Below are 45,763 nucleotides of genomic sequence, written 5' to 3'. Positions count from 1 at the left end.
CTGCAGGCCCCATCCATGGGGCCTCAGCGCTTGACGGGCATCCATGCCCGTTACCTCCCTCCGCAAGCCCTTCGCTCGGCCTCCTGAAGTCGCAATCTGCATCGCCTGTACTACCGCGCGCTTAGAAGCAAAAACAACGGCAACGGCAACGGATGGATCCTGATCAACGATCCTTGAACTGCGCCTCGCGCTTGGCAATAAACGCGGCCATACCTTCTTTCTGGTCTTCGGTAGAAAACGCAGCATGGAACACTCGACGCTCGAAGCGCACCCCCTCGCTAAGGGTAACTTCAAACGCCCGGTTGACGCTCTCCTTGACCATCATGCTCACAGGGATCGACTTGCTGGCAATGGTCGCCGCTACTTTCAGCGCCTCTTCCACCAACTCTGCCTGCGGCACAATGCGCGCAACCAACCCCGCACGCTCAGCCTCTTCAGCGCCCATCAGGCGGCCGGTCAGGCAAAGCTCCATGGCCTTGGCCTTGCCCACCGCACGGGTCAGGCGCTGGGTGCCGCCCATGCCCGGCAGCACGCCAAGGTTAATCTCCGGCTGGCCAAACTTCGCGTTGTCGGCCGCGAGGATAAAGTCGCACATCATCGCCAACTCACAGCCACCACCCAAGGCAAAGCCGGACACCGCGGCAATGATCGGCTTGCGGCGGTTGGCAATGCGATCGGCATCGCTGAACAGGTCGTCGACGTAGATCTGCGGGTATTGCAGTTCGGCCATTTCCTTGATGTCGGCACCCGCGGCAAATGCCTTGGCCGACCCGGTCAGCACCACGCAACCGATGTTCGGGTCACGCTCAAGCTGGTCGAGGGCCTGGTTGATCTCGCCGACGATCTGCGCATTAAGCGCGTTCAACGCCTGCGGACGGTTAAGGGTGATCAGGCCGACCTTGCCGTGGATGTCCAACAGGATGGTTTCGAATGCCATGCAGTCTGCTCCTTCAAAGGTTGCGCGCAATGACCATGCGCTGAATGTCGCTGGTGCCTTCGTAAATCTGGCAAACCCGAACGTCGCGGTAGATCCGCTCCAGCGGGAAGTCACTCAGATAGCCATAACCGCCCAGGGTCTGCAAGGCGTCCGAACAGACCTTTTCGGCCATTTCCGAGGCAAACAGCTTGGCCATCGACGCTTCCACCAGTGCCGGGCGCCCGGCATCACGCAGCGCGGCAGCGTGCAACACCATCTGCCGGGCCACTGCAATTTTCGTCGCCATGTCGGCCAGCCGGAAGGCCACGGCCTGGTGTTCGATCAGTGCCTTGCCAAAGCTCTGCCGCTCGTTGGCATAGTCGCGCGCCACTTCGAACGCCGCGCGGGCCATACCCACCGCCTGAGAGGCGATACCGATGCGGCCACCTTCAAGGTTGGCCAGGGCGATCTTGTAGCCCTCGCCTTCCGCACCCAGGCGGTTGGCCACCGGCACGCGCACGTTGTCGAAAACGATCTGGCAGGTGTCGGAGGCGTGCTGGCCAAGTTTGTCCTCGACCCGCGCGACCTGGTAGCCCGGCGAATCGGTCGGCACGATGAACGCGCTGATGCCACGCTTGCCGGCCTCCGGATCAGTCACCGCAAACACGATCACCACCCCGGCGTTCTGCCCCGAGGTAATGAACTGCTTGCTGCCATTGAGCACGTAGTGGTCGCCATCCAGACGTGCGCGGGCCTTCAGGCTGCTGGCATCGGAGCCCGCTTGCGGTTCGGTCAGGGCAAAGGCACCGAGCATCGCGCCGCTGGCCAGCGGGGTAAGGAACTGCTCTTTCTGCTGCTCGTTGCCAAAGCGCAGGATCGGCACGCAGCCCACCGAGTTATGCACGCTCATGATGGTCGAGCAAGCGCCATCACCGGCGGCGATCTCTTCCAGGGCCATGGCGTAGGCCACATAACCGGTATCACTGCCGCCCCACTGTTCCGGCACCAGCATGCCAAACAGGCCCAGTTCGGCCATCTCCTCGATGGCCTCCTTGGGGAAGCGATGCTCCTTGTCCCATTGCTCGGCAAACGGCTTCAGGCGCTCCTGGGCGAAGGTGCGTACCGCGTCGGCGATCTGTTGTTGCTCGTCAGTTACCAGCATGGTTCACCTCAGTACAGGCATTCGACAGCCATGGCCGTGGCTTCACCACCGCCGATGCAGATGGCCGCCACACCCCGGCGCAGGTTGTTCTGGCGCAGAGCCGACAGCAGGGTTACCAGAATACGTGCGCCGGACGCACCAATCGGGTGGCCGAGGGCGCAGGCGCCGCCGTGGATATTGACCTTGTCATGCGGCAGGTCGAGGTGCTTCATGGCCGCCAGGGTGACCACGGCGAAGGCTTCGTTGATCTCGAACAGGTCGACCTCGGCCAGGTTCCAGCCGGTGCGTTTCATCAGCTTGTCGATGGCGCCGATGGGCGCGGTCGGGAACAGCGCGGGCGTGTCGGCGAAGGCGGCATGGCCGTGAATCACCGCAAGCGGCTTGAGGCCGCGCTTGTCGGCTTCGGAGCGGCGCATCAGCACCAGCGCCGCCGCACCATCGGAAATCGAACTGGAGTTGGCCGCCGTCACGGTGCCGCCTTCGCGGAAGGCCGGCTTGAGCTGCGGGATCTTGTCCAGACGCGCCTTGGGCGGCTGCTCGTCGTCCTTGACCACGCGCTTTTCCTTACCCTCGGTCACTTCTACCGGCACGATCTCGGCAGCAAAACGGCCGCTCTTGATCGCGTCCTGGGCGCGGGTCAGCGAGGCGATGGCGAACTGGTCCTGGGCTTCGCGGCTGAAGGCATTGGCCTGGGCGCAGTCTTCGGCGAAGGTGCCCATCAGGCGGCCTTTGTCGTAAGCGTCCTCCAGGCCGTCCATGAACATGTGGTCGATGATCTTGCCGTGGCCCATGCGGTAACCGCCACGGGCCTTGTCCAGCAGGTATGGGGCGTTGGTCATGCTTTCCATGCCACCGGCCACCACCACGTCGGCAGTACCGGCCAGCAGCAGGTCGTTGGCCATGATCGCCGCCTGCATGCCCGAACCGCACATCTTGTTCAGGGTGGTGCAGGTAGTGTGTTTGTCCAGCCCGGCGCCCAGCGCCGCCTGGCGCGCCGGGGCCTGGCCCTGGCCGGCCGGCAGCACGCAGCCGAACAGCACCTGCTCGACACTGGCGGCATCAATGCCAGCGCGCTCGACGGCACCACGGATGGCGGCGCTGCCCAGCTGCGGCGCCGTCAGGCTCTTGAGGTCGCCCTGCAGGCCGCCCATGGGCGTGCGCACGGCGCTGACGATTACGATCGGGTCGTTGGCGAGGGTCATGTTCGCTCTCCTTACTTGGCAGCCATGCGCAGCGCACCGTCGAGGCGGATCACCTCGCCGTTGAGCATGCTGTTTTCAATGATGTGACGGGCCAGCGCGGCGTACTCCTGCGGGCGGCCCAGGCGCGGTGGGAACGGCACGCCAGCCGCCAGCGAAGCGCGCACTTCTTCGGTCATGCCGGCCATCATCGGCGTTTCGAAAATGCCCGGGGCAATGGTCATCACACGGATGCCGAAGCGTGCCAGCTCGCGGGCGGCGGGCAGGGTCAGGCTGGCAATGGCGCCCTTGGAGGCCGCGTAAGCGGCCTGGCCGATCTGGCCGTCATAAGCGGCAATAGAGGCGGTGTTGATGATCACCCCACGCTCACCACCATCATCGGCTGGCCCTTCGGCCATGGCCGCAGCCGCCAGGCGCAACAGGTTGAAGCTGCCGATCAGGTTGACGTTGATGACCTTGGCAAAGCTGGCCAGGCCATGCGGGCCCTGTTTGCCCAGTACCTTCTCGGCGCCGACGATACCGGCGCAATTGACCAGCCCGTGTATGCTGCCAAAGGCGCTGACGGCGGCATCGACCGCCGCCTGGGCCGCCTGCTCGTCGCTGATGTCCGCCACCGCAAAGCCGGCGTTGTCACCCAGCTCGCGCGCCTTGGCCTCGACAGCCTGGGCATTGAGGTCAACCAGCATGACCTTGGCACCGGCCTCGATCAGCATCTGTGCGGTGGCAGCGCCCAGCCCGGAGGCCGCGCCGCTGACGATGAAGTGTTTGTTGGCTATTTGCATGATCAATTTCCTTTCAGGCGCTGGCAGGGGTGGCCTGTTGCGCTTGTTGTTTGGCGACTTCCTGGTTGCGCAGGATGAAGCGTTGCAGCTTGCCGCTCGGGGTCTTGGGCAGTTCGCTGACGAATTCGATTTCCCTTGGGTAGGCATGCGCGTACAGGCGCTGGCGCACGTGCTGGCGCAGGGTTTCTTCCAGCTCGGCGCTACCGGCGTAGCCGTTGGCCAATATCACGAAGGCTTTGATCAGCTCGGTGCGCTCAGGGTCCGGCTTGCCGATTACCGCGGCCTCAATCACCGACGGGTGCTCGATCAGCGCGCTCTCCACATCGAACGGGCCAACCCGGTAACCGGAGGTAGTGATCACGTCGTCGCTGCGGCCGACAAAACTGATGCTGCCGTCCTGATTCAGCTCGACGGTGTCACCACTGAGGTAGTACTTGCCGATGAAGGCCTTGGTTGGCAGACCGTGGTAGCCACCGAACCAGCACAGCGGCGACTGCTCACGGTCGACCGCAAGGATGCCTGGCTGGCCGACAGGCAGCTCGTTGCCCTGCTCGTCCAGCACCACGATACGGTGGCCCGGGATGGCAAAGCCGGCCGAGCCCAGGTGCACCGTGTGCTGCAGGCCATGGTGGTTGCACAGCACCATGCCCAGCTCGGTCTGCCCGTAGTGGTCGTGAATGGTCACGCCCAGTTCATCCGCAAACCAGCGGATCACTTCCGGGTTTAGCGGCTCGCCCGCGCTGCTGACCACCCGCAGGCGGCCCTTGATCGGTGCCGCGAAGTCGTTGCCGGCAGCGATCAGCAAGCGGTAGGCGGTGGGCGAGCCGGCCAGGTTGGTGATTCCTAACTTGTCGATCACCCGGGCGCAGCTTTCTACGCTGAACGGGCCATCGTAGAAGGTGGTGGCATGGCCCAGCGACAGCGGGCCGGTAACCGCGTAGTAAAGCCCGTAGGCCCAACCCGGGTCGGCCAGGTTCCAGAAATTGTCTTCGGGGCGCAGGTCGATGGCATCGCGCATATAGCCCTGAAACGCGACAATGGCGCGCAGCGGCACTTCCAGCGGCTTGGCCGGCCCGGTGGTACCTGAGGTGAACATCAGCAGGAACGGGTCGTTGCCCGAACGCATCACGGGCTCGCAAACATCTGCGGCGCTGTCCAGGCATTGCTGGAAGTCCAGCTCGCCACTGCGGGCATTGACCGTGATGATGGTCGGGCAAGGGTGCACATCATCCAGCTTGGCGCGGTTGTGACTGTCGGTTACCACCACCCGGGCACCGGACTGCTCCAGTCGGTGCTCGATCGCTTTGGGGCCGAAGGCGGTGAACAGCGGTTGGTACACCGCCCCGAGGCGCCAGGTAGCAAGGATGGTCACCAGCAGCTCAGGGGTGCGCGGCATCAACCCGGCAACCCGGTCACCGGCAACCACACCTTGTGCCTTCAGCACATTGGCAAAACGGGCTGCCTGCGCCTTGAGCTGTTCAAAACTGTATCGCGCACTGTTGCCATCACGGTCTTCGTGGATCAATGCCAGCTTGTCACTACCCACATGGCGGTCGCAGCATTCGATACAGGCATTGAGGGCGTCAAGGCTGCCATGCAGCGCCGCAGCAGCGACTTGGGCATGGTCGAACGCTCGAGCGGCCTCGGCGTAATCGCGCATCGTCGGACTCCTGGTTTCTTGTTTTTGGAGTGGAACCATCGGTCCAACGATGTTCGCGCCGCTTGACGGGCGCGGCAATGGCCAAAGCTGTCAATCTGGATGACCGGTTTGGCCGCCAGCAAGAGCCGTCACTACGCGGGTGCCTGCAATGCCTCCCGCGTCAACCGCAGGGACAGCTCGGCCAACGCCTGCTCACGGTTATCGCCCAGTTGCCTGGCTGCAGCCAGATACTCCGGGTTACCTAACGCCGCTTCATGGCTTTCCACTGCCTGACCGGTCTTTTCCATCCGCGCCTCCAGCGCATCCCATTGCTCTGCAAAGTCCTCTTCGACAACTTTAAATGCCTCGGCGTGCAGGGCACGCAGGGATGCGACCCAGAAGTCGAGCTTGCTGATGAAGAGAGTGCGCTCTTCGGTGTTTTCGGCATCGAGCACATCAAGAAAGGCTTTTTCGATATCGTCCGGCTCAACGCGTTCCAGTGTTGCGAACAGCATGCCCCGTGGTTGGCCCAACAGATTGAGGCGCTCGGCCAGTGCAGTACGGTAAACCAGGCTCACCTCCACTTCTTCCTCGTCTTGTTCGCCGCGTTGCCAACGCCCGTCGGCATATCGGGCATCAATGTCTTCGCGAGCCAGGTCCTGGACCTTTTGCAGGCGAAACAGCCGCTGTGCCAACAGCAGCCGATCGGGCGCGGTGGCTACAGCATCACCATTGCGTGTGAACGGCGAGACATGCATTGCCACTTGCAACTGACTGAAAATATGCGCGGCGCTATCGGCACAGGTACGCGGGTCGGCGGCCAGGTCGAACAGGTCCTGACGCAGACGGCTATCGCTGCGCGCCGCAGCGATCATTTCCCAGACTTGGCGGCCGAGCTCCTCCGGTATGGCCCGGAAGTCTGCGCTCTCAGTCAGCCCGTCGAGCAGGTCGAAAAGCGCCTCGCTCCCAGTCTCGGCACACAATGCGTCCCACTGTGCCTCACAGGTCTGACGTTGCTCATTGGCCAAAGTACCGAGCCAAAGGCTCTTGGTCGGGGCCGGCTCGACAACCAAAGCGGGCGGATGCGCAAGGCGCAGCCGCTGAAGCTGCTCGGGAGACAGCGGGTTACCGGAAAGTGCAATTACCTGGCGTTGCAGTAGAGGTGTAGTGAGCAATGCCTGCGGCAGGTTTTCGATCTGGTTGTTGCGCACATCGATATAGGTGAGCCGCGTGCAGCGCTCAAGCCCCTCAGGGAAAGCCCGCAGCCCCGCCCTGCGCAAGCTCAGGGTTTCCAGGTTCTCCAGGCCCTCCACCTGCAGGGCGGTTGAACCGATGAAGTTGTCGCTCAAGTCGAGGTTGCGCAATTGGACGCAGTTTGCCAGCACACGCATCTGCTCGGCTGTGAGCCGAATACGGTTGCCCACCAGGCTCAGTTCCCGCAGGTGGGGTAGTCGCTCTAACCCTTCTGGAAGCGCAAGCAGGTTGTTGTAGTTCAGGTTGAGTATGCGCAAACGCGGAAAGTTGGCCAGAAAACCAGCAGGCAGCACGCCAACGCGCAAGTTGACCAATGTAATCTGCGAGATGTGGCCGAAATCCGTGCCTGCAGGTATTTCAGGCAGTTCATCCAAGGGCATCGAAACCAGTATCAGGTGCGAGTCCCAGTTGGCCGTACTGCTCGTGGGAAGGCGTAAGCCCTCCATACGCCACGCTCGACGAAATGCGTCACTGGCCCGAACACGTTGCTCATGCTGGAAGGCATCGGCATGCCGCGACCAGAGGCTTAGGCTCTGGTCCAGGCGGTCGTACTCCCTCTCCTGGCGCAACAAAGATTGATACGGTGAGGTGGTGCGTTCGTAGAGAAGTACGCGAAAGTGCTCGACATCGGCGTCGCTGAAGCCCGGATAGAGACTACGGATTCGACGCCGCAACGGACATTGCGCAGGGCCAAGGCAAGACTGCACAGGCCCCAGTGGGTAGCCGATGCGGCCATCGTCCAGACGCTGCAACGATGCCCCCCGAGGTTTGCCCTCATGCCAGCCTAGCAATGCCAGCAACTCCTTGCGCGTTTGCGGTAACCAGGCCTGCATTTGGGTACGAATCAGCCCCGGGGTGCGCTCACCTTCCCAGCCCAGCTGCTGCAGGTAGCTGGGGGCCAAGGTGGCTGCCAGTACTTCAAACAGCCCCTGCGGTTCGGCAATGTCCAGCTCACTTCGGTGCCCCATGGCGTCGTAGAGTTCAAACCGCCCATTTTTCCAGACCATGTCCAGCCTTAGTGCCGCCCCACCGAACGCCGGGCACAAATGTTCCAGCACGGCTGCGCCACCGCGGAACACCAGATCGGTCTGGTCATGAGCCAAGCCTTGTTTTTGCAACAACTTGAACACCAGGCTGACCAGGTCTGGGCAATAACTGTCGCGCAAGTACAACGCTTCACGCAGGCGAACCAGACGCACTTCCTGCATCAGCATACGGGCCCGTTGCGCCAGCGCCAGGGGTAACCGCGCAGCATGCAGGATGGTCTGGCGCATCTGCGGCGAGGCCGCTTTGAGCACTTCGAGTGCATAGGCCTTCGGCAGCGACGGAAAGTGGCGCGCCAGCAGCGGCAATGCCGGATCATCTTGCCCATACTGCCCGGCGAAATGCTCAAGCATGGCCGGGCGCAAGCGCTCGGCATTGTCGATGGCCGCAGTGATCCGCTCATCCGCCGCAAGGGCCTGCACGCCCAGTTGTTCACTGCACCACTGCAAACGCTCGATAAATGCCCCGCCTTCGCTTTGCAGTGCGAAGAAAGTATCGTTGCGCGCCTGAACCGCGAACCGCTCAAGGGTGTCGCGCAAAGCCACCGGCAGTGGACGTTGTTCGACCAGCAGCCTGCGCAACATCGCCTCGTCGACACCTGCAACCCGCAGGATATCCGCCACACGTTCGGCACTGAGCAACCTCGCAGCTGGCCATAGACGCCTCAGCAGAAAGGCTTCGCCTTGCCACTCCAGAGGCCGGTCCATACCCAGCCACCATGCACGCTCGCCATTGCCGCGAAGCGCTGGGCCAAAGGCCCCGGGCCCCTCGTCGTGCAGCAGCCGCCAGGCCCCCTTGGCATCCTGGCGCACGGCGTAGAAGCGCCCCTCGTTATGCCACCACAGCTCATCGTCTGCAGCGAACAAGCCGTCGTGACGCTCTGTCAGTAGCAGGTCTGCCGGCGCCTTGCGATAAGGTTCAAGGTCATGACGCCATAACCGCTGCAGGCCCTGCTCTGTCGTGACCGGTTCGAGCGGCTCGAAGAACGCATTGCGCAGCACATGCGCGCCCAGCGCCGCCGTACCCAGCAATGCTACGGAAGTGGCCACTTCAATCAGGTGCTGCAACGCTTCATGCTGGTGCCCTTGCGACCAATCGCTGGCGCCCTGGTAAACATGACCCAGTAGCTGCCTGGCCATGTCTGCCAACAGCACAGCGCCTACAACGGGGACGAAAAGCCCGGCAAGGCCTACCAGTGCAAGCCCGGCGTTTTTCAGCCCTGCCAGGCGCCTGGCCGTTGCCGCGCGGTCGGCCAGGGCTCTGGGAACGGCCAGAAACCGTGCATCATCCTTGACCCGCTGAACATGCCATTCGGCCATGGCAGCGAAAACACTGCCGTCGCAGGGCACACCCGATGGCTGCACGTCTGGTAAATCGTCGCCCAAACGGCCGCTGAGCAGCAGTTGGTACTGGCTGCGGTCATTCAGGGCAATGCGTTGCACCAAAGTGCGCTTGAATTCGCTGTCAGCCATTGCCGCGACCAGCGCCTGGTTCACCGCTGCCCAGTCAGCAAACCGACGCAATGGCTGGTCCTGCATGCCAGGCAGGTACAGGATTACGCCTTTGAGGGCGTTTGGCGGGCCAAAAGGGAAATCTCCCTGATGTCGAGGGGGTTCAAACAATTCGAACACCAGCGCACCATCAACCCGGCAGTCCAGTACTTGCAGACCTTTGGCGACAACGCTCCATCCTTGCGCATGGTGGTAGGTGCGGCCCTGAGCCGCCTGGCGCAGCATGGCCAGATCAGCACCTGCAAGCTGCCCTTTCAGGGCCGCAGTTTCCACTGCCAGTGCCAGCTCGAGGCGCTTGTCCAGGGCGAGGGTATCAATAAACTCCCTGTTCATCAGGTGGCCGAGGTGCTCCTGATAAGCGCCACCGACATCAACTGCCCGACAAAGTGCGACCAGTTCTTGAAGCTTGCTGGTCACGGGTTGCTCAGGCAGGCCCTCCTCGGGCGGCCCCGCAAGCACAGTGGTTTGCTCTGCGAATGATTCTCCGGCGCTGAAGTTCTGCAAGAGCTTTTGCAAGAGCGGCTCAAAGGTGAAATGGACTTCAAAATCAGGGGGCAGCACCCCAGGCGCCGGGTCGAACGGTCTTGGGCTGACGCGCAGGTGCGCCTCACGCCATATTGCAGTATCCAGATCGACTGTAACGCCCAGTTTCGCCTCGATCGCCGGCCCGAGGCGGGCCTTGGCAAACTGCTGCAAAGGCACCAACCGGCTGATCACGGACGCTATCTGCTGCTGACTGTCAAGGTGGGCTGTCAGGCAGCCACGGAATGCCTTGAGTGGTAGCTCACCAGCGCTTTTCAGCCATTCTGGCAACAACTCCAGGATGAATTCGTTTACGGGGTGCCTAGTGCTTGGAGGGGGCATGAACAAAGGTCCTGGTGGATGAACGGACCCGTACTTTGCTCAGCCCCCATCAGCATCGATAGCAGGAACCTTTTGCCGATGCGTGCGCGGCATTGCTGCGCGGCATCAATCCGCAGAGCTGGCACCAGGCTTAGGGCTTGCAGTTATGCTGGCCTCAAGCACCTCCTTGGTAAATCGCATGATCAGCCGTTGGCGATCGACAACCAGGCCATGCTCCACCTCATCCCATTGTTCCTGATACGCCTCGGCGCTCATCGTGCCTTTCTGGTCGAAGAGCGCCTCGCCCTTTTCACTCCATAGTTCGGATATTTGCTGAAAATCCTGTGAATGCTGTTGTTCCAGCCAATTGCACCAGTAAGGTTCAGTGCCAAGAAACTGTGCTCGGGCTTCAATAGTGTCGGCCGCCTTGACATAGGCACGGGCGGCCTCTATATCGTCCGGGCTTACGTGGGCCCATTCGACAAATCTCATTGAAGCAGGTTGCCCCGGCAGCTCGAATTCTTTGGCCAACGCCAGGTTGAAGAAGAGCCGGGTTTCCACAAGGTCAGGGAACTTCCTTTCCCGGTCCAGCGCGTTGATGTATTCCTCCAGCCTGGACAGCCGAAACAAGCCCAGACCCAGTTTGAGCACGCTGGTGCTTTCACTGTCGGCAGCATGCATGGCATGGCTTTTCAATGCATGCAGGTACATATGGCTGAAGCGTTCGGCAATGCTGTCGGGACAGGCAGTCGGATTCCTGGCGATCAGCAGGATTTCATTCGTAAGTTGCGGGTCTTTGTCCATGTATTCAAGCAGCCCCCACACCTGATGGGTCAGCTGCTCGCGATGTCGCTGATAATCCTGTGTGCCCTGCAGCTGAAACAGTATCTGCCGCAACTTGTAACGATCGTTATCCTCCGACGCAAACAAACGATCCCAATATCCGGCAACTTCAACCTTGCGTACCCCGCTCACCCATAGTTCTCGAGCCGGTATGGCTGCCGGGCTATCGCTTGCGCCCTGGAGCGCATGATCCACATGGGCGGGTAGCCGGTGCAAACGCGCCCACTGTGCCTGCGGTATTGCATTGCCATCCATCCGCAACGCCGAGCGGAAGGCATAGGGCATGTTCATGGCTGCCTCAGGCACATTGGCCAGTTGGTTATTGCGCAAGTCTGCCATATTCAGCATGCCGCAGTGCTCCAACCCTGCCGGCCAATTCACCAGACCGCAATGTCTGAGGGAAAGATATCGCAATGCCGGAACCTGGGTAAAATCCAGCGCCAGGGAACCCAAGGGGTTGACGCTGAGATCCAGGCTGGTCAGTTGCGGCAGATTTCGAATGGCATCCTGCCCCCACGAATCCATGCGAATACGATTGTAACTGAGCTGCAGATTATCCAGGCTCCTCAGGTGGCGCAGCCCGATCGGCACAACACGCAACTGGTTCCTTGAAAAGTTGAGGCGGCGCACTGCGCCGAAACAGCTGAAAAAGGCTTCAGGGATGGAAGCCAATGGGGTATTGACCATCACCATCGTGGTGACGAAATGAAAGTCGATGCCCTCGGCCAGTTCTGGCAAGCTTGTGACCTGAAAACCACTCAGGTCCAGAATACGGCTATCTATATCCTGACGCTGGTAGTCGACTGGCAACTGAGAGCGCCACGCCTGTCGCAACCGCGCAGCCAGAAGCCGACGCGCCTGCTTTTCCGCTTCCCTCGCCTGTGCGATCCAGATGTCCAGGCAGTTGCACAGAAGCTGGAAGTTGGCTTCTTCGAAAATCAGCGCCTCAAAAGGGTCATCGCAATCAACAATTCTGTCCAGGTGCTGATTGATCCGTGCCTGGCTGTCGCCGCGGTAAAGCACACCCAGCCGCGCTCGCATCCTCTGGGTAAGGTCACGCTCGGTCGATTGGGCACCACCCAGCGGATACCCTACCCGCCCATCTGCCAGGCGTTGGCCTGGGTTGAACCAACGCGTGCCTTCGCGCCAGCCGAGCACGTTTAGCAAGGCTTGGCGATCGGCAGGCATCGTGCTTGCCACCCGCGCGCGCAAGGCGGCTGCCGGGTCTTGATCGGGCAGATTCAACCTGAGCCGCTGGGCAGGTGTCAGTAACGCGCCGAGCGCGCAAAACACATCGTCTGGGGCGCCAAGCTCGACATCCAGCGCGTGCCCCTGCTTATCGTACAGCCTGAACTGGCCATTGATACGCGTGATCACTACACCCGTCGCTTCAGGCCCCGCCGGGTTGAGTACGCTCAGCAGGCGGCCCGATGATGAGCCTGCGCGCAGTTCCAGCCGACGGTTGAAAGGCCAGTTCGCCAGGCGTGCCAGCAAGCTCAGGATCAGTTCACCACTTTCATCGCTGTAACCATTGCGCAACCACAAGCCTTGCCGGGCTCGGTTCAACCTGGCAAGTTGCAACAGCGCACGCGCTTGCTCGGCGACCGCAAGTGGCAAACGCTGTAACAGCTCGATGTGATCACGTTGCTCGACACTCACCGAGCCTGCCAGCTGTTGGGCATAGTCTTCCGGCAGACCGGCAAAATCGCGCAGAATGACTTGCACAACCCGGTCATCACTGGCCTGCCCTTCAGTCAGATGCCGGAACAACTCAAAACGTAATTGCGCAGCACGTTCGACTATCTCGGCCAGCGCCTGGGCATTATCCATTCCTGCAACAGCGGAATGCTGCCTGCACCACTGCAATAATTCCGGGTCCGTTTGCACCGTGGCAGCTGGCTGCAGCGACGCGAAAAACTGCTCGATGCGCTGGTCAGCCTCGAACCGGCGCAACGTATCACGCAAGTTGGCAGGCAATGCCTGGTTTTGCACCAGTATGCCGCGCAGCTCATCTATGTCGCTGCCAGCTGCCAACAGCAGCTGTTGTGCCCGCAGTTGATCGAGTGGCATCTGTTGCGGCCACAGGCGGCCGAGCATCTTCGCTGCATCATTCCACGTCTGCGGGTGTTCGCCAGGCAAATGCCAGTAACGCTCACCGTTGTACCGCACAACCGGGCCATAGGCATCCTTGCGCAAAGGATGTACCAGGCGCCATTTACCGTCCGCCCCGGTGCGGCGAACTTGATAGAAGCGGTCATCTATTCGCAGCCACTGGTCATCACCTTTGCTGTACAGGCCTCGCTCATTCAGCGCTGCGTCTTGCACCGCCGATGCGTAAACGCTCAGGTCTTCATGCCAGAGCCGCGCGGTGCCGTCTTCCAGGTCCACGACATCCAGGCTATCGACAAATGCACTGCGGGTGAATTTCCTGACCACAGCGGTGCCACCTACTACCGCACCGGTAGTAACGGCGGCGGCGGCCACGGTCTGGGCAACGTCAAGCAAGTGCCTCAACGCTTCGTGGTCATGCCCCTTGGCCCAATCGGCAACCCCTGCGAATACCTGTGAACATACCTGCGCCACCAATTGTGCCAGCAGTAACGCCCCCACCGTGGGGATGAAAAAACCGCCCAGATTGACCAGTGTCCACCCCGCCGATACCCACGCGTCAACACGTTCGCGGCTAGCCTGGGCATCCACCTCGGCGGTGGGCACCAACAACAACCGGGCATCGTCTTTCGCCCGTTCAAGCTGGCTGAGTACCCACCGATCAAAGACTGAACCGTACTCACCCTCACCCTCTACCGCCAAGTCTGGCGCTGTATCCTTTAGCCGCAGTTGAAGTGTTTGCAGGAACTGCTTGCGGGTCGCAAGGCCGACAGACTGAAGCAAGCTGGCGAGGTAGCCAGGATCCTTGAGCTGTTCAAGCAAAGCCACTTCAAACGCCAGCTTCGAGCTGTACCAGCGCAGCGGCGCCTGCGCCTCGGCTGGCCGGTAGATGACCACGCCAGCATCTTCGTCCTGCGCACTACGCAACTGAATGAACAAGGCTTCGTGCACGGTGTGGCCCAGCATGCTCATCAGCCCGGGGTAGGCGACAAGCTTCACGTCGTGTGTGGCAACGGTACTGGTAAGTGCATTCAATGCCGCAGCAACATCGCCATCGATATGCTGCCTGAGCAGCGCCATGTGCACTGCCAGCTCGAAGCCTTTGCGCTTGTCATCGATCAGCAGTGCTTTACTGGCTTCAAAATGTTTGTCCAGCAAGGTCTGGTACTGGAGGCCCGCGTCCAGCTCCCGGCACAACCTGCACACTTCATCCACGTTTCCGGACAACAGTGTTTCTGAACCCGGCGCGTACAACCCGCTGCCATCCAGCGGCGTGGCATTTGCCGCAAAATTCTGCATCAGGCGCAACAACCCGGGTTTGGTCTTGAATACGAAATCTGCATGCGGTGTGGTTACGCCAACGGTTTCCAACACTTTGTCCCGCCACTCCAGGGCGGTAAGGTCATGGCCCGCAGGCAACGTAGCCTGCAGGGCTTCACTGTAGGTGTGCAGGGCAAAGGCGTGCACGGGCTGGACGGCCTTTGTCGCCTCCGCGAGTTTGTCCTGGCTGGCTTTGTGCTGGGCAATCAAGGTGCGCAAGCGGGCGATGTCCTGCGCCGAAGCCGCCTTGATCCACTGAGGTGTGTGCTTGTGGATGAAGGCATCGACGAGTGCTTGCGCTTGCTCTTTCGTGATGCTTTCACGAGGGCTGCTGGTTGCTGAAAAGTTACGCATGGCCTGTATTCCGCGCTGCCGAAATGGGCGGAAAATGTTTCATGCACGAGCAGGCCGATGCAGAGGGAACTTGCTCATTCACAGCCAGGGTCAAGCTGTTCAGTTACGCCCGTGGGCCTGGACCAGCGCCCGATAATGCCCCGGGTTGCAGCCAAACCATTTGCGAAATGCCTTGTAGAACGAGCTGTTGTCGGCAAAGCCCAACTGCTGGGCAATCTCACCCAGCGCAGGCCCGTCCTGGCTCAACCAGGCAATAGCCAGTTCGCGCCGTACGCTGTCCTTGAGCCCCTGATAGGTCTGGCCCTCTTCGGCCAACCGCCGGCGCAGGGTTGAAGGTGACAGGCACAACTGGCGAGCCAGGGAGTCGCCGTCCGGCCATAGCGCAGGGGCCATGTGCAGCAAGTCATTGCGAATGCGCAGGCCGAGGCTTTCCGGGTCGCGGTACTTGACCAGAATGTTCCCTGGCGCTTCAGCCAGAAAACGTTGCAGTTCTTCTTCTGTACGCCTGAGCGGCAGGTCAAGGCAATCAGCAGCAATGATCATGCGTGTGCGTGGCCGATCAAACTGCAGGTTTTCCGAAAACATCACCCGGTAGTCGTCGCAGAACGGCGGCTCGGCGCAGCGCAGGTCGATGGCCAGAATCGGGATTCGCCGGCCAGCCAGCCAACAGGCCACGCCATGCACAATCATCCAGAAGGTGAAATAGGTGAACGCCCGCCGCGGTGTATCACGCGGCTCGTTGATCACGATCTCGGCCAAGCCCTGCTGGCGCACCAGGCTCGGTTGCAAGTCTTCGAGCATCAGCGACAGGAACGCCAGTGCAGTATCCAGGCCGACGGCCAGCGTCGGCTGACCCATGCTGGCACGGCACATGAAGGCCAGGCTGCCGCTGCGCAAACCGCGCGGGTCCATGGCAAAGAACTCGTCGTTGCAGCGCCGTGCCAGCAGGCGCCACAGCCGGGCATAGGACTCGGCACTGACCCTGGCTTGTGGCAGGTGCAACTGTTCGACGGCGATGCCCGCCCGGGCCAGCAAGCCGCTATCAGGCTCTCCGGCAGGGCAGGTCTGCAGCAGCGCTTCGCGCACCAGCTGCATGGAAATGGTGTCTTTCTCGCTCATCGACGGTCCCGTCAGCTCAATGCCGGCCATCTTAGGCCGCCCTGCTCAAAACGGCCATCACAGCCCCGCCGCCAAGCCCAGAAATGCCTGGATCAGACGTAACTCACGGCGGCGTTCCAGGCAGCCGACCAGGTGCTGGTTGAGCAACCCCTGGCCCGCCAACGGCCGCGCTACCACACGCGGGTCGTTGGCCACTTCGGTGGACGACACCACGCCGATACCCAGCTCGGAGGCCACGGCTTCGGTCACCGCCTCGCGGCTGTCCAGTTCAAGCAGCACCCGTGGCTGCACGCCCGCATTCGTGCAGGCCTTGTCGAAGGTTCGCCGGGTGGTCGAACTGGGCTCGCGCAGCACCATGATCTGCTGGTGCAGGTCGGCCAGTGGCAGGTCGCTTTGCACCTGCGCCCAGGCGTGGCCTGCCGGCAGCAACGCGCACAGACGCGACTCGCACAGGCTCTGCAGGTGCAGGCCCTTGCGCGGCTCGATCTCTGTCAGCACTGCAACGTCGGCATGTTCGCCAAGCAAAGCTGCCAGGGTTTCCTGAGCGTTGCCCAAGCGCAAGTTCACGGTAATGCCCGGGTAGCGCTCGCGCAGCTGCGCCAGCATCGGCATCACCCGGTGCGGGCCATCGGCCGCCACTTCCAGGCGCCCGGTCAACAACTGGCGGTTGGCTTCGAGCATGGCCTGCGCTTCTTCCGCCAAGCCAAACATGGCGCGTGTGATGGCCGCCAGGCGGGTGCCCTCCTCCGTCAACTCGACCCGCCGCGCGGTACGCCGCAGCAAGGTGATCTGGTAGTGCTCCTCCAGCGCCTTGACGTGGCCGGTAACCGCCGGCTGGCTGATGAACAGCCGCTCGGCGGCGCGGGTAAAGCTGCCCTCACGGGCCACGGCATCGAAGGCGCGTAACTGGAACAAGTTCATGCATCGGCCTGACTTATAGCTGAGATAACAACAAACAATTTGATTGATGACAGCGTGAATTGCAACCTAGGCCCCGTAGTTTCAGCCCACCGCTTGTGAGGAATAACGGAATGAGCAACGCCCCGATTCTGCTGACCCCAGGTCCCCTGACCACATCAATCCGCACCCGCCAAGCCATGCTGGTGGACTGGGGCTCCTGGGACCGTGACTTCAACCAGCTGACCGCCAACGTCTGCGAGCAATTGCTGGCAATCATCGACGGCAGCGCCAGCCACCACTGCGTGCCCCTGCAAGGCAGCGGCACTTTCGCCGTGGAAGCCGCCATCGGTACCCTGGTGCCGCGTGATGGCAAGGTCCTGGTGCTGATCAACGGTGCTTATGGCCAGCGCCTGGCAAAGATCTGCAAGGTACTGGGCCGCGCCTACAGCACCTTCGAAACTGCGGAGGACCAGCCAACCACCGCTGCCGACGTCGACCGCCTGCTGGCCAACGACCCGAGTGTTACCCACGTAGCGCTGATCCACTGCGAAACCAGTACCGGCATCCTCAACCCGCTGCCAGAGATCGCCCAGGTGATCAAACAGCACGGCAAGCGCCTGATCATCGACGCCATGAGCTCGTTCGGCGCACTACCGATCGATGCACGCGAAGTCCCTTTCGAAGCACTGATCGCGGCCTCAGGCAAATGCCTGGAGGGCGTGCCGGGCATGGGCTTCGTCTTTGCTGAGAAAACCGCACTGGCGGCCGCCGAGGGCAATGCCCACTCGCTGGCCATGGACCTGCACGATCAGCACACCTACATGGCCAAGACCGGCCAATGGCGCTTTACCCCGCCGACCCACGTAGTCGCGGCCCTGCACGAAGCACTGCAGCAATACAACGAGGAAGGTGGCCTGCCAGCCCGCCATCAGCGCTACGCCGACAACTGCAAGGCCCTGCTCGACGGCATGGCCGCCATCGGCCTGCGCAGCTTCCTGCCAGCCGAGATCCAGGCGCCGATCATCGTCACCTTCCACGCACCGAACGATACCCGCTACCAGTTCAAGGACTTCTACGAGCGGGTCAAGGCCAAGGGCTTCATCCTCTACCCGGGCAAGCTGACCCAGGTGGAAACCTTCCGCGTAGGCTGCATTGGCGTGGTCGGCGCGAACGGCATGCAAGCCGCCGTGAATGCCGTGGCCGAAGTGCTGCGGGAAATGGAAGTGCTGGACATCTGACCCCCTGCCCACCCGAATTCAGGAATTAGCGCACATGAACTACAGCAACCCTACCCAGCTGCAAGCCGCCATCCTCGACTGGGCCGGCACCGTGGTCGACTTCGGCTCGTTCGCCCCGACCCAGATCTTTGTCGAGGCCTTTGCCGAGTTCGACGTGCAGGTGTCTATCGAAGAGGCCCGTGGTCCGATGGGCATGGGCAAGTGGGACCATATCCGCACCCTGTGCGACGTGCCGGACATTGCCGAACGCTACCGCAAGGTGTTCGGCCGCACACCGACCGACGATGACGTCACCGCCATTTACAACCGTTTCATGCCGCTGCAGATCGAGAAGATCGCCGTGCACTCGGCGCTGATCCCAGGCGCTTTGGACACCCTTACCGGGCTGCGCCAGGGCGGCCTGAAGATCGGCTCGTGCTCGGGTTACCCGAAGGTGGTGATGGACAAGGTGGTGGAGCTGGCTGCGCAGAACGGCTACGTGGCCGACCATGTGGTGGCTACCGACGAAACCCCGAACGGTCGCCCGTGGCCGGCCCAGGCGCTGGCCAACGTGATTGCGCTGGGGATTGACGATGTAGCGGCCTGCGTAAAGGTCGACGACACCGTACCGGGTATTCTCGAAGGGCGCCGTGCCGGCATGTGGACCGTGGCGCTGGTGTGCTCGGGCAATGCCCTGGGCCTGACCTGGGAAGGCTACCGCGCACTCAGTGCCGAGAAGCTGGAAAGCGAGCGCGAGCGCATCCACACACTGTTTGCCGGCTCGCGCCCGCACTACCTGATCGACACCATCAACGAGCTGCCGGAAGTGATCGCCGACATCAACCGCCGCCTGGCCAAGGGCGAAATGCCGCAGTCCTTCTAAAGCTCTGCGCCGCACCTGTAGGAGCGGCCTTGTGTCGCGATCGGGCCGCAAGGCGGCCCCTCGATTTCAGCGACTACGCCGAGATAGCAGGGGCCGCTTTGCGGCCCGATCGCGACACAAGGCCGCTCCTACAAGGGATTGCGTCAGCCTGGTGTTCTGAGGTGCAATCTGACCCGAATCTGTGCATTGAGTTGCCGCTGCAATTGCCAAAACATGGGCCATCCCTGTCCAGAGATGCCCTGCCCCGATGAGCTCACATACCCGCACCCGTCGCCTCACCGTCCCGCAATTGGTGGCCATGAAAGGCCAGCAGAAGATCGTTTCACTGACCGCCTACTCCAGCACCATCGCCCAGTTGATCGACCCCTCGGTCGACTTCATTCTGGTGGGCGACTCTACCGCCATGGTCGGCTACGGCCGCCGCTCCACCCTGGGCATGCGCCTGGAAGAAACCATCGCCCATACCCGCGCCGTGGTCGACAGCACCCGCCTGGCCTGCGTGATTGCCGACATGCCGTTCGGCAGCTATCAGGAATCCCACGAACAAGCCTTTCGCAATTGCGCCCAGGTGCTGGCCAGCACCGGTTGCGATGCGCTCAAGCTGGAGGCCAACCAGGCGTTGGCGAGCACCGTCGAGTTCCTGGTGGCACGCGGGATCCCGGTGATGGCGCATATTGGCCTGATGCCGCAGTTCGTCAATGCCATGGGCGGTTACAAGGCTCAGGGGTTGTGTGCTGACAGTGCGGCGGTGCTGCAAGCCGACGCGCAGGCCAACCTGCAAGCCGGCGCCTTCAGCCTGTTGCTGGAAGGCGTGGCCGAGCCGGTGGCCCGAGCCATTACCGAGGCCAGCGCCAAACCAACCATCGGCATTGGCGCCTCCCCAACCTGCGATGGCCAGGTGCTGGTTACCGAGGACCTGCTGGGGCTGGGCGGCGCCCACGTTCCACGCTTCGTCAAACAGTACGCCGATGTCGGCCAGGTGATCCGCGATGCTTGCAGCCGCTATGCACACGAAGTGCGCGGCGGCACGTTCCCGGCGTTACAGCACTGTTATGGGGTATGAGCTTCGAAGCTGTGGAATTCGTCCTGGATGGCCTTGACCAGGCATTGCAATGCCTGTGCAATATCCTTGCTCCAGTCCACCGTGCAGCACAGCCGCAGGTGGCTGCGCCAAAGGCCGCACTGGCTGAAGATTTCCCCGGGGGCGATGACGATGCGCTGCGCCAATAGCCGCGCGAAAACCCGGCGCATGTCCACCGGCCGGGTTGCCTGCAGCCACAGGCTGGCCCCGCCCTGCGGCGCAACGACCTGCAGACAGCCTTGGCCATGGGCTGCCAGCAGCGCAGTCATCTGTTGCAGGCGTTCGCGCAGCATGGGCTGCAAGCGCTGCACATGCTTGTCGACGCGGTGCGAAGTAAACAGTTTGGCGATGGCCCGCTGGCGAATCGGTGACAAGCGGAAGGCACGCTCAAGAAACAGTTGCTGCAGACGCTCGGCATGCTGCCGGCACAGCAGGTAACCAAAAGGTGCTTCGGCGCCAAGCAGTTTGTCGAAGGTCGAGAACACCAGCAACCACTCGGGGTCGGCGAAGTCGCGGTAGCGCGGCGCTGCCGGGTGGAAGCACAACTCGCCGTAGCCATCGTTTTCGAACAGCCAAACCTTGCGCTCGGCCAGCCAGCGACAGACCTGCTGCTTGTCTGCCGCTGGCATCAGCCCGCCCTGAGGTACGTTGGCCGCCGATGAAAGCACGGCCAGGCGCACGGGCTGCTCGCGCAGCAATTGGTGCAAGTGCTGCAGGTCGAAACACCCGTCATCGCCCAAGGGCACTTCAACGATGCTCATGCCGGCGGCTTGTAGCTGCCTCAACACCGCCCAGTTGCACGGCGACTCCACCAGCGCCAACTGGCCCTCGAGGTCGAGGGCACGCAATGCCAGCTCGAAAACGCTGCGCAGGTCCGCGCCGATGAACACTTGGTCAGCCTGCCAGTAGTGCTGCGCCGAGCGTGTGTAGCGGTCTGCCAGCACGCTGCGCAACTCCGGCTCACCGAACGGTTGGTACAGCGGTGCCTGTACCCGTGGGTATTGGCGCGCCAATTCGCGCTCGATCATCAGCAGGGGTTGCTCCAGCGACAGCAACATGGCCGGGGCATCACTGCCAAGGGCCAGCATACCTGGCTGGCGGGCGTTGGCGAACACACTGTCGAGCAGGTTTGCTGGGTACTGCGTGCCTACGGGTGCCACGCGGGTGCGGGTGAAGTAGCCAAGCTTGGGCCGTGCATGCACCCGCCCCTCATCTTCGAGCAGCGCATAGGCGTACTTGGTGCTGGACACCGAAACGCCCAGGCGCGAGGCCAGGTCGCGCAGCGAAGGCAGGCGCTGCTCGACGTCGCAAGGGGCAGCTTCGATGCGGTCGAGCAGGTAGCGGTAGACTGCCTGGTAGGTGTATTGGGGCTTGTTGTTCGACCGGGTATCCATACGCGGGCATCATCAGCAAAAAGAGGGCGACGGGCAATACTGCACTCATTGCAGCCCTGCCGCAAAAACCTGTGGGAGCGGGTTCACCCGCGAAGAAAAGCACGCGGTGGGTGGCACCGGCACTGCCGGTGTTCGCGGCTAAAGCCGCACCTACAAGATTTTTGTGCATGACACGCTATTGCGGCAACTGCACCTGCGGTTTGGTCGCGGCAAAAATCGCCCAACTGGACATGAACAGCGCCGCAATCAACGGCCCGATCACAAAGCCGTTGAGCCCGAACACCGCCAACCCGCCCAGCGTCGACACCAGGATCAGGTAGTCAGGCATGCGCGTGTCCTTGCCCACCAGGATTGGCCGCAGCAGGTTGTCCACCAGGCCGATCACCAATACCCCGAACGCGGTCAGGATGATCCCCGGCAATATCGCCCCGGTCAGCAGGAAGTACGCCGCCACCGGTGCCCAGACAATACCTGCACCCACCGCCGGCAGCAGCGACAGAAACGCCATCAGCACCGCCCACACCAGCGCGCTGGGGATATCCAGCACCCAGAAGATCAGGCCGCCCAGTGCGCCCTGGGTAATGGCCACCAACACGTTGCCTTTCACCGTCGCCCGCACCACACGGTTGAACTTCAACTGCAAGCGGCGCTTCTGCTGCTCGGGCAGCGGCACCGCCAGGCGCACACGGCGCGCCACGTCAGCGCCTTCGCGCAGGAAGAAGAACAACAGGTACATCATGATGCCGAAGCTGACCAGGAACTCGAACGTGCCCTGGCCAAAGCTGAACGCCTGGCTGGCCAGCACCTGGCTGCCCTGGGTCGCCCACTTGGTGATCTTGTCACGCAAACCGTCGAGGTTGCCCATGCCCAGGTTGTCCAGGCCGTGCTGGGCGAATGCAGGCAGCATGTCCTTGCCACGCTCGACGTAACCTGCGATATCCAGCTGCCCGCTCTCGATACGCTGATACAGGGTGGCGCCTTCCTGCACCAGCAGCGCGCTAGTGACGAACACCGGCAACACCGCCACCAACAGGCAGACCAGGGTCGTCGTGGCCGCCGCCAGGTTGCGCCTGCGGCCAAAACGGATCAGCAGGTTGCGCTGCAGGGGGGCAAACAGGATTCCCAGTACCACCGCCCAGAAAATCGCGCCGTAGTACGGCAGCAGTATCCAGATAAAGGCAATGGTCACCACTGCCAGGAGTACTGCCAGGGCTTTGTTCTGTAGAGCGGCTTCGTTCATCGCAGGTCCTCGAATGGCTTATGCGATATTAGTGCGTACCGCTTGGCTAAAAGTGCCGCTACTCCCTTGATGTAAATCAATACGTGTACTGGCCGAGGCTTTTAGCATGCGCGCCCTTTGCCCCGGTGCGCACCATGACCTCTATCGCCAAGCCCGAACTGCTGGCCCCCGCCGGCACCCTCAAGACCATGCGCTACGCCTTTGCCTACGGCGCCGACGCGGTCTATGCCGGCCAGCCGCGCTACAGCTTGCGGGTGCGCAACAACGAATTCGACCATGCCAACCTGGTGCTGGGCATTGAAGAAGCACATGCGCTGGGCAAGCGCTTCTATGTGGTGGTCAACATCGCCCCGCATAACGCCAAGCTCAAGACCTTCCTCAAGGACCTGGCGCCAGTGATAGCGATGGCGCCGGATGCGCTGATCATGTCCGACCCTGGCCTGATCATGCTGGTGCGCCAGCACTTCCCGCACATGCCGGTACACCTGTCGGTACAGGCCAACACGGTCAACTGGGCCAGCGTGCAGTTCTGGCAGCAAATGGGCCTGAGCCGGGTGATCCTGTCGCGCGAGTTGTCGCTGGAAGAGATCGAGGAAATTCGCCAGCAAGTGCCAGGCATGGAACTGGAGGTGTTCGTCCACGGTGCCCTGTGCATGGCCTATTCCGGCCGTTGCCTGCTGTCGGGCTACCTCAACAAGCGTGACGCCAACCAGGGCACCTGCACCAACGCCTGCCGCTGGAAGTACGACGCTACGCCCGCCACCGAGAACGCCACCGGCGACATCGTCCGCGAAGTGCAGCCCACCCTGGGCCTCGGTGCGCCCACCGAACAGGTATTCCTGCTGCACGAAAGCAACCGCCCCGGCAGCGAAATGCCGGCGTTCGAAGACGAACACGGCACCTACATCATGAACGCCAAGGACCTGCGCGCCATCCAGCATGTCGAGCGCCTGGCCGGCATGGGCGTGCATTCGCTGAAGATCGAAGGCCGCACCAAATCGCACTTCTACTGCGCCCGCGCGGTGCAGTCGTACCGCCAGGCAATTGATGACGCCGTGGCCGGGCGGCCGTTCGACAGGGCCTTGATGGGCAACCTCGAATCACTGGCGCAGCGCGGCTACACCGAAGGCTTCCTGCGCCGCCACGTGCACGACGAGTACCAGAACTACCAGCGCGGCAACTCGGTGTCCGAGCGCCAGCAGTTCGTCGGCGAACTGACCGGCGCACGCGTCGAAGGCCTGGCAGAAGTCAAGGTGAAGAACCGCTTCGCCGTAGGTGACCATATGGAGCTGATGACCCCGAGAGGCAACTACCACTTCGCCCTTGAGTATATGAGCAACGGCCAGCAGCAACCCCTGCAGGTCGCCCCCGGCGATGGCCATACCATCTACCTGCCTGTTCCCGAGCAGGTGCCCTTGGCCTACGGCCTGCTGATGCGAGACATGCCGGGTTGATCGCATTGGCTACAGCTCGATCCTGGTAACCGCCTGAAGCCGCCGGTCACCCAATTCCTGCCGTAGCTGCTCACGAAAGCTGGCAAACCGTTGCACATCCAGGCGATAGGCCGTGCCAGTATTCCACACCACGATGTCACGCTGGGTCTCGCTCCAGAACTCAAAGTCGCGTACTTCGACGTTGCCATTGAAACGGAAGGCGTACACCGCCAGATGGATCTGCCCCGCCTCGTCCTTCTGGCAGGGTGTTACCAGAAACGAAGAGGCAACATCGTTCTCGTAACCGCTGCGCAAGAACGTACTGGCGTGTGCACTGATGCGCAGTTCCTGCATGGAGGCACGCGCCAGTTGGGCCAACAGCGTAGGCGTATGGCCGGCACCGATGGGTTCAAGCTGGGCAGCGAAATCGTCAGGGGCGCGCAGGACCTGAGGCGGCAGGGCCAGGGACGCCGTCTTTACGCAGCCATGTTTCTCCAGCCGGTTGCAGAAGCGGTCAAGCCAGCTTTTCCATAATTCGTCGCGGTCAAGGAAACGACTTGCGAATTCATCGGCATGGTCCAGCAGCACCTGCACGTCCTGGCGTTCCTGTTCAGTCAGGTCAGGGCCGATACCAATCAGGTTGTTCGTGGTGTACATCAGGCATTCCAGTGGTAGGGTCATGCTTTTCCAGCCTCTCAGATAAGTCTGCCTGACGTTAGCCAGCGTGGCGGTGCATCGGCATCCGGAACCTGTACCCATGGCGCTTGCGCTATGCTGCTGGCCTGCGTTTCCCAAGGAGTGCTTCACCATGCTGCGCAAACACCTTCTTACCCTCAGCCTGCTGGCCGCTACCGGCCTGGCCCAGGCCGCCGAAACCATCGACGTGTACCGCGACCCCAACTGCGGCTGCTGCAAGGCCTGGATCAGCCACCTGCGTGACAACGGCTTTACCGTCAACGATCACGTCGAGCCGAACATGAGCGCGGTCAAGCAGCGCCTGGGCGTGGCGCCGCGCCTGGCGTCGTGCCACACCGGGGTGATCGACGGCAAGTTCGTCGAAGGCCACGTGCCGGCCGAACAGGTGCGCCTGCTGGCCAAGCGCAGCGACCTCAAGGGCCTGGCCGTGCCAGGCATGCCGATGGGCTCGCCCGGCATGGAGATGGGTGACCACAAGGATGCCTACCAGGTCATCGGCGTGACCCAGGATGGCCAGGACACCGTGGTCGCCAACTACTGATGCTCAGCCTGTGGGCGCTGTTCTTCAGCGCCTTTGGTGCCGCCACCCTGCTACCGCTGCAATCGGAGGCCGTGCTGGTCGGCCTGTTGCTGCGCCAGCCCGAAGCCTGGGCGACCCTGCTGCTGGTGGCCACCCTGGGTAATGTGCTCGGTTCGGTGGTCAACTGGCTACTGGGCCGGGCCATCGAACACCTGCGTGACAAGCGCTGGTTCCCGTTCAGCGCGGCGCAGCTTGCGCGCGCGCAGCAGCGCTACCAGCGCTGGGGGCAATGGTCGCTGCTGCTCAGCTGGGTGCCGGTGATCGGCGACCCGCTGACGCTGATCGCCGGGATCATGCGCGAGCCGTTCTGGCGCTTCCTGCTGCTGGTGACCGTGGCCAAGGCCGGCCGCTATGCGGTGCTGACGATGATTACCCTGGGCTGGTTTCACGCCTGGTAACACCTTTCACGTTCCGCGTAGTCCATGGGCTGTTACATTCGCTTTTTCCTACATGGTCCTACATGGAGTGCCCCCATGCTGCGCGCAACCGCCCTGGCCCTGGCCTGCCTGGCAGGCGGTTCGGCCTTCGCCGCCGAATCGCCCACCTATGGCCCTCAGCTCGAAGGTTTCAGTTACCCGCACCCGCTCAAGCATTTTGACTTCAATTCACAGGGCCAGGCCCTGCAGATGGGCTACATGGACGTGCCCGCCCAAGGCCAGGCCAACGGCCGCAGCGTGGTGCTGATGCACGGCAAGAACTTCTGCGCCGCCACCTGGGAAACCACCATCGATGCCTTGAGCAAGGCTGGCTACCGGGTCATTGCCCCGGACCAGGTCGGCTTCTGCACCTCGAGCAAACCGGCGCATTACCAGTACAGCTTCCAGCAACTGGCCGACAACACCCATGCCCTGCTGGAGCAGCTGGGCGTGAAGCAAACCATAGTGCTTGGCCACTCCACCGGCGGCATGCTTGCCACCCGCTATGCGCTGATGTACCCACAGCAGGTGGAACGGCTGGCCATGGTCAACCCGATCGGCCTGGAAGACTGGAAAGCCCTTGGCGTGCCTTACCGCACCGTGGACCAGTGGCATGCCCGCGAGCTGAAGCTGGATGCCGAGGGCGTGCGCGAATACGAGCGCAAGACTTACTATGCCGGGCGCTGGAAGCCCGAATACGAACGCTGGGTACAGATGCTGGTGGGCCTGAACAAGGGGCCGGGGCATGAAGCGGTGGCGTGGAACTCGGCACTGATCTACGACATGATCTTCACCCAGCCGGTGTACCACGAGTTCAAGGACCTGCAGATGCCGACCTTGCTGCTGATCGGCGACAAGGACACCACGGCGATTGGCAGCGATATTGCGCCGCCGGAGGTGAAGGCCAAGCTGGGCAAGTACGAGGTTCTGGGGCCTCAGGTGGCCAAGCTGATCCCCAAGGGTGAGTTGATCACTTTCGAAGGCATGGGGCATGCGCCGCAGATCGAAGAGCCGGTGCGGTTCAACCGTACGCTGGTGGAGTGGCTGAACAAGTAAGCCACAGTTTTCGAAGCCTGTGCAGTACCTGTAGGAGCGGCCTTGCGTCGCGATGGGCTGCGCAGCAGCCCCGGGGTTTCAGCGCTGATGCACAAACTGCCGGGGCTGCTGCGCACCCCATCGCGACACAAGGCCGCTCCTACAGGGAATGCAATCTGCCACAGGGCTCCTCTACACTTTCCAGACCTGCGCCTCGGTCCAGCCCAACTCGGCAAAATCGTCGGCGCGCAAGCCGGCCTCTTCCTCGCAAAAGAACTCATCCAGTTGCGGCGGCCTGACCGCCGTGTCGCTGAGCATCGCATGCACCTGCCCACGGTGATGTATCTGGTGTTCGAACAGATGCGCCAACAACCGCAACCGCGGCTCGCGCTGTACCCGGTCGGGCCGCACGACACTGACATAACGGCCCAGCTCGTCATCACTCAGCGCCTGACAATAGGCTATCAGTCGGTGGTCCGCCTGGGCCTGTTCGGCGTTCAGGTCGGTACACAGGGCAAACGGCCGCTGCATGGTTCGGCTCCTGTTCAGGCGAAGCGTTGCAGTTGCATCTCCCGTAGCCGGCTTAACGTCCGTTGGTACGGGAACGCCAGATACCCTTGAGTGTAGAGGGCATCGAGCGGCACCTGCGCTTCCAGGTACAGGGCTACGCGGCGGTCGTAGCACTCGTCGACCAGGGCAATGAAACGGCGCACTGCGTCGTCCTTGGGTGACAATGCGGGGAGTTCGCGATCGCCCGCCACCACCCGTGCCGCCGCATCCTCGGTACCACGGGCAATGCGCCCGGCCCGCTGCTCACCGCCCAGCGCTGGAATCTCCGATACCAGAATGGCTGGAAAACGATCGCACAGGGCCATGAACTCCATGGCAGCCAGTGGTTGTTCGCACAGGTCGCTGAAGCGGCACCAGATGGCCTGTTCGCTGCGGCGTATCACGTGAATGGGCCTGGAGCCGATCGCCAACGGCTGATCTGTGCCGGCGTCGTCCGGGCTCAGCTGGCTGAACACTTCGTTCAACTGGCTGGCCTGCCCCGCCGCTGCCACCCAGTAACGCTGGCGTTCGGCACCGGGGTGCAGGCGGTGGTCCTGCTCGCCCGCCACCGGCAGTACCTGCATGTGCCGCTGGATCGCGGTAATGGCCGGCATGAAGCGATCACGGTTGAAGCCGTCGCGGTAGAGCTGCTCGGGTGGCTGATTGGAGGTGGCGACGAGCACCACGCCTTGGTCGAACAGCACCTGGAACAGGCGACCGAGGATGATCGCGTCGCCGATGTCGCTGACGAACAGTTCGTCGAAGCACAGCACGCGGATCTGCCCGGCAAGCTCCCGGGCCAGGGCCAGCAGTGGGTCGGCGGTGCCGTTTAGCTGGAACAGGCGCTGGTGAACCCAGGCCATGAAGTGGTGGAAATGCTGGCGTCGGCTGGGTACGCGCAGGCAGCGGTGAAACTGGTCCATCAGCCAGGTCTTGCCACGACCGACCGGGCCCCAGAGGTAGATGCCCCGAGTGGGACGACCTTGTTCGACGGCCAGGAAGCAGGCTTGCAGGGCCTCGACGGCGCGGGCCTGGGCGGGGTCGGCGACATAGCCCTGGGTGGTCAGGGCTTGCTGGTAGAGGGATTGGGGGTCGATGGCCATGCGGCATTCTAACCGACTGACGCGATCCCTGTAGGAGCGGCCTTGTGTCGCGACGGGACGCACAGCGGCCCCGGCAATCTATGTCGTGATGCTGAAATCCTGGGGCCGCTGCGCGGCCCATCGCGACACAAGGCCGCTCCTACAGGGACCGCGTCAGGCTTCGTTGGCCAGGCCCACTTTCAGCAACGCACCATCCTTGTCATCGGTCAGCACATACAAATACCCATCCGGCCCAACCCGTACATCGCGAATCCGCGCCTTCAAATCACCGAGCAAGCGCTCTTCGTGCACCACCTTGTCCCCCTTCAGCTGTAACCGGATCAGTTCCTGGGTCGCCAGCGCACCAATGAACAGGTTGTGGTCCCAGGCCTTGAACGTCGGGCTGTCATAGAACGCCATGCCGCTGATACCCGGCGACTTCTCCCACACATGGTGCGGGTCGACCATGCCGTCGACATGCTTGCCCTTGGCCTCGGGGATCGGCAGCAGCGAGTAATTGATGCCGTGGGTCGCAATCGGCCAGCCGTAGTTCTTGCCCGGCTCGGGGATGTTGATTTCATCACCGCCGCGCGGGCCGTGTTCGTGGGTCCACAGCTTGTCTGTCCAAGGGTTGAGCGCAGCGCCTTGCTGGTTACGGTGGCCATACGACCAGATTTCCGGCCGCACGTTGTCCTTGCCAACGAAGGGGTTGTCCTTGGGCACTTCGCCGTCCGGCAGGATGCGTACGATCTTGCCCTGCAGCTTGTCGAGGTCCTGGGCAGTCGGGCGCTGATTGTTCTCGCCCAGGGCGATGAACAGGAAACCATTGCGGTCGAACACCAGGCGCGAGCCGAAGTGGTTGCCTACCGACAGCTTGGGCTGCTGGCGGAAGATTACGTTGAAGTTTTCCAGCCGGGCGCGGTCCTCGGACAACTGCCCACGTCCGACCGCAGTACCGGCCTTGCCGTCACTGCCCTCTTCGGCGAAGGACAGGTACACCGTGCGATCCTTGGGGAAGTCCGGCGACAGCACCACGTCCAGCAGGCCGCCCTGGCCCTCGGCCCACACCTTGGGCACGCCGCTGATCGGCGGGCCGACCTTGCCTTCGGCGTTGACCAGGCGCAGGTTGCCGACACGCTCTGTGACCAGCATGTCCTTACCGCCTGGCAGGAAGGCCAGCGCCCAAGGGTTACGCAGGCCGTCGGCCACGGTGCTGACGGTCAGGGTGCCCTCTTCGCTGGGCAACTGCTGTTCGGCCGCCGCCTGCGCCAACAAGGGCAGCAGCGCAGCGGCGGTCAGGGTGGCTAGCCAGGGTGCTCGAAGCATGCAGGATTCCTTTCAGTGGGCTTACGGCGCACGCGGGTTGTCGCGCGGTGGCCGGGTGGGTTCCAGGTTCGGGGTTTGCTGCTGGCGGCGCAGGTTGTCGCCGTTGCCGATGCCGCGGTTGTCCAGTGTCGGGGGGCGCTGGTACGGGTCGGTGGACGGGCCGCGTACCGGCGGCGTGGCCGGCATGCTGCCCTGGCGGCTGTTGGGGTTGGCGCGCTGGATCGGGCTGTTGTAGGGGTTGTTGTTGCCAGCGGCGAGCTGCAATGGCAGTTGCGGAGCAGCGTGCACGGGCAGGCACAAGGCCAGGCCGAGGGCCAGGATGGGCAATGTCGGGGTCATGCTTCACCTCCTGTACGAAAATGCCGCGCCTGGTGGGTTTGATAGCCTAAGGCGCCAGGGGTTCGCGGCAAAAGCGCGAATGTGGGTGGAGTTGATTCCTGATGTTTCAGTATGGGCCTTGGGGGCTGCTATGCAGCCCATCGCGACCTGTGGGAGCGGCTTTAGCCGCGAACACCGGCAACGCCGGTGCCAGCCACCGCGTCGCCTGGTTCGCGGCTAAAGCCGCTCCCACAGGGGCCGCGATGCGGCCCCCAAAATTACTGGCCTTTGTCTACCTTGTGCCGCGCCGCATACAGGCACAGCATCTCCATCGCCAGGGTGGCCCCGGCCAATGCAGTGATATCGGCATGGTCATAGGCTGGCGCCACTTCCACCAGGTCCATGCCGACCAGGTTGATGCCACGCAACCCGCCGAGAATCTCCAGCGCCTGCACCGTGCTCAACCCGCCGCACACCGGCGTGCCGGTGCCGGGCGCGTAGGCCGGGTCGAGGCAATCGATATCGAACGTCAGGTACACCGGCCGCTCGCCTACGCGCTGGCGAATCGCTGCAATCACCGCCTCGGTGCCCTGGCGGTGTACCTGCCGGGCGTCGAGGATGGCAAAGCCTTGGCTGTCGTCATTGGTGGTACGCAGGCCGATCTGCACCGAGTGGGCGGGATCCACCAGGCCTTCGCGGGCGGCATGCCAGAACATGGTGCCGTGGTCGATGCGCTCGCCTTCCTCGTCCGGCCAGGTGTCGCTGTGCGCATCAAAATGGATCAGCGCCAGCGGGCCATGCCGGCGGGCATGGGCCTTGAGCAGCGGGTAGCTGATGAAGTGGTCGCCACCGAGGGTGAGCATGGCGCAGCCGGCTTGCAGAATGTGCTCGGCATGGGCCTCGATGCTGTCTGGCACCGACTGCGGCGTGCCGCTGTCGAAGGCGCAGTCGCCATAATCGATCACCGCCAGGTGGTCGAACGGGTCGAACGCCCACGGCCAGTGGCGGGCCCAGGCCTGCTGTACCGAGGCGGCACGGATAGCCCGCGGGCCGAAGCGTGCGCCGGGGCGGTTGCTGGTGGCGGTATCGAACGGTACACCACTGACCACCACATCCACCCCACGCAGGTCGCGGCTGTAGCGGCGGCGCGAAAAACTGGTAATACCGGCGTAGGTACTTTCTGCGGCGGTGCCATACAGGCTGTCACGGGTCATGGCCTGGTCGTTGTTGGTGGCTTGGTCCACGGTCGGCTCCTGGGTCGTTGTATTTATTGGCGGCTGCGGAAGGCAGTCCACAGGCGGTTGCGCTGGCGCAGGTCGGCCAGGGCCATGCTGCGGTCGGCATACAGGCGCTGGCGCACCTCGGGTGACGGGTAGATGTCCGGGTCGTTGCGCACCGCTTCGTCCACCAGCGGCGTGGCAGCCTGGTTGGCATTGGCGAAGAACAGCGTGTTGGTCAATGCCGCCACCGACTCCGGCTTGAGCATGAAGGCGATAAACGCGCGGGCCGCCTCGGGGTGCGGGGCATCCTTGGGGATGACCAGGTTGTCCTGCCACACCAGCGTGCCTTCGCGGGGGATGCGGTAGATCAACTCGAACGGCTTGCCGGCACGCCGCGCCTGGTCTGCAGCCATTGCCGCGTCGCCGTTGTAGGTCAGTGCCAGGCACACGCTGCCGTTGGCCAGGTCGTTGATCTGCCGACCATTGGCGACGTAGCTGATCGACGGCTGCAACTGGCTGAGCAGATTCTGCGCGGCGGCCAGGTCGCCCTTGTCCTGGCTGTAAGGGTCCTTGCCCAGATAGTTCAGGGCTACGCCGATCACCTCTTGCGGCGAGTCGGGCATGGCAATACCGCAGTCCTTCAGGCGGCTGGCGTATTCGGGCTTGAACAGCAGGTCGAGGCTGTCCAACGGCACATCGCCCAGGCGCTGGCGCACCGCCTCCACGTTCACCCCCAGGCCCAGGGTGCCCCAGGTGTAGGGCACGGCATGGCGGTTGCCGGGGTCGGCCTCGGCGAGCTTGGCCAGCAGGTCCTTGTCGAGGTTGGCGTAGCCGGGCATGGCCTGGGCGTCCAGCGGTTGCAGGGCATTAGCCTTGAGCGCCCGCGCCAGCACGGTCGACGACGGCACCACCACGTCGTAGCCGCTGCCACCGGTCAGCAGTTTGGTTTCCAGTACTTCGGTGGTATCGAAGGTGTCGTAGCGCACCTTGTAGCCGGTTTCCCGCTCGAAGCGCTGGAGCGTTTCCGGGGCCACGTAGTCGGCCCAGCTGTAGAGGTTGACGACTTTTTCTGCGGCTTGCAGCGGCAGGGCCAGGACCAGGGACAACAGGCACAACGATCGACGCATGACGGACACCTCGGCAAATGGGTGGATGCCGCGAGCATGCCAGCCGGGTTACATTGCAGGAATGGCAAGTTTGCAAAGCTAACATTCATCAGGAGCAATGTAATGCTCGGACAAGTGCACGACCCCGACCTGCACCTGCTGCGGCTGTTCGTCACTGTAGTCGAGGCCGGTGGTTTCAGCGCCGCGCAAGGCGTGCTGGGCCTGAGCCAGCCCACCATCAGCCAGCGCATGGCGCAGTTGGAAGCACGCCTGGGCTACCGCCTGTGCAGCCGTGGCAAGGGCGGTTTTCGCCTGACGGAAAAAGGCGAAATGCTATTGGAGGCGGCGCGAGGGCTGCTGCTGAACATCGAACAGTTCCGCCAGCAAGCCAATGGCGTTGCCGGGCGCCTGCTGGGCACCGTGCGCATTGGCCTTGCGGAGAATCAGGACAAGGCGGTGAGCCTGAAACTGGCGGCGGCCATTGCGGCGTTTCGCAGGCGTGACGAGGCGGTGCAACTGGAACTGATCAGTGCGCCGCCAGCGGAGCTGGAGCGGCTGTTGCTGGAGCAGCGGCTGGACTACGCCATCAGCTACTTTTCCGGCAACCAGGCGGCGTTCGACTACCAGCCGCTGTTCGAGGAGCGGCAGCGGCTGTATTGCGGCAAGGGGCATGCGCTGTTCGGTAAGGCGGGAGTCCCCCGTGAGCGCTTGCGGGAGCAGGATCAGGTACGCCATCCGTACCGGTTTCTGAAAGGTGATGAACCGTTCCAGAGCCAGCGCAGCATGGCGGTGGCGGAGCAGATCGAGAGCGTGCTGACGTTCATTCTGTCGGGGCGGCATATTGGCTACCTGCCGTGCCATTGCGCGCAGGTGTGGGAGGCTGAAGGGATGCTGTGGGCGCTGGACCCGGGGCTGGATTTTGTGGTGCCGTTTACCCTGGCCCGGCACCGGGCGCAGGGGGTTGGCGAGGCACAGCAGGCGTTTGCCCAGGATTTGCTGGCGGCGTTTGCCTGACCCGGCCTCTTCGCGGGTAAACCCGCTCCCACAGGGATACCACAACGCCTGAGGGCTGCGCGGTACCTGTGGGAGCGGGTTTACCCGCGAAGAGGCCGGGTCAGGCAACATCAATCAGTAAGCCATGCTCCAGGTCAGCGTGTAGGTCCGCCCGCGCCCTTGATAGTCATACAGGTACGCCGGCCCGTAGGTCGGCGAATAGAACAACGTCGCCCGCTGCCCCCAGACCGTGCTGTACTGCTTGTTCAGCAAGTTCTGGATACCGGCGCTGAAGGTGCCGAAACCGGTGTCCTGGCTGCCCAGCAGGTCGAAGGTGGTGTAGCCGTCGATCTCGTGGTCGGCATCATCCTTCAGGCTGAAAGCATGGTTGGCCTGCAGCCGCGCGCTGCGGCCATCGCCCTTCCAGCCTACGAACCCGGTGGCCTTGGACAGCGAGGCATAGCGGGCATCACGCTTGATCCAGCCGCCGTCCACATCCTCTTCCTCGGAGCGGGTCAGGTGCAGCGTGCCGCCGGCTTCCCAGCCCGTCTGGAAGTGCCGGGTAAGGGCACCTTCAAAGCCGAAGTCGCGGCTTTTTTGTTCTTCCACGTTGATGGTCAGCGTCTGCGAGTCGACGTTGATGATCTTGTCCGACCAGATGTAGTACAGCGCCGCCTGGGCGTCCCAGTCCAGGTCGGCATAACGCCAGCCCATTTCCACCTGGCGGCTCTTGATGCCGGCCAGCGGGTTGTCGGCCACGCTCAGGCCCGGCTTGCCGTAGTACTTGGCCGGGTCTGGCAGGTCGAAGCCTTCACCATAGTTGGTCCACACCTGGTGGCCGTTCTTGAAGTCGTAGATGGCACCGACGTTGAACAGGTTGACCTGATAGTCGTTACTGCCGCCGGGCACGCCCTTGAAGTCGCTGACATCCACGTCCATCTGCTGGCGGCGGGCGCCGCCGGAGACGGTCAGGTTGTCAGTAGCATGCCAGTCCAGCTGGGCATACACCGACACACCATCGACCCGGTAGCTGGGGTAGCGCGCGGCCTTGCTTTCCTTCTCCAGCTCCAGGCCGCCCGACTCGGACGAGGTCTGGGCGTTGAAGGTGGTCTGCTCGGCGTTGAAGCGCTCGCGGTCCAGGTCGACGCCATAGGTCAGTTTCAGTGTGTTCCACTGCTTGGCGAACAGGCCCTTGAGGCTGGTGACTTCGAAGTTCTGCTGCGAGGCGGCAAAGTACACCCCGCGCGAGCCGGTGGGCGTGGCGCGGTTGTAGTACGGGAACGGGTAGAAGTTGTCGTCTTCCTTGCGGTACGAGGCCTGCAGGTAGAAGTCCTGGCCCAGCACGTCGCTGTGGTGGTAGTTGGCGTTGAGCAGCAAACGCCGGGTACGCGGCTCCAGGTCGGACGAGTAGCCGCTGCGCAGCTCGGCGTCTTCCAGGTCGGAAGGCGCGTTGTAGTTCAGGTTGGGGAAGTAGATACCGGTGCTGCCGTGGTTGCCCGAGTCGTAGTACTGGGCCAGCAGGTCGAGGCTTTGCTGGTCGTTCAGTTGCAGGCCGAGGGTGCCGAGCACGTCGATGGTGCGGTTGTATTGCAGGTCGGTCTGGGTGTTGTCGATGAAAATCTGGTCACCAGCGCCGTCGTAGAAGGCTTCGTTCTGCTCGCCGGAAATACCCAGGCGGGCATTGACCCGCTCGTTGCCGCCGCTGATCGACTGGGCAAAGCGGGTGGCCAGGTCGTCGCTGTTGTTGAAGCCGCTGCTTGCGCCAAGCTGGGTCTCGAAACGCGCCGGGCCAGGCTCACCCTTTTTGGTCACGATATTGATGATGCCGCCGGTGGCGCCGCCACCGTAGATGGCGCTGGCGCCCGACAGCACCTCGACGCGCTCGACGTTGAACGGCGAAATGCTGTCGAACTGGCGCGACAGGCCGCGCGAGCTGTTCTGGCTGACCCCGTCAATCATCACCAGCACGTTGCGCCCGCGCATGTTCTGGCCGTAGTTGGTGCGCCCTTCCGGCGCCAAGTCCAGGCCGGGTACCAGCTTGCCAATGGCTTCCTTCAGGCTGACACCGCTGTCGATCTGTTCGCGCAACTGCTGCTGGTCGACCACCCAGACAGTGCCGGGGATTTCGCTGATCGCGGTGCTGGTACGCGAGGCCACGCTGACTTCGATCGGCTTGAGGTTGACTGCCTGCGGCGCAGCCTCGGCCTTGCGCAAAGTGACCGTACGGGCATCGCTGAACTGCCAGGCCATGCCGCTGCCGGCCAGCAGCTGTTGCAGTGCCTGTTCGACGCTGTAGCTGCCGTGCAAGGCCGGGCTGGCCTGGCCGGTGACGTCGCCAGTGGTGTACAGCAGGTGCAGGCCGGCCTGGTCGGCAAACGCGGTCAGGGCCTGGTCCAGCGGCTGGGCGGGCAGGTCGAGCTGCACCTGGCGTGCCTGGACCTGGGTTTGTTCGGCAGGGGTCGCAGCCCATGTCGGCAGCGCGCCGGCCAGCATGGCCAGGGCACTGCAGGAGATCAGGGCGTGGTGAACAGGACCGCGACGGCGGTGCAAGGGCTTGAGCATCAGAGGCACGAAGGAGCTTCCTGACAAGTCGTAAATGAGAATGGGTTGCTGATCAGTCCCACTACGACGATCTGGCTGGCAGGAACTTGCAGTGCGGCTTGGAAAATATTTTTCCTGTGGTGGCCTCTTCGCGGCTAAAGCCGCTCCTACATCGACCGCGTGATCTTCGAGGCACGCGGTCGATGTAGGAGCGGCTTTAGCCGCGAAGAGGCCGCCACAGGCTGATCAATGCACCACAGCCAACCAAGGCAGATAAGTCACCTTCAGCCCATAACGCTGCTCCAGGGTACGCAACAGAGCCTCTGGTTCATCCAGGTCGAACACCCCGCTCACCTCCATCGCCGCCAGCTTGCTATCGGACAACACGATGCGCCCATGCCGGTAACGTTCAAGCTCTTCCAGCACCTGCCCCAACGGCTTGCCGTTGAAGATCAGCTTGCCGCGCTGCCAGGCCATTTGTGTACCGGCATCGGCCGCTATGGCCAGTGGCTGCTCGCCGACCTTGGCTTCACCCTGCGCCAGCACCACACGGCCATCACGGCGCACGCTGAAGGTAGCGCCCCGGCCTTGCACCTGCTCACCGCCCGTGTCGACCACAAACGGCCGTGCATCGTCCGCCGTCTCGAACAACGCCTCGCCAGCATCCAGCACCACCCGCCGCTCATGCTCGCTGAACACCACGCTCAGGGCACTGGCGCTGTTCAGGGTTACCCGCGTGCCGTCAGCCAGGGTAATCACCTGCCGTTGTCCCACTGCCGTGTGGTAGTCCGCCAGCAGCATGGGTGCCCGCTGCCAGGCCACCACGGCAGAGACCAGCACCACCACGCAAGCCGCCACACCCGCTTGTTTCAGCCAGCTGCGGCAGTGGCGCAAGGCCTGGCCGATGTACTTGGCCACCATGCTTTCGGAAACGCCCAGGCGTTGCGCAACCTGCTTCTGGGTCAGGCCTTCGACGCGGTTGAGCAACAGCGCCTGGCGGGCCTTGCTGGGCAGCTGCAACAGCGCCTGGTCAAGGATCTGCAGGCGCTCGCGGGCCAGCAACGCCGCCTCGGGCGCCGGCGCCGGGCACGCCAGCTCGCCTGCCCCTTCGCTGTCACCGTGGCTGGCCGCGATACGCTGCTCGCGGCGCAAGGCATCGATCGCCAGGTTGCCCGCCACGCGGAAGATGAAACTGCGTGCGTGCAGCACCGGCAGCGCCTGCTCGTCGATGTTCACCAGCTTCAGGTAGGTTTCCTGCGCCACATCGGCGGCGCGCTGGCGGTCGCTCATGCGCCGGGTCAGGAATTGCAGCAGGTCGTCGTAGTGCTCCTGGAAACTTGCCAGCAGGCCCGACACAGGTGAAGTCAGCATGGGATTGGGAACGGCCAGTAGGAGAAGTTATCGGGCGTTAATGAGAAACAGTATCTTTCATCTGGGCCGATATTATCAACGTGGCTTTAGCGGCGCCTGTGAGATCGAGCGCCGCCAGGTGTTCGCCGATGTATTTTCAGCGCCTGAGAGATCGAGCGCCGCCCGCGCGGCGCTCGATCTCACAGGCGCCAAATGCCTCAAGGCAAGCACCCAACGGGGCGTATTCAGCGGCCAGCGCTGGCCGCTGCCATCAGCTTGTTGACTTCGCTGCGTACCATGCTGGCGTATTCGGGCGGCGACATGGCGTCCAGTTCGGCACGTACCCACTCGGCCCATTTGCCCTTGCGCCGTGGTTTTTCCGCGATCAGCCGGGCCGCTTCGCCCTTGGCCTTGCCCAGGTTGCTCTGCCACATCTCGAACAGCCGGGCCTTCTCTGCCTCGATCTGCGCCCGTTCCTCGAAGCTCATGTTGGCCAGATTGAAACTCATGAAGGTACCTGCAGGTTTGAAAATGGCCGCTATCTTACACCCAGGCAACACCACATCGCTAAGCCGGCGCAACTTTCCCGACGCGGCGGCATCCATTGTTCAAACTACCCCATAGACGAGGACGAGTTCATGGCCCGGAAAAACGCCGCGCTGGCCGACAGCGATCAGATCAAGGACCAGGTATTCAGCGAGCTGCAGTCGCTGATCGAAGAATCGGAAAAGCTGCTCAACGACAGCGCTGCCCTGGTTGGCGAAGAAGCAGAAGGCCTGCGCGCCCAGGTCAGCCTGAAACTCAAGCAGGCCCGCCAGGCCGCCGGCAACGTGCGTGACAGGGCGCAGCCGGTGGTAAACGCCACCCAGGACTACATCGGCGGCCATCCCTGGCAGACCGTCGCCATTTCCGCCGGCCTCGGGCTGGTGGTGGGCCTGCTGCTGGGCCGGCGTAACTAAGGCGCGGGCCGCCTGGTGCGAGTCAGGCGGCCAGTGCCTGCGGGATGCCGCTGTGGAAACGCAGTTCCTGGTCGGGTGACTGGATCAGCTCCATTTCTGCAGCGCGCACCAACTCTACCCGGCGGGCGATGTCCGCCTCATCCCCATAGTTGTGCGCCAGTTTCAGGTAGCCTTGGTAGTGGCGCGCTTCGCTTTTCAACAGGCCGTGGTAGAAGCGGCCCAGTTCTTCATCCAGGTGCGGCACCAGCGCGGCGAAGCGCTCGCAGCTGCGCGCCTCGATAAACGCCCCTACCACCAGGGTGTCCACCAGCTTGACCGGCTCGTGGGCACGCACTAGGCGTCGCAGCCCCGAGGCATAGCGGCCCGCCGACACCGGGCGCAGCGGTACGCCCCGGCGCTTCATCAGGCGCAATACCTGCTCGTGGTGCACCAGCTCTTCACGGGCCAGGCGCGACATCATGTTGATCAGGTCGAGGTGGGTGTTGTACTTGGCGATCAGGCTCAAGGCGGTACTCGCGGCCTTGAATTCGCAGTTCTTGTGGTCGATCAGCAAGGTTTCCTGGTCGGCCAGCGCCGCTTCGATCCAGGCATCTGGCGTCGGGCAGCCAAGAAAGGCGTCGATTTCGGGGATCAGGGACATAAGCGTGCAACCACACAGAACAGGCAGGGCCGGCGATTATACCGGCGGCGGCGAGCGGCGCCAGTGACTATGCTTGATGTGCATCAAGCACCCGCGGGGGAAGCGCCGACTATAGTCAGGCATTGGTCGCCACCTTTATGGAGTTCACGCCCATGCAAGCCGTCCGCAGCATCCTCGTCGTCCTCGACCCCGAGCACGCCCACAGCCGGGCGCTGACCCGGGCCAAGCTGATTGCCGGCGTCACCGGCGCGCGCCTGCACCTGCTGATGTGCGACAAACGGCATGATCACAGCGCATTGCTGAGCCTGCTGAGCAGCCAGTTGCACGATGACGGCTATGACAATGTCACCCATGAGGAAGCCTGGCGCGACAACCTGCACGACACCATCATCTACGTGCAGCAGGCCGAAGGCTGCGAGCTGGTGATCAAGGAACACCGCCCGGACAACCCGCTGAAAAAGGCCCTGCTTACGCCCAGCGACTGGAAACTGCTGCGCCAGTGCCCGTGTGCCGTGCTGATGGTCAAGAGCGAGCGGCCATGGACCGGCGGCAAGATCCTGGCGGCGGTGGACGTGGGCAACCAGGATGAAGACCACCGCCGCCTGCATGCCAGCATCATCGACCATGGCTATGCCATTGCCGGGCTGGCCAAGGGCGAGTTGCATGTCATCAGCGCGCACCCGTCGCCGATGCTGTCGGCGTCAGACCCGGTGTACCAGTTGAGCGAAACCATCGAGAAACGTTACCGCGAGGCGTGTTCGGCGTTCCAGGCCGAGTACGGTATCGCCGAAGACTGCCTGCATGTGGCAGAAGGGCCGGCGGATGTGTTGATTCCGCATACCGAAAAGCAGCTGGATGCAGTGGTGACGGTGATCGGGACCGTGTGCCGCACGGGGATATCCGGGGCGCTGATCGGCAATACCTCGGAGGTGGTGCTGGATGCGCTGGTGGGGGATGTACTGGTGCTCAAGAGTGAAGAGGCCATTGCCCACCAGGCTGAATTGGCGCAAGGCTGAATCCCGCACTGTGGGATCACACATGATTGGTTGATTGTGCATGGCCCCTGTGGGAGCGGGTTCACCCGCGAATGCGTCGGAAAGTCCATTGACGCATTCGCGGGTAAACCCGCTCCCACAGGGTTTCCCTTCTGCCTCCAGATCTAGATCAATGCCTCACGCACCTTCGGGTCCAGCCCCTCCCCTTCATTGGCTGCAATCCATTCCACCAGCTGCCGGCGCATGGCCGGCGTCCAGAAGCTTTGCAGGTGCTGGCGCACGCCCTGCACCGCCAGCACCCGGTTCGGCTCGCTGTCGAAGTAATGGGCAATCTGGTTGGCCATCTTGACCAGGTTGTCGCTGCTCATCGGCGCACCTCGGCTTTCTCCGCTGTGCGGCGTTCCTGCAGCAGGCGCCGCTGTTCATCACTGAAGTCCTGGTAGCGTTTCTGCCATTGCGATGGCTGGAACACTTTCACCACCTCCACCGCCGTCACCTTGTACTCCGGGCAGTTGGTGGCCCAGTCGGAGTTGTCGGTGGTGATCACGTTGGCCCCCGACTCGGGGAAGTGGAAGGTGGTGTACACCACCCCCGGTGCCACCCGCGCGCTGACCTTGGCGCGCAGCACGGTCTGCCCGGCACGGCTGCCGATACCGACCCAGTCGCCGTCCTGGATGCCCCGGCTTTCCGCATCGGTGGGGTGGATTTCCAGGCGGTCGGCGTCATGCCAGGCCACGTTGCCGGTACGCCGGGTCTGGGCGCCAACGTTGTACTGGCTGAGGATGCGCCCGGTGGTCAGCAGCAGCGGGTAGCGGGTGTTGACCTTCTCGTCGGTGGGCACGTAGCCGGTGAGCATGAAGCGCCCCTTGCCACGCACGAACTGGTCGATGTGCATGGTCGGTGTGCCATCGGGCGCGGCGTCGTTGCACGGCCACTGCAAACTGCCGTGGCGGTCGATTTCTTCGTAGCTGACCCGGCGGAAGGTCGGTGTCAGGCGGGCGATTTCATCCATGATCTCGGATGGGTGGCGGTAATTCATCGGGTAGCCCAGGGCGTTGGCCAGGGCCACGGTGGCTTCCCAGTCGGCTTTGCCGGCCAGCGGTTCCATCACCTTGCGCACCCGCGAAATACGCCGTTCGGCGTTGGTGAAGGTGCCGTCCTTCTCCAGGAACGAGCTGCCCGGCAGGAACACATGGGCGAATTTGGCGGTTTCGTTAAGGAAGATATCCTGCACCACAACGCACTCCATGGCATGCAAGGCTGCCGTCACGTGCTGGGTATTGGGGTCGCTCTGGGCAATATCCTCGCCCTGGCAATACAGCGCCTTGAAACTGCCGTCCAGTGCCGCCTCGAACATGTTGGGGATGCGCAGGCCAGGGTCAGGCTGCAGGGTTACGCCCCAGGCACGCTCGAACTCGGCACGCACGCCCTCGTTGGAAATATGCCGGTAGCCAGGCAGTTCGTGGGGGAACGAGCCCATGTCGCAAGAGCCCTGCACATTGTTCTGCCCGCGCAGCGGGTTCACCCCTACCCCTTCACGGCCGATGTTGCCGGTGGCCATGGCCAGGTTGGCGATCCCCATTACCGCCGTACTGCCCTGGCTGTGTTCGGTCACGCCCAGGCCATAGTAGATTGCCGCGTTGCCGCCGGTGGCATACAGCCGGGCCGCAGCGCGAATCTGCTCAGGCGGCACGCCACACACCGGGCCAAGCGCTTCGGGGGCGTTTTCCGCCAGGCTGACGAAATCCCGCCAACGGGCAAAGTCTTCGGTCTCGCAGCGGGCATCGATAAAGCGCTGGGCCAGCAGGCCTTCGGTGACGATCACATGGGCCAGGGCATTGAGCATGGCCACGTTGGTGCCCGGGCGCAGCTGCAGGTGCAGCTCGGCGCGGGCATGCGGCGAATCGACCAGGTCGATGCGCCGTGGGTCGATCACGATCAGCCGCGCCCCCTGACGCAGGCGGCGCTTGAGCTGCGAGCCGAACACCGGGTGGGCGTCGGTGGGGTTGGCGCCGATCACCAGCACCACGTCGGCCTGCATCACCGAATCGAAGCTTTGCGTACCGGCCGACTCGCCCAGCGTTTGCTTCAGGCCATAGCCGGTGGGCGAATGACACACCCGCGCACAGGTGTCGACGTTGTTGTTGCCGAACGCCGTGCGCACCAGTTTCTGCACCAGGTAGGCTTCTTCGTTGGTGCAGCGGCTGGAGGTGATGCCACCGATGGAGTCACGCCCGTACTTGAGCTGGATGCGGCGGAACTCGCTGGCAGCATAGGTGACAGCCTCGTCCCAGCTGACTTCCTGCCACGGGTCTTCCAGGCGCTTGCGGATCATCGGCTTGGTAATGCGGTCCGGGTGGGTGGCGTAACCCCAGGCGAAGCGGCCCTTCACGCAGGCATGGCCGTGGTTGGCACCGCCGTTCTTGTCCGGGACCATGCGTACCAGCTGGTCGCCCTTCATTTCTGCACGGAACGAGCAACCCACGCCGCAATAGGCGCAGGTGGTGATCACCGAGCGTTCAGGCTGGCCCAGCTGCACCAGGCTCTTTTCGGTCAGGGTTGCAGTCGGGCAGGCCTGCACGCAAGCGCCGCACGACACGCACTCAGAGGCCAGGAAGTTGTCACCACCCGCTGCCGCCACCCGCGACTCGAAACCGCGACCGGTGATGGTCAGGGCGAAGGTGCCCTGGATGTCTTCGCAGGCGCGCACGCAGCGGCTGCAGACAATGCACTTGCTTGGCTCGTAGTCGAAGTACGGGTTTGAAACGTCCTTCTTCTCCGCCAGGTGGTTGGCGCCGTCATAGCCGTAGCGCACCTCGCGCAGGCCCACCTGGCCGGCGACGGTCTGCAGTTCGCAGTTGCCGTTGGCCGAACAGGTCAGGCAGTCCAGCGGGTGGTCGGAAATGTACAGTTCCATCACGTTGCGGCGCAGGCCGGCCAGGCGCGGGGTTTCGGTGCGCACCACCATGCCTTCGCTGACCGGCGTGGTGCAGGACGCCGGGTAGCCGCGCATGCCTTCGATTTCCACCATGCACATGCGGCACGAGCCGAAGGCTTCGAGGCTGTCGGTGGCACACAGTTTGGGGATGCTGGTGCCGAGCATGGCCGCCGCACGCATCACCGAGGTGCCGGCAGGTACGCTGATGGCGCGGCCGTCGATGTTCAGGCTGACCTGCACGTCGCTGTCGCGGGCCGGGGTGCCGAGGTCGCTGGTTTTATCAGAAGCGGGGTCGAAGAAATTGATCACTGTGCGGCCTCCGTGGTGGTCAGCCCGAAATCGGCGGGGAAGTACTTGAGCGCGCTGGCCACCGGGTAGGCAGTCATGCCGCCCATGGCACACAGCGAGCCGTACTGCATGGTGTCGCACAGGTCGCGCAGCAGCAGGGCCTGGTCGTGGCGCTGGCCAAAATCGCTGCTGGCGATCAGCCGGTCGACTACCTCCATGCCGCGGGTCGAACCGATGCGGCACGGGGTGCACTTGCCGCAGGATTCCTCGGCGCAGAACTGCAAGGCGAAGCGCGCCATGCTGGCCATGTTCAAGGTGTCGTCGGCCACCACTACACCGCCATGACCGAGCATCGCACCCATGGCGGCAAAGGCTTCATAGTCCAGTGGCGTGTCGAAGTGGCTGGGCGGCACCCAGGCGCCGAGCGGGCCACCGACCTGCGCAGCCTTCAGCGGCCGGCCACTGGCCGTGCCGCCGCCATAGCCTTCCACCAGTTCGCGCAGGGTCAGGCCGAAGGCGCGTTCCACCAGGCCGCCCTGGCGGATGTTGCCGGCCAGCTGGAACGGCATGGTGCCCAGCGAGCGGCCCATCCCGAAATCGCGGTAGAACGCCGCGCCCCTGGCCAGAATGACTGGCACCGAGGCCAGCGTGAGCACGTTGTGCACCAGCGTCGGCAGGCCGAACAGGCCCTGCAGCGCGGGCAGTGGCGGCTTGGCGCGAACGATGCCGCGCTTGCCTTCGATGGACTCGAGCAGTGCGGTTTCTTCGCCGCAGATATAGGCACCGGCACCGACCCGCACTTCGAGGTCGAAGGCCCGGCCGCTGCCAGCCACGTCAGTGCCGAGGTAACCGGCCTCTCGGGCGATGGCGAAAGCCTGGTCGAGCACGTGGATGGCGTCGGGGTACTCGGAACGCACATAGATGTAACCCTTGTCGGCACCCACGGCGAGGCCGGCAATGATCATGCCTTCGATCAGCAGGAACGGGTCACCTTCCATCAGCATGCGATCGGCGAAGGTGCCGGAGTCGCCTTCGTCGGCGTTGCACACCACGTACTTCTGCCCGGCCCCGGCGTCGCGCACGGTGCGCCACTTGATGCCAGCCGGGAACGCCGCGCCACCCCGGCCTCGCAAGCCGGAATCGAGTACGGCAGCAACCACCTCCGCACCGTCCATCGAGACTGCGGCCTCAAGCCCGGCGAAACCGCCATGGGCGCGATAGTCGTCCAGCGCCAACGGGCGGGTGACACCGGCGCGGGCGAACAGCAGGCGTTGCTGGGTCTTCAGGTAAGGGATGTCCTCGACCGGCCCCAGTGCCAGCGAGTGACCACCGGGTTCACCGGCCAGGGCATCGAGCAGGGCCGGCACGTCTTCTGGCGTGACCGGGCCAAAGCCCAGTCGGCCCTGCGCGCTGTCGCGCTCGATAAGCGGCTCCAGCCAGTACAGCCCACGGGAGCTGGTGCGCTGGACTTCCAGCGGCAACTGGCGGCGCTCGGCTTCACGTTGCAAGGCATCGGCAACCTGGTCGGCACCCACGGCGCGGGCGACCGAGTCACAGGGAATGTACAGCTTCAGCATGCTGCGTCCTCCCGGCAACCATTGACCAGCGCGCGCAGGCGCTCGGGGGTGAGCCGCGCGTGCACCTGGCCGTCCAGTTCCAGCGCTGGCGAGCAGGCGCAAGCGCCCAGGCAGTACACCGGTCGCAGGCTGATGGCACCGTCGGCGCTGGTGCCATGGTCGTCCAGCGCCAGTTGCTCGCGCAGTTGCGCGGCCAAGGCTTCGGCGCCGCGGCTCTGGCACGACTCGGCGCGGCACAGGCGCAAGGTGTGGCGTGCCGGCGGCGCGGTACGGAAGTCGTGATAGAAGCTGATCACCCCGCGTACTTCGGCCAGGCTGAGGTTCAAGGCATGGGCAATTTCGGGGACGGCGGCATCGGGGATGTAACCGATGTCGTGCTGGATGGCATGCAGGATCGGCAACAGCGCGCCGGGGGTATCCTTGTCGCGGGCCAGAATGCGTTGGACGACGGGCAGGTGGAGCAATTCATCAGGCATACAGCGGACCTCGGCATCACCGACCCTGCCTAAATCATTGTGAGGGCAGGTAACCGGCGTGTTCTGCTGCGGCGCGCCGGCCACGTCACGGTTGCGTGGGATCAGCGGCCTCCTCGCCCACGGCCGCGCGTCTGCGCACGCTGGTCCTTGGGCATCTTTAAGCATGGCACCTGTGGCGCCGAAGGGTTGCGTGCGAGCGACCAGGCGCATTCTGAAACCGACGAAGTGCTTGCCTTGAGCTTTGTATTGCCTGGGCGAGCGAGCGCCGTCCCCACCTGGCCTGCATCACCTTCAAGGCAGGCACAGAACCTGTAGGAGCGGCCTTGTGTCGCGATGGGCTGCGCAGCAGCCCCAGGGTTTCCGCACAAGTGCACAAATTGCCGGGGCTGCTGCGCAGCCCATCGCGCCGCAAGGCCGCGCCGACAGGGGCCGCGG

General features: G+C 63.4%; 35 protein-coding genes and 1 pseudogene. 10 read left to right on the top strand and 26 right to left on the bottom strand.

Going from position 1 to position 45,763, the window contains the following annotated elements; all coding sequences use genetic code 11:
* Positions 1 to 163 precede the first annotated feature (163 nt).
* The 9 genes from IAE39_RS14640 to IAE39_RS14600 form a co-directional block, all read right to left on the bottom strand.
* Positions 164 to 937, bottom strand: coding sequence for an enoyl-CoA hydratase (locus tag IAE39_RS14640; RefSeq protein WP_003250095.1), 774 nt, complete (start codon positions 935 to 937; stop codon positions 164 to 166).
* A 13-nt stretch (positions 938 to 950) separates the two neighbouring features.
* Positions 951 to 2,078, bottom strand: coding sequence for an acyl-CoA dehydrogenase (locus IAE39_RS14635; RefSeq protein ID WP_201203535.1), 1,128 nt, complete (start codon positions 2,076 to 2,078; stop codon positions 951 to 953).
* A gap of 8 nt (positions 2,079 to 2,086) precedes the next feature.
* A complete protein-coding gene (locus IAE39_RS14630) occupies positions 2,087 to 3,280 on the bottom strand; it encodes an acetyl-CoA C-acyltransferase (RefSeq protein ID WP_201203534.1) in 1,194 nt (397 codons plus the stop codon).
* 11 nt (positions 3,281 to 3,291) lie between these two features.
* A complete protein-coding gene (locus IAE39_RS14625; RefSeq protein ID WP_201203533.1) occupies positions 3,292 to 4,059 on the bottom strand; it encodes an SDR family NAD(P)-dependent oxidoreductase in 768 nt (255 codons plus the stop codon).
* 13 nt (positions 4,060 to 4,072) lie between these two features.
* The gene (locus IAE39_RS14620) at positions 4,073 to 5,719 is read right to left on the bottom strand and encodes an acyl-CoA synthetase (RefSeq protein ID WP_201203530.1); all 1,647 of its coding nucleotides are present in this window, start codon (positions 5,717 to 5,719) and stop codon (positions 4,073 to 4,075) included.
* 131 nt (positions 5,720 to 5,850) lie between these two features.
* Positions 5,851 to 10,371 (bottom strand): NEL-type E3 ubiquitin ligase domain-containing protein, encoded by a 4,521-nt coding sequence (locus tag IAE39_RS29985; RefSeq protein WP_328825614.1) that lies wholly within the window; start codon positions 10,369 to 10,371, stop codon positions 5,851 to 5,853.
* 105 nt (positions 10,372 to 10,476) lie between these two features.
* A complete protein-coding gene (locus tag IAE39_RS14610) occupies positions 10,477 to 14,976 on the bottom strand; it encodes an NEL-type E3 ubiquitin ligase domain-containing protein (protein WP_201203526.1) in 4,500 nt (1,499 codons plus the stop codon).
* Positions 14,977 to 15,075: 99 nt separating this feature from the next.
* Positions 15,076 to 16,095, bottom strand: a complete 1,020-nt coding sequence (locus tag IAE39_RS14605) for an AraC family transcriptional regulator (protein ID WP_201203524.1) — start codon at positions 16,093 to 16,095, stop codon at positions 15,076 to 15,078.
* Between the two features lie 57 nt (positions 16,096 to 16,152).
* Positions 16,153 to 17,016 carry a LysR substrate-binding domain-containing protein gene (locus IAE39_RS14600; protein ID WP_201203523.1) on the bottom strand — a complete coding sequence of 288 codons (864 nt, stop codon included), beginning with the start codon at positions 17,014 to 17,016 and terminating at the stop codon, positions 16,153 to 16,155.
* A 110-nt stretch (positions 17,017 to 17,126) separates the two neighbouring features.
* Between IAE39_RS14600 and IAE39_RS14595 the strand changes: the two genes are divergently transcribed.
* The 3 genes from IAE39_RS14595 to panB all read left to right on the top strand — a co-directional run bounded on the left by IAE39_RS14595 (position 17,127) and on the right by panB (position 20,158).
* The gene (locus IAE39_RS14595; protein ID WP_201203522.1) at positions 17,127 to 18,233 is read left to right on the top strand and encodes a 2-aminoethylphosphonate--pyruvate transaminase; all 1,107 of its coding nucleotides are present in this window, start codon (positions 17,127 to 17,129) and stop codon (positions 18,231 to 18,233) included.
* 34 nt (positions 18,234 to 18,267) lie between these two features.
* Positions 18,268 to 19,095 (top strand): phosphonoacetaldehyde hydrolase, encoded by an 828-nt coding sequence (gene phnX, locus IAE39_RS14590; RefSeq protein ID WP_201203521.1) that lies wholly within the window; start codon positions 18,268 to 18,270, stop codon positions 19,093 to 19,095.
* 247 nt (positions 19,096 to 19,342) lie between these two features.
* The gene (gene panB / locus IAE39_RS14585; RefSeq protein WP_201203520.1) at positions 19,343 to 20,158 is read left to right on the top strand and encodes a 3-methyl-2-oxobutanoate hydroxymethyltransferase; all 816 of its coding nucleotides are present in this window, start codon (positions 19,343 to 19,345) and stop codon (positions 20,156 to 20,158) included.
* Here panB and IAE39_RS14580 read toward each other — a convergent pair.
* Positions 20,146 to 21,570: an aminotransferase-like domain-containing protein gene (locus IAE39_RS14580; RefSeq protein WP_201203519.1), complete on the bottom strand. Its 1,425-nt coding sequence runs from the start codon at positions 21,568 to 21,570 to the stop codon at positions 20,146 to 20,148. The two genes, panB and IAE39_RS14580, sit on opposite strands and share 13 nt — an antisense overlap.
* A gap of 175 nt (positions 21,571 to 21,745) precedes the next feature.
* Positions 21,746 to 22,810, bottom strand: coding sequence for an AI-2E family transporter (locus tag IAE39_RS14575; RefSeq protein ID WP_201203517.1), 1,065 nt, complete (start codon positions 22,808 to 22,810; stop codon positions 21,746 to 21,748).
* A 134-nt stretch (positions 22,811 to 22,944) separates the two neighbouring features.
* Between IAE39_RS14575 and trhP the strand changes: the two genes are divergently transcribed.
* Positions 22,945 to 24,264 (top strand): prephenate-dependent tRNA uridine(34) hydroxylase TrhP, encoded by a 1,320-nt coding sequence (gene trhP / locus IAE39_RS14570; protein ID WP_201203515.1) that lies wholly within the window; start codon positions 22,945 to 22,947, stop codon positions 24,262 to 24,264.
* Positions 24,265 to 24,273: 9 nt separating this feature from the next.
* Here the strand turns inward: trhP and IAE39_RS30095 are convergent, their stop codons facing one another.
* Positions 24,274 to 24,924 carry a hypothetical protein gene (locus IAE39_RS30095; protein ID WP_201203513.1) on the bottom strand — a complete coding sequence of 217 codons (651 nt, stop codon included), beginning with the start codon at positions 24,922 to 24,924 and terminating at the stop codon, positions 24,274 to 24,276.
* A 127-nt stretch (positions 24,925 to 25,051) separates the two neighbouring features.
* Here IAE39_RS30095 and IAE39_RS14560 point away from each other — a divergent pair, with 127 nt between their 5' ends.
* From IAE39_RS14560 to IAE39_RS14550, 3 genes are all read left to right on the top strand, one after another.
* Positions 25,052 to 25,480, top strand: coding sequence for a DUF411 domain-containing protein (locus tag IAE39_RS14560; protein ID WP_201203511.1), 429 nt, complete (start codon positions 25,052 to 25,054; stop codon positions 25,478 to 25,480).
* A complete protein-coding gene (locus IAE39_RS14555; RefSeq protein WP_201203510.1) occupies positions 25,480 to 25,917 on the top strand; it encodes a YqaA family protein in 438 nt (145 codons plus the stop codon). Before IAE39_RS14560 ends, IAE39_RS14555 begins: the two co-directional genes overlap by 1 nt.
* Positions 25,918 to 25,992: 75 nt before the next feature.
* On the top strand, positions 25,993 to 26,991 hold the full coding sequence (locus IAE39_RS14550; RefSeq protein ID WP_201203509.1) for an alpha/beta fold hydrolase: 999 nt from the start codon (positions 25,993 to 25,995) through the stop codon (positions 26,989 to 26,991).
* Between the two features lie 171 nt (positions 26,992 to 27,162).
* On the opposite strand, the pseudogene IAE39_RS14545 reads toward IAE39_RS14550, so the two are convergent.
* The 6 genes and pseudogenes from IAE39_RS14545 to IAE39_RS14520 form a co-directional block, all read right to left on the bottom strand.
* Positions 27,163 to 27,498 (bottom strand): annotated as a pseudogene (locus IAE39_RS14545) (DinB family protein); the annotation flags it as partial.
* A gap of 17 nt (positions 27,499 to 27,515) precedes the next feature.
* The gene (zapE, locus tag IAE39_RS14540; RefSeq protein ID WP_201203508.1) at positions 27,516 to 28,622 is read right to left on the bottom strand and encodes a cell division protein ZapE; all 1,107 of its coding nucleotides are present in this window, start codon (positions 28,620 to 28,622) and stop codon (positions 27,516 to 27,518) included.
* A 153-nt stretch (positions 28,623 to 28,775) separates the two neighbouring features.
* Positions 28,776 to 29,927, bottom strand: a complete 1,152-nt coding sequence (locus IAE39_RS14535; RefSeq protein WP_201203507.1) for a PQQ-dependent sugar dehydrogenase — start codon at positions 29,925 to 29,927, stop codon at positions 28,776 to 28,778.
* Between the two features lie 21 nt (positions 29,928 to 29,948).
* Entirely contained in the window at positions 29,949 to 30,266 is a 318-nt protein-coding gene (locus tag IAE39_RS14530) for a hypothetical protein (RefSeq protein ID WP_201203506.1), read from the bottom strand.
* A gap of 257 nt (positions 30,267 to 30,523) precedes the next feature.
* A complete protein-coding gene (gene speB, locus IAE39_RS14525) occupies positions 30,524 to 31,489 on the bottom strand; it encodes an agmatinase (RefSeq protein WP_201203505.1) in 966 nt (321 codons plus the stop codon).
* A gap of 23 nt (positions 31,490 to 31,512) precedes the next feature.
* Positions 31,513 to 32,592 carry a polyamine ABC transporter substrate-binding protein gene (locus IAE39_RS14520; protein WP_201203504.1) on the bottom strand — a complete coding sequence of 360 codons (1,080 nt, stop codon included), beginning with the start codon at positions 32,590 to 32,592 and terminating at the stop codon, positions 31,513 to 31,515.
* 102 nt (positions 32,593 to 32,694) lie between these two features.
* Between IAE39_RS14520 and IAE39_RS14515 the strand changes: the two genes are divergently transcribed.
* Positions 32,695 to 33,585, top strand: coding sequence for a LysR family transcriptional regulator (locus tag IAE39_RS14515; protein ID WP_201203503.1), 891 nt, complete (start codon positions 32,695 to 32,697; stop codon positions 33,583 to 33,585).
* Positions 33,586 to 33,699: 114 nt separating this feature from the next.
* Here IAE39_RS14515 and IAE39_RS14510 read toward each other — a convergent pair whose 3' ends face one another.
* The 3 genes from IAE39_RS14510 to IAE39_RS14500 form a co-directional block, all read right to left on the bottom strand.
* Positions 33,700 to 36,126, bottom strand: a complete 2,427-nt coding sequence (locus IAE39_RS14510) for a TonB-dependent receptor (RefSeq protein ID WP_201203536.1) — start codon at positions 36,124 to 36,126, stop codon at positions 33,700 to 33,702.
* A gap of 225 nt (positions 36,127 to 36,351) precedes the next feature.
* Positions 36,352 to 37,476: a sigma-70 family RNA polymerase sigma factor gene (locus IAE39_RS14505; RefSeq protein ID WP_201203501.1), complete on the bottom strand. Its 1,125-nt coding sequence runs from the start codon at positions 37,474 to 37,476 to the stop codon at positions 36,352 to 36,354.
* A 224-nt stretch (positions 37,477 to 37,700) separates the two neighbouring features.
* Complete coding sequence (locus tag IAE39_RS14500) at positions 37,701 to 37,964, bottom strand: hypothetical protein (protein WP_201203498.1); 264 nt, start codon at positions 37,962 to 37,964, stop codon at positions 37,701 to 37,703.
* A gap of 129 nt (positions 37,965 to 38,093) precedes the next feature.
* Between IAE39_RS14500 and IAE39_RS14495 the strand changes: the two genes are divergently transcribed.
* Positions 38,094 to 38,414, top strand: a complete 321-nt coding sequence (locus IAE39_RS14495) for a DUF883 family protein (protein ID WP_201203497.1) — start codon at positions 38,094 to 38,096, stop codon at positions 38,412 to 38,414.
* A gap of 22 nt (positions 38,415 to 38,436) precedes the next feature.
* Here IAE39_RS14495 and IAE39_RS14490 read toward each other — a convergent pair whose 3' ends face one another.
* Positions 38,437 to 39,054: a tRNA-(ms[2]io[6]A)-hydroxylase gene (locus IAE39_RS14490; protein WP_003248869.1), complete on the bottom strand. Its 618-nt coding sequence runs from the start codon at positions 39,052 to 39,054 to the stop codon at positions 38,437 to 38,439.
* A 152-nt stretch (positions 39,055 to 39,206) separates the two neighbouring features.
* On the opposite strand from IAE39_RS14490, the gene IAE39_RS14485 reads away from it, so the two are divergent.
* Complete coding sequence (locus IAE39_RS14485) at positions 39,207 to 40,070, top strand: universal stress protein (protein WP_201203496.1); 864 nt, start codon at positions 39,207 to 39,209, stop codon at positions 40,068 to 40,070.
* Positions 40,071 to 40,213: 143 nt separating this feature from the next.
* On the opposite strand, the gene IAE39_RS14480 is transcribed toward IAE39_RS14485, so the two are convergent.
* Genes IAE39_RS14480 through IAE39_RS14465 form a run of 4 tightly spaced genes read right to left on the bottom strand, consistent with a single transcriptional unit; the run spans position 40,214 to position 45,328 of the window.
* On the bottom strand, positions 40,214 to 40,417 hold the full coding sequence (locus IAE39_RS14480) for a formate dehydrogenase subunit delta (RefSeq protein WP_201203495.1): 204 nt from the start codon (positions 40,415 to 40,417) through the stop codon (positions 40,214 to 40,216).
* Positions 40,414 to 43,296 (bottom strand): formate dehydrogenase subunit alpha, encoded by a 2,883-nt coding sequence (gene fdhF / locus IAE39_RS14475; RefSeq protein WP_201203494.1) that lies wholly within the window; start codon positions 43,294 to 43,296, stop codon positions 40,414 to 40,416. Before fdhF ends, IAE39_RS14480 begins: the two co-directional genes overlap by 4 nt.
* A complete protein-coding gene (locus IAE39_RS14470; protein WP_201203493.1) occupies positions 43,293 to 44,852 on the bottom strand; it encodes a formate dehydrogenase beta subunit in 1,560 nt (519 codons plus the stop codon). The genes fdhF and IAE39_RS14470 overlap by 4 nt, the downstream gene beginning before the upstream one ends.
* Positions 44,846 to 45,328 carry a formate dehydrogenase subunit gamma gene (locus tag IAE39_RS14465; protein WP_201203492.1) on the bottom strand — a complete coding sequence of 161 codons (483 nt, stop codon included), beginning with the start codon at positions 45,326 to 45,328 and terminating at the stop codon, positions 44,846 to 44,848. Before IAE39_RS14465 ends, IAE39_RS14470 begins: the two co-directional genes overlap by 7 nt.
* Between the last annotated feature and the right edge of the window lie 435 nt (positions 45,329 to 45,763).

The organism is Pseudomonas sp. S37, assembly GCF_016658545.1.
GTDB lineage: Bacteria > Pseudomonadota > Gammaproteobacteria > Pseudomonadales > Pseudomonadaceae > Aquipseudomonas.
Note: the sequence above shows the minus strand (reverse complement) of the source record. Positions and strands in the feature narration are given on the sequence as shown.

Coding starts and splice junctions, on each gene's coding strand:
- IAE39_RS14640 (WP_003250095.1), bottom strand. CDS start 937: ATGGCATTCGAAACCATCCTGTTGGACATCCACGGCAAGGTCGGCCTG.
- IAE39_RS14635 (WP_201203535.1), bottom strand. CDS start 2,078: ATGCTGGTAACTGACGAGCAACAACAGATCGCCGACGCGGTACGCACC.
- IAE39_RS14630 (WP_201203534.1), bottom strand. CDS start 3,280: ATGACCCTCGCCAACGACCCGATCGTAATCGTCAGCGCCGTGCGCACG.
- IAE39_RS14625 (WP_201203533.1), bottom strand. CDS start 4,059: ATGCAAATAGCCAACAAACACTTCATCGTCAGCGGCGCGGCCTCCGGG.
- IAE39_RS14620 (WP_201203530.1), bottom strand. CDS start 5,719: ATGCGCGATTACGCCGAGGCCGCTCGAGCGTTCGACCATGCCCAAGTC.
- IAE39_RS29985 (WP_328825614.1), bottom strand. CDS start 10,371: ATGCCCCCTCCAAGCACTAGGCACCCCGTAAACGAATTCATCCTGGAG.
- IAE39_RS14610 (WP_201203526.1), bottom strand. CDS start 14,976: ATGCGTAACTTTTCAGCAACCAGCAGCCCTCGTGAAAGCATCACGAAA.
- IAE39_RS14605 (WP_201203524.1), bottom strand. CDS start 16,095: ATGAGCGAGAAAGACACCATTTCCATGCAGCTGGTGCGCGAAGCGCTG.
- IAE39_RS14600 (WP_201203523.1), bottom strand. CDS start 17,016: ATGAACTTGTTCCAGTTACGCGCCTTCGATGCCGTGGCCCGTGAGGGC.
- IAE39_RS14595 (WP_201203522.1), top strand. CDS start 17,127: ATGAGCAACGCCCCGATTCTGCTGACCCCAGGTCCCCTGACCACATCA.
- phnX (WP_201203521.1), top strand. CDS start 18,268: ATGAACTACAGCAACCCTACCCAGCTGCAAGCCGCCATCCTCGACTGG.
- panB (WP_201203520.1), top strand. CDS start 19,343: ATGAGCTCACATACCCGCACCCGTCGCCTCACCGTCCCGCAATTGGTG.
- IAE39_RS14580 (WP_201203519.1), bottom strand. CDS start 21,570: ATGGATACCCGGTCGAACAACAAGCCCCAATACACCTACCAGGCAGTC.
- IAE39_RS14575 (WP_201203517.1), bottom strand. CDS start 22,810: ATGAACGAAGCCGCTCTACAGAACAAAGCCCTGGCAGTACTCCTGGCA.
- trhP (WP_201203515.1), top strand. CDS start 22,945: ATGACCTCTATCGCCAAGCCCGAACTGCTGGCCCCCGCCGGCACCCTC.
- IAE39_RS30095 (WP_201203513.1), bottom strand. CDS start 24,924: ATGACCCTACCACTGGAATGCCTGATGTACACCACGAACAACCTGATT.
- IAE39_RS14560 (WP_201203511.1), top strand. CDS start 25,052: ATGCTGCGCAAACACCTTCTTACCCTCAGCCTGCTGGCCGCTACCGGC.
- IAE39_RS14555 (WP_201203510.1), top strand. CDS start 25,480: ATGCTCAGCCTGTGGGCGCTGTTCTTCAGCGCCTTTGGTGCCGCCACC.
- IAE39_RS14550 (WP_201203509.1), top strand. CDS start 25,993: ATGCTGCGCGCAACCGCCCTGGCCCTGGCCTGCCTGGCAGGCGGTTCG.
- zapE (WP_201203508.1), bottom strand. CDS start 28,622: ATGGCCATCGACCCCCAATCCCTCTACCAGCAAGCCCTGACCACCCAG.
- IAE39_RS14535 (WP_201203507.1), bottom strand. CDS start 29,927: ATGCTTCGAGCACCCTGGCTAGCCACCCTGACCGCCGCTGCGCTGCTG.
- IAE39_RS14530 (WP_201203506.1), bottom strand. CDS start 30,266: ATGACCCCGACATTGCCCATCCTGGCCCTCGGCCTGGCCTTGTGCCTG.
- IAE39_RS14520 (WP_201203504.1), bottom strand. CDS start 32,592: ATGCGTCGATCGTTGTGCCTGTTGTCCCTGGTCCTGGCCCTGCCGCTG.
- IAE39_RS14515 (WP_201203503.1), top strand. CDS start 32,695: ATGCTCGGACAAGTGCACGACCCCGACCTGCACCTGCTGCGGCTGTTC.
- IAE39_RS14510 (WP_201203536.1), bottom strand. CDS start 36,126: ATGCTCAAGCCCTTGCACCGCCGTCGCGGTCCTGTTCACCACGCCCTG.
- IAE39_RS14505 (WP_201203501.1), bottom strand. CDS start 37,476: ATGCTGACTTCACCTGTGTCGGGCCTGCTGGCAAGTTTCCAGGAGCAC.
- IAE39_RS14500 (WP_201203498.1), bottom strand. CDS start 37,964: ATGAGTTTCAATCTGGCCAACATGAGCTTCGAGGAACGGGCGCAGATC.
- IAE39_RS14495 (WP_201203497.1), top strand. CDS start 38,094: ATGGCCCGGAAAAACGCCGCGCTGGCCGACAGCGATCAGATCAAGGAC.
- IAE39_RS14490 (WP_003248869.1), bottom strand. CDS start 39,054: ATGTCCCTGATCCCCGAAATCGACGCCTTTCTTGGCTGCCCGACGCCA.
- IAE39_RS14485 (WP_201203496.1), top strand. CDS start 39,207: ATGCAAGCCGTCCGCAGCATCCTCGTCGTCCTCGACCCCGAGCACGCC.
- IAE39_RS14480 (WP_201203495.1), bottom strand. CDS start 40,417: ATGAGCAGCGACAACCTGGTCAAGATGGCCAACCAGATTGCCCATTAC.
- IAE39_RS14470 (WP_201203493.1), bottom strand. CDS start 44,852: ATGCTGAAGCTGTACATTCCCTGTGACTCGGTCGCCCGCGCCGTGGGT.
- IAE39_RS14465 (WP_201203492.1), bottom strand. CDS start 45,328: ATGCCTGATGAATTGCTCCACCTGCCCGTCGTCCAACGCATTCTGGCC.